Source organism: Providencia sp. PROV032, from assembly GCF_028484875.1.
GTDB classification, from domain to species: Bacteria; Pseudomonadota; Gammaproteobacteria; order Enterobacterales; family Enterobacteriaceae; genus Providencia; species Providencia rettgeri_E.
In genome coordinates, this window is record NZ_JAMPSX010000011.1 from 1 (window position 1) to 57,671 (window position 57,671).

Genomic DNA, 57,671 nt, shown 5'->3' on the forward strand with positions numbered 1-57,671 from the left:
TACATTTCAAATAACCGCTATTTAGTGCAAATCAGGACTCTTCTTTTTCTTCTTCCTCTGCCCCTTCTTGCCGATTTCTGCCTTTACCAACATAGAAATTAGATAACAGGACACCGAGTTCAAAAAGCAAATACATTGGAACAGCAAGTAAAGTTTGAGAGAGTACATCCGGCGGTGTTAAAAACATCCCAACGATAAATGCCCCGACTAAAATATAAGGACGTTTACGTTTCAGTGATTCTGGTGTAGTCACGCCAGTCCAACACAGTAAAATAATTGCAATAGGTACTTCAAATGCGGCACCGAAAGCCATGAATAATGTCATGACAAAACTAAGGTATTTACTGATATCTGGAATAAAGTTGACGCTATCAGGGGTTGTTTTAACAAAGAAACCAAATGCGAGCGGAAAAACAACGAAGTAGGCAAATGCCATTCCCAAATAAAACAAGAAGCTACTTGAGACAAGCAAAGGCAACATGAGTTTGCGTTCATGCTTGTATAAGGCAGGCGCAATGAAAGCCCAAATTTGATAGAGAATAACGGGAATCGATACAAAAACCGATACCATCATTGTCAATTTAATTGGGGTAAAAAATGTTGACGCCACATCCGTCGCACTCATTTGCGAACCTACTGGCAGCTTATCAATCAAAGGGGCTGCTACCAGCCGATAGATATCATTTGAAAAATAAGCAAGGGCAGCAAAAACAATTAATACGGTAATTAAACAGTTTAGCAGCCGTTTACGAAGTTCAATGAGGTGGCTAATAAGTGGTTGTGTATCATTTACAGCCATGTGTTATTTTTCACTTTCAGTTTGATTAGAGTTTTTTACATTAGCTTCGAGTGATCCTACTGTTTTTACAGCTGTTGAATCTTCCGTTTTTTCATCCTCAACAACGGCAGCCATTTTAGCTGCATGTTCAGGGTTTGGATCAGACTCTTCAGGTTGCTGAGTATTATCTTTCGCTTCCTTTACAGCACTATCGTAACTGTCAGTGATCTCTTTTGCTTTATTTAACTCTGTTTCAATATCATTGGTTGTCTCTTGGTAGCCGCTTTTAAGCGATTGTGCAGCTGTACGCAATTCTTCCATGGACTGCTTAAGTTCAGGAGAAAGTGCTTCTAAATTAGCCTTTTCCTCAACCTTTTTCAGCGTGTCCTGTAGCTCCTGCAATTTTAACTCTTGCGTTAACTCATTTTGTACATTTGCAGCCATAGAACGCATCGCACGGATCCACCCAGCGACAGTCCTCACTGCCACTGGTAACCGCTCAGGGCCTAATACAACGAGACCAATAACTGCAATAAGCAACAGTTCACTAAAACCTATGTCAAACACGGTTTAACCCTGCTCTTTATTTTTGCTCTCAACTGGGCTTTCTTTCTTCTCAGCAGCCTGTTGTTCAGTAATATTTTTAGGTGCGAAGTCAGCATCTTGCTTTTCTTGTTCTGCTTTTGCTTTTTCGTCATCGTTCATTGCTTTTTTAAAGCCTTTGAGTGATTCACCCAAGTCTGAGCCTAAAGAACGCAATTTTTTGGTGCCGAAAATTAAAATAATAAGTAAAGCAATGATAATGAGCTGCCAAGGACTACCGAAAGCAGCCATTGCGAAAGTTGATTCCATTGTTAATACCTCTATATAGTTTTGGGATCAATGTTATGAGATCTATTATATACAACCAACACAAAATACGGAAATGTTCACAGCCTTATAAACTTGTCGCAAAACAAAGTTTACTTAATTACCGCCGGTTTTACTCCAACCAAACAACCAAGACAGCGCTCCTGCAACCATAAACACAACTCCAAACGGTGTGAGATTAGAAATAAGGAATAAACTTCCACAGAGTATAAATGTGGCACCGATACCTAAAAGGTACTGAGATTTTCGTTGTTTATTACGCTGACTTTTCAGTTGCTGCGTTAGTTGGTCAATATTCGATTGTAAATATTTATGCTGTCTCAAAGCACCATAAATCAAATCAGGAATTTCAGGCATTTTTTCTGCCCAATAAGGTGCCTTTTCTTTTAATGCTTGGGTAATTGCAGGTATCCCTACTTGGCTATGAACCCAGTCTTCAAGGAAGGGCTTTGCTGTTTTCCAGAGATCAAGTTGGGGATAAAGCTGCCGTCCTAGCCCTTCTACATACAACAGTGTTTTCTGTAATAAGACTAACTGTGGCTGAACTTCCATGTTGAAACGGCGTGCTGTATTAAATAAATTTAATAATACTTGCCCAAATGAAATTTCAGCCAATGGTTTCTCAAAAATAGGCTCACATACGGTACGGATAGCAAACTCAAAGTCTTCCACATTTGTGTCTGAAGGAACCCAGCCCGAGTCAACGTGCAATTCTGCAACTTTACGGTAATCACGATTAAAAAAAGCAATGAAGTTTTCCGCCAAATAGCGTTTGTCTTCTTTGTTTAATGAACCGACTATTCCACAATCTATCCCTATGTACTGAGGATCTTCTGGATGATCGTAACTCACAAAGATATTGCCTGGATGCATATCTGCATGGAAAAAACTGTCACGGAAAACCTGTGTAAAGAAGACTTTAACACCGCGCTCTGCCAGCAGTTTCATATTGGTCCCCTGCGCTTTAAGCGCAGCAATATCGGAAACTGGGATCCCGTAGATACGCTCCATGACCATCACGTTTTCACGGCAATAATCTGGATAGACCTCTGGTACATACAGCATTGCACTATTTTCAAAGTTACGACGAAGCTGAATGGCATTTGCTGATTCACGGAGCAAATTCAGCTCGTCAATCAATGTTTTTTCATATTCACGCACGACTTCTTTTGGTCTTAATCGTCGCCCATCTGGCAACAAAGGAACCCAATTTGCAATGCGGTACATTAATTTAATGTCAGCTTTAATAATTGGCAAAATATCAGGACGAATCACCTTGATGACAACATCTTTGCCATTTTCTTTTAATGTTGCGGTATGAACCTGAGCAATGGACGCAGACGCTAAAGCTTCCTCATCAAAGTCATCAAACCACTGTTCTAGTGGCCCTTCGAGAGACTCTTCAATATAGCTTCGCGCCAGTTTGCCATCGAAACTCGCCACTTTGTCTTGCAATAGCGAAAGTTGATCTGCGATCGCAGGTGGGAAAAGATCTCGGCGAGTCGATAACATTTGGCCAAATTTAATCCAAACAGGCCCAAGTTCTTGCAAAGCAAGACGAAGCCTTTCGCCCAATGCTTTATCTTTATGCTTATTTTTAATCCAAAATAAACCTAAGCGCCCGATTCGTAATGGTAACGTTAGTTTAATTTTGGGGATTAACTCGTCTAATCCGTAAGAGAGAAAAACCCGAATAATGAAGTAAAGTCGTTTTATTTCACCGGGTGTCATTCTTCTCCTCCAACTGGCTTAACCGTTGTTCAAGCGCACTCAATGAATTTTCTACTTGCTCGACTCCATCACTAAAATGAGCAAGTTCAAGTTGGCTAGGAGCCATTTTCCACTCTTCAATTATTGCGTCTTTGATATACGTTTTTTGCTGTTTTACTAAATGAGATGCAAGGCACGCACCTTTATTCAGTAATTTACTAAGCCCTTCAGCTGCAACATCACCGATATACGGTGATAGATAGTGAGCAGGATTCCAAATTGCTAAATCGAGTAAAGAAGACCAGTGCTGCACAATTTGCATATCCCCTTCAATCACGATATCACCACGATTGATAAGTTGAGATAATTGCTGTTTGTCTTTCAATTTAACAAGCGTAAAGATGGATGTTTTAATGGTACAGTCCGCAGGCTCAACCCACTGGCTTAACACATCAACATGATTTTCAGCAAAAACAAGTGTTAACGTTTTATTCAGTTCTTTAAGTTCAACCGCCATAACTTTACCAGCCAAACGCATTCTAGCAGGCTGTAGAACTTTTTCTTTAAACAACACGTGGTTAAGAGAGGTTTCCATCAATGCTGTTATCAAAGAATACAAAACTGTATTTTGATTTTCGGTATGTGTTGATGGTGCTTCCATCTTAGAATTTAAACCCTTTGTGCAATGCGACAATTCCACCTGTCATATTGGTGTACGACACCTGTTCAAAACCTGCATTTTCCATCATACCTTTTAGTGTTTCTTGGTTTGGATGCATGCGGATTGACTCAGCTAAATAACGATAGCTATCTGGATCATTAACGATCGCCTGACCAATACGAGGGAGTATATGGAATGAATAAGCATCATAAGCTTTATTCAAAGGCTCAATAATTGGTTTTGAGAACTCTAGTACCAATAAACGCCCACCTGGTTTTAGCACTCGGAACATAGAGCGTAGCGCTTTATCTTTGTCGGTGACATTACGCAGGCCAAAAGAGATTGTAATACAATCAAAATAGTTATCTGGGAATGGCAGTTCTTCCGCATTGGCTTGTACATAATTAACATTACCGACAATACCTAGGTCACGTAATTTCTCACGCCCCATTTTTAGCATTGAGTCATTAATGTCTGCGAGTATGACTTCGCCTTTTTCACCCACTAAACGTGAAAATTTAGCGGTTAAGTCACCCGTTCCACCAGCCAAGTCAAGTACTCGCTGATTACGACGTACTCCGCTCGCTTCAATAGTAAAACGCTTCCAAATACGATGGATACCAAATGACATCAAATCATTCATTAAGTCATATTTTGATGCTACTGAGTGAAAAACATTCGCTACTAGGCCAGCTTTATCTTCTTTGCCGACAGTACGGAAACCGAAATCAATGGTTTCTTTAGTTGGTTCAGTCATTTCTCTTATGCCTGCTTATCATTCAAACTTTTGTAGGAAGTGTAACAGTCTTTGAGCCAAAACCCTATCAGAAGTCTAAGATTCCGCACAATTAGACGTATCAGACCGCTCAACTAATTGAGGCTCGATAGGCTGCTTAATTTCGACTCCGAGCTCTTTAAAACTTTCCGCTTGGCTAATTAAATTTCCACGTCCTTCGGCAAGGCGTTTCATTGCCGATAGGTAAGTATTATTCGCTTTATCAAGACTGGTGCCTAAAACTTGCATATCATCCACAAACAAGCGCAGCTTGTCATACATTTTCGCTGCTCTATTTGCTATTTCCTGAGCATTTTGCCCTTGGCGTTCATATCGCCACATATTATTAATCGTTCTCACTGCGACTAACAATGTTGAAGGACAAACTAACATAATATTCTGTTTAATTCCTTCATCAAGTAACTCGGGAGCCTCTTTCAAAGCCAGTAAATAAGCAGGTTCAATAGGGATAAACATTAAAACGTAGTCCAATGAACGAATTCCCGGTAACTGATGGTAATCCTTACGGCTCAACATACGCATATGGTTGCGAATAGATGCCACATGGTTTTTTAGTGCTTGTTGCTGTTCATGTGGATCTTCGCTATTGAAGTAATGTTCATAAGAAACCAGCGACATTTTGGCATCAACGACCACATCTTTACCTTCAGGAAGATGAATAATCACATCTGGTTGATAGCGGCTATTATAACTTGTGTTGATACTAACTTGGGTTTCAAATTCACTTCCTTCACGTAAACCTGAGACTTCTAGGATCCGAGTCAGAATGGTTTCTCCCCAGTTCCCTTGAATTTTGTTATCTCCTTTCAGAGCGCGTGTCAGGTTAACAGCTTCTTTGGTCATTTGATTGTTGAGTTGCTGTAATTGCCTAATCTCATAGGTTAAAGTGTGGCGTTCTTTGGCCTCTTCACCAAAACTTTGCTGAACTTGCTGACGAAAACCATCTAATTGCTCACGAAAAGGTGACAACATCGCCAATAGGCTTTTCTGTTGTTGCTCAGATGCGCGCCGCTCATTTTGCTCAAAAATACGATTTGCTAGGTTTTCGAATTGCGCTGTCAGCCGTTGTTCACTATTTTGTAAAATGCGTTGTTTCTCTTCATTTGCTAACTGGTTTTGCTCAAAACGGGTGATGACCTCGCGAAGTTCCGCTTCTTGCTCTCGATTGATATCCCTTTGAGTACGCAGTTCTTGATCTAGCCTGTCATATTCCTCTTTCCATTGCGCAAGATGAATATTTTTTTCGTCACTCGCTGCAAGTTGACGATTGAGTTGCTGCAGTTCCTGATCTTTTTGCGCAATTTTTTGGGCAATAGAGAACCAAGTTGCTAAACCACCAACTAAAACGCCACTCAGCACACCAATGACAGCATATAAAAGAGAGGTATCCACGGTTAAATCCTTACTTTACAAAGTCTAGTGTAAGGTAATGGGATACTGTATAAGTGTCCAGAGGTAATTTAGCCATTGAAGAAAATTTTGCGAAGCGCTTCGCAAGCTTAGCCTATCCAACTTGCGAACCACTTTAGGCCCAGCGCTCCTGGCGCTAAAATACCAAATGCCCAAATCATCGCAGAGGCGATATTGGCGAGCTGGAAATGCCGTTGTGGCATTGCGCAAATCCCAGCAACCAAGGGAACAATGGCTCGTAAAGGCCCGAAGAAGCGCCCAAAGAAAATTCCCCAGATACCCCAACGGTCAAAGAAACGCTGCCCTTTATCAATCATTTGCGGGTTTCGAGAAATTGGCCACATATGACGTACATTTTCTTTGTAATGATAACCAATCCAATAAGAGAGCCAGTCCCCAAAGAAAGCACCGAGTGCAGCCGCTAACCATATTGGCCAGAAAGTAATATTACTTTCACCAATCAAAGCGCCAAGCCCGAGTAAAATAACCGTTGCAGGTAACAAAAGTGACAGAAATGCCAGAGACTCCCCAAACGCCAAAAAGAAAATAATAGGAAGCGCCCATACTTCATGTTCGCGTGTAAAGTCCGTCACTATGGTGACAATTTCATTGAGTGTCACGGTCAGTTCCTTTCATTAGGGGATAATCAGAATACTGTAGCGAAAAAGTAGTAAATCAAAGTTAAACAAGGCAAAAACACCTTTGGAAAAACCGAGTTGTGGATATAGAAAAATGGCTCATCCACAACTCATGTTTCAGTTAGTATGACTTAGTCCAAAAATTGACTTTGCAGTGCTTCTCGTTGCTGTTTCCCTAGGCCAAAATCTTTTTCTAGCCATTGGTCAACATTGCCATACTGGCTTTCAATACTGTTTAGAGCCGTTCTCAAAAAGTCTTCACGTACTGAATAGACATACTCAAATTTTTTCACGATATTTTCGTCCATCGTTTTTGCGTGCTCTTCGAGTAAGTGTTTACGGTATGGTGCAAGTGTTTCATTAGTCAGTAAATAATCTTCCATTACTGTGTCTAAATCTGCACCTAACGCAAATAATACGAGTGCAGAACCGACCCCTGTGCGGTCTTTTCCTACTGCACAATGTTGCACGATCCCGCCTTTTTCTGGCTGCTTGAGTAAATTGACCAATTGGTGATAAGCAGGATTGTTCAGGGGTAATAGTTCGTATAAACGAAACATAAAGGCTTGTGGATCGAACTGTTCCAATATTTCTGACGTTAATTTATCTAAATTTGCGGTGACTTCTTTAGCTAAGGGATTCGCTGGAGCATGAATATAATGCGCGCCTTGCCAAATGACATCAGGCTTATCTAAGATTTCAGCTTCATCACGATAATCAATGATTTGGAAAAGATTTTGTGAACGCAAAACCACTTCGTCTTCCTGTGTTAATCGGTCTAACGCACCAGAACGGAACAGGACTCCAGGCTTAATTTTTCCACCATTAGCGAGTTTTTTACCACCGAGATCGCGGAAGTTAATACCGCCTTTTAAAGGCAAAACAGAAGGATGAAGATAAGGTGTTGTTGACATAATAATTCCTTTTTGCCCTATAGCTTTCATTCCAGTTAACAATAAAACAAATGTAACCTGAATAATTTAAGGGCACATAATATTGATAATTGTTTTTATGACAATAACAGATCTAGCAAATAAGAGGATCAGAATATTTCCTGAAAACTAATGAATAATGGCTAAATCTATAGAGGAAATAAAGAGAGATGAAAAATAGATAAAAGGACTAAGCCCGCCTACTTTTCGTCCACAACCGAGTGAAATTCAAGTAAGCGAGCCAGTAAATCACGAACTACAGTAAGCGGCGAGCGGCTTCAACCACAATGCTTAACACGTTACCTTCCGTTTTCTTCAGTAACGCTTCATTTGGAATTTCTTGCTGGGTACGATTTACAATAACACCAGCCACCATACCTGCACGCAAGCCTTTACTACTTGAACACATGGTCAGTAATGTCGCTGACTCCATTTCATAGTTCATCACGCCCATGTCTTGCCACTCTTTCATCGACCCTCTGAAGTGACGCATTACACGGCCGGTATAGGTATCATAGCGTTCTTGACCTGGGTAGAAGGTATCTGATGATGCAGTGACACCGACATGAACGGTTGCACCCGCGTCTTTCGCAGCAGCATAAAGTGCATTGGTGCAGTTAAAATCAGCAACTGCAGGGTATTCTAATGGTGCAAAGTGTTGGCTAGCGCCATCTAAACGTACAGCTCCCGTAGTGACTAACACATCACCGACATTGATATCTTCTTGAATTGCACCTGTTGTACCAATACGTAAGAAAGTACGGATACCAAGTTGTGCCAGTTCTTCTACGGCAATCGAGGTTGATGGACCACCAATACCCGTTGAACAAACAATGACGGCTTTGCCGTCAAGTTCACCACGCCAAGAGGTATATTCACGTAATGACGCAAGGTGTACAGGGTTATCCATCAGACGTGCAATTTTTTCAACACGGTTAGGATCCCCAGGAACAATCGCTACGGTCGCACCCTGTAAGTCACTTTTCTTTAAACCTAAGTGGAAAACGTCGGACATTTCAAACTCCTTTACACAATGGCATCATTAAATCAGTCGATACTGATTAATCGTTATTTGTAATATAACGAGAAAACGATAAATTTTTAGTGATGGCTGTCACCTTTAATGAAAACAATAAAATCTTGATTTCATCATTTAGTGATTTGAATCACATATATTCATTGTCTTTATTTCTCTTTAACATCCATTGTCATCAGTATAGATGAAAGTTTGACATAACGAAAAAAGCGCCCAAATGACTGGGCGCTTTGATTATTTGGCAGAACTAAAACTGATAACGCTATGTTAGAGAATTACATCAAGAATGAGGACACCAACTAGACCTATCGCCCACGCAATGGTGGTCGGAATAGACCAAACAATGATTTGTTGTTTAACGTCCTTAATTCCCATCATTCTGTTCACCACCCAATACAGGCTGTCGTTAAAGTAACCGAAGAACAGAGACCCCATGGTTGCCGCTTGCGCTGCGACCAATAAGTTAATATCAGGTATTTGGCTAATAATTGGTGCAGAAATAGATGCTGCAGTAATCATTGCTACTGTACCCGAACCTTGAATCAAACGAACCAACGTTGCGATGATAAACGGAATCAATACAGGTGTAATCGGCAGATTTGCCACGTGTTCTGCAAGAATATTTCCTGTGCCACTATCACGCAGTACTGCACCTAATGCACCACCAGCCCCCGTTACAAGTAGGATGATACCGGCAGCTTGCAAGCCCTCTTCCATACGGTCGATGACTTCTTCTTTTGTTGCTTTTGGCATTAATGTGTAAACAGAGATCAACACACTAATTGATAATGCAATAATCGGTGCACCTAAAAATTGAAACGTTTGGAAGTACCAATTGCTTTCCATGCCTTGGAAAGATTCCGTTTTTAGCATTAACCCATTGATTGCATTTATGAAAATTAACAAAATAGGCGTAATAATCGGTAAAAGCGATAAGAACAGGCTTGGTAATGGTTTATTCGCTTTTTCTTCCATATAACGAGCGTGAACTTCTTTCAGGTCTTCACTACCCGTTTCATCTGGCATAAATTCAGGGTATTTAGTCCCTAACCATTTTGCGTAAAGAACAATACCGATAACACAAGGAATAGCGAGGCTCATTCCTGCCAGGATCATTGCGCCAACATCGACACCAAAGATCCCTGCCACGCCTAAAGGCCCAGGTGTTGGTGGAACGGTGTGGTGTGTCACCACTAACCCACCCGCGAGTGCAACGCCTAAAGTCAGTATGCTACGTTTACCATTTTTGGCTAATGCTTTTGCCAATGGGTATAAAATCACAAAAGCAGAATCAACGAAGATAGGAATACTGACAATATAGCCGGTAATTGCTAACGCCCATTCTTCGCGTTTTTTACCTAGCCATTTGATAAAGCTATAAGCTATCTGTTCAGCAGCACCTGAAACTTCCAGCACCCTTCCCATCATTACCCCGAGTCCAATAACAATACCGATGCTACCGAGTGTTGACCCAAAGCCTTTTGTGATGACTGTCACCGTCTCTGCTGCAGTCAAACCACCGGATACACCCGCGATGGCCGCAGCAATTAGCATTGCTAATAACGCATGAACACGCGTTCGTAATACTAAAAAGATCAAGACAAATATGGCCACTGCGAGGCCAATAACAGGAATATAGGACATAGGCTATCTCCTACTTAGAAGAACCGTGGTGGGCGATAAACGAACGGATCGCATCACCAAAAGAGCCATCTGCACGGAAACCAAGATCCAATGCACGGCTGATATCAAATTTGCCCGGCCAGCTCGCCACAATACGGTTAATGGCTTCATCAGGTTCAAAGCGAATAAGATCCACCGCTTCTTGACCTGCAACATCACGTAAAGCATCAATCATGCCTTGAACAGTAACGGTAATACCTGGCAGGTTTACAGTGCGTGACTTACCGAATTTCTCAGCAGGGATACTGACTGCATGAATAAAATTGTTAATCACGGTTTCAGGGCTAGATAACCATAACGCGAGATCTGGGGAGACAGGACAAACACTTTCAATCCCATTTAATGGCTCACGAATAATGCCACTTGCGAATGAAGAGGCTGCTTTATTGGGTACACCAGGGCGAATGCTAATAGTCGGTAAACGCATCACTCGACCATCAACAAAGCCTTTACGTGAATAGTCATTGACCATCAATTCGCACATGGCTTTTTGAGCACCATAGGACGATTGTGGGTTAACGACACACAAGTCTGTGATGACATCAGGTAGCTCACCACCAAACACAGCGAGGGAGCTGGTGAACATAAATTTGATTGCTGGGTTCTTGGCTCGAGCGACTTCCAGTAATTGGCGAGTGGCTTCGAAGTTAACCTTCATACCCAAGTCAAAATCACTTTCAGCGTGACTACTTACGATAGCCGCAAGGTGGAAAACCACGTCGGTTTGCGCGTCAATCAGTTTATCTGCCGCGCCGGCTTGCGTTAAATCTAAAGCGACACAACTGACTCTGGCATCTTCAATCGGTGATGTAGGGCATTGAATATCGGCTAAAACAAGGTGGTCAAATTTTAAACCCTGAGTATTTTTAAGCAAAGCAGCGGCTAGCTGCTGGCCCAGAAAGCCTGCGCCACCAGTAATAATAACTTTCATTGTAATTCTCCTTGCTATAGCCCTTTAACTGGCTATGCAGTATTAGGTAAGATTATTTATGTTTTATGTCTTGATTAAATGAAGTTTTATGTTTTGTTCTGTTATCCGCTGCACCACATCAGCTGGCAATTGATCATCGCAAATGATGTCGTGCAATTGATTCAATGGGCAAACACGAAACATGCCATATTTGCCAAACTTACTACTGTCTGAAACCAGCACACAACGGCGAGCAACATCCAATAGCGTCTGTTTTATCTGAACTTTTTCCTCATGTGGAGTCGAAACCCCATGCTGTAAATCCCATGAGCTGGTGCTGATAAAAGCAATATCAACATTGAGCGTTTTCAGCATCATCGCAGCCGTATTTCCGACACTAGAGTGGTTACGCTTATCCACTAATCCCCCGGTGTGGTATAGATTCAGCTGCGATTTATTCATTAAATACTGCATAATCGAAAAGTCATTAGTGACAATCGTTAAGTTAAAACGCTCACCAAGTACACGTGCAATCTCAAAAGTGGTGGTTCCCGCATCGAGATACACCACCTGCCCATCTTCGACTAACGAGCTAGCAAACTGGCCAATTTCACGCTTATGGCGATGATGCAACCGCGCCTTTTCACTCCAAGGTAGCTCTTGGCGCAACACATCATTTAACTTAACACCACCACTAATACTGAGTACCTTCCCTTCTTCTTCCAACATCCGAATATCACGTCGCACTGTCATATGAGAGACATTCATTAGCTCAACCAAGTCACTGATCGATACGGTTTGATGTTCATGCACGTAACGGTAAATAAAATCACGACGCTCAGAAGGAAGCATAGGTTCTCCTAATTATGAATTTGCTTGTTTAAGCCAGCCTAATCCATCTTCGGTGCGGCCTGCTGGATGATATTCACATCCTAACCAGCCTTCATAACCCATTTCATCTAATTGCTTAAAAATCCATGGGTAGTTGACTTCTCCGCTATCCGGTTCATGCCGATATGGGACTGACGCTATCTGAATGTGACTAAATTTACCCCATAAACGTTCAATTGTTTTCAATAAATCACCTTCCATAATTTGGCAGTGATATAAATCCAACTGGATAAATACATTTTCACGGTCAATTTCAGGTAGCAATGCTTCCGCTTGTTTTTGTGTTGTTAAAAAATATCCAGGCATATCACGGGTATTGATTGGCTCAATGAGTACACGAATACCGTGCTCAGCCATCACATCGGCCGCATATTGAATGTTTTTGATATAGCACGCAGTTTGTTGTTCGAGCGTATAATTTTCATTCACTTTTCCTGCCATCGCATGAACTTGTTTGCAGCCTAACGCTTTCGCATATTTCAATGCGGTTTGTACGCCTTCGGCAAATTCGTTCTCACGACCGGGGATCGAAGCCATACCGCGCTCCCCTTGTGCCCAGTTACCCGCTGGCATATTAAACAGGGCCTGAGTTAAATGGTATTTACTCAGCTCACCGGCAATGACATCGGCATCTTCTTCATAAGGAAAAAGATACTCAACACCTTTGAACCCTGCATTTGCAGCCCGTTCAAAGCGCTGTATAAAAGGCACTTCGGTAAACATCATGCTTAGATTTGCAGCAAATTTAGCCATTTTTGCCTCGCTACTTTTGTGGATAACGACTTTCGAGCTGTTCAACCTGCTCTTGCGTTAATGTTGTAAAGCCATGTGGGCGTAATGTGATATATAAGCGAGCTGTATCTTCTAATTCTTCTGCATTGAAGAAAGCTTGTCTTAATGTTTTACCACCCACGACCGGGCCATGATTCGATAGCAATACCGCATTATGTGTCGGTGCTAATTTTGCAATTTCCTCACCAATTCGGTCATCCCCCGGTGGCAAGTATTCAATCAATGGCAGTTTCCCCACTCGCATCACATAATATGGCGTGATTGGCGGTAAACAATTTTTTGTATCTAACCCTGGCAAGCAAGACAACGCAGTTAGCCAAGGTGAATGAAGATGAACAACCGCTTGGCAATCAGGACGTTGTAAATACATCGCCATATGCATAGAAACTTCTTTTGTCGGTTTATCTCCTCCAATCCAATTGCCTTGCGCATCGAGCTTACTCAGTTTGTTAGGCTCTAAATCACCAAAACTGGAGTTGGTCGGTGTCACGATAATCGAACCATCAGGTAACCGAGCACTAATGTTCCCTGCACCACCGCTACTGTAGCCGCGGTTAAACATTGATTTAGCCCAATCGACTAACTCTTGGCGCAGCGCCTTTTCATCACTCATTAAACATCTCCTGTGCAAACTGGAAGAAATTTTCTTGGCCGAAATTACCTGATTTCAGCGCTAACCAGTTACCGCTTGCTAAGTCCTGTACCCATGGCACACCAGGGGCGATTGGTGAACCAATACTTAATTGTTCTGTTCCAAGGCTTTGAACCACTTTTCCAGAGGTTTCGCCGCCAGCAATAATAAAGGTGTCATACCCTTGCGCTTTCAACAGCACGACAACTTCACCAAATACCTTCTCGACCGCGGAACTTGATTCCGCTGCGCCATATTTTTCTTGTGTCTGTTTCAATAACTCAGGTGATTGAGTGGCATAAAGCATTGGTGCTAAACCAGTTAGTTGCTGTGCTTGCACCCAATCTGCCAATGTTTTGGCATACTCTGGGTTATTTAAACACTCCCCCACATCCAACATTTTTGCAGGGGCAACTTGCTGATAAGCCTGCACTTGTTTGTTCGTCATTACCGAGCAACTGCCTGATAAAACAACTGTCTTCCTGTTTTTACCTGTTGGTTTTTCACCTCGTTGCGTTGTGCCCCCCCATGGACATTGGCTATCCACATTGGCCAGTGCAGCACCGAGGCCGGAACCCCCAGTTAACAATGGCATCGCTTTAACCGCTTGTGCGATAGGAAGCAAATCATCCATCGTCAAGCCATCAACGACCGCGTAACTCACACCTTGTTGAGCTAATTCGGCAAGTTTTTGGCTAACAACGTCACTGCCTTTTTGAATATCATCAAGTCTGACTAAACCTGCTTTGCCTTTTGATTGCTTTTCCATCACACGCAATAAGTTTGCATCTGTCATTGGCGTGACAGGATGGTGCTGCATGCCACTTTCATTAAGTAGCTGGCCATTCACAAATAAATGCCCATGAATAACGGTTCTGCCGTTAATCGGTAACGCAGGACAAACTAATGCTAAATCTGTTCCTAGTTGCGCCATTAATGCATCTGTAACGGGACCAATATTGCCTTTTTCGGTGGAGTCAAACGTCGAGCAATATTTAAAGAAAATTTGCTGACAATTCGCTTTTTGTTTCAGCCAATTGCACGCATTAGTCGATGCACTGACAGCTTCATCCACAGGACAAGAGCGACTTTTTAAACTAATGACTATGGCATCAACATCTTGTGGTACCGGTGTGTTTTCATCGGGTTCATTCAATAACTGGACAACCTTCCAACCGTTTTGCACCATAAAGCCTGCGATATCAGTCGCACCGGTAAAATCATCCGCTATTACGCCTAACTTCACTGTCATGCTTTTTTCTCCGGTAAAGTAATACCTTTAAATGTTTTGATCACCGCGCTGTCATCCTGTAAACCAAAGCCCTCATTGCTCGCTGAAATAAACATTTGATGGGCGGTTGACGCGAGTGGGAGCGGGAAATTTAATGCTTTCCCTGTTTCCATCACTAGCCCTAAATCTTTGACAAAAATATCGACTGATGATTTTGGCGTATAATCACCGTCTAAGACATGTTGCATACGGTTTTCAAACATCCATGAATTTCCAGCTGCATGGGTAACAATGTCGTACATCACGTCAAGGTCAATACCCGCCTTGGCGGCTAAAGCCATACTTTCTGCGGCAACAGCTATATGCACCCCAGCTAATAACTGGTGAATCGTTTTGACGGTTGAACCTAAGCCGACTTCATCCCCTACGCGATATAAGCGCTCAGAAATAGCATCAAATACGGCTGAAAGTCGCTCAAATAGAGCTGGTTCACCTGAAGCCATTACAGTCAATTTACCTTCAGCCGCTTTAATTGAACCACCTGAAATAGGCGCATCCACAAGAGGCAATTGGTATGAAGCAAGGCGTTGAGCGATATTTTTGGTTTGTTCAGCGGAAAGTGTGCTATGCAGTACAATAATGGTACCGGGGCTTAATTGCTCAACCAGAGGCTGTTCACCCGAAAATAAAATCGCTTCAACTTGACGACCATTGACGACCACTAGCAATAAAGCATCAATCTCATGGGCGAATTCCGCTGCATTTTGCCCCACCGCGACGGCTCCACCACGCAGTAGGCTTTCGCAAGCGTCTTGGTTTAAATCAAATCCATAGGTCGGGATCGTCTTTTTTATAAGAGATTGTGCGATCCCCATCCCCATAGAACCTAGGCCAATCACGCCAACTTTATTAACGAAATTTCCCATAATGACCCCTGATGTTGTTAATCTTCGTGACTGTTGTGAATTCTCACATAATAAAATTCACAAACACATGACTAACATCACATTTGAGATAATATAAAAAACAAACAATTAAAATATAACCAATTGAATTAAAACAAAATAAAAGCAAAGACACCTGAAACAAGCTTTCACAGAATAATGTGATAAAAAATGTGATGCGCGTTATGTTTATTCACGTTTAATTCACAAATGGAAAACCTTTTTTCTCTACTGAGCTATATTCAATGCATCATTTCTATTGACCTAAAACTCAAATTGCTGAAAATAGCCGACTACAATTTTATGAATAATGCTCCATACTATGGATGAGAGCATGAATTGGCTGATTGCCTAGGAGATAACATGGGGTTATTTGAGCAAATGATGGGTATGGTTGCAGGCGATAAAATGCAGCAATTTCAATCAGTAATAAACTGGGTTGAGGAGCAAGGTGGCCTTCAAGGTGTTATCGAAAAATTTAACGAACAAGGCTTAGGTGGTGTTATTGCATCGTGGATCAGTGAAGGGAATAATTTACCTATCGATGCTAGCCAATTAATGCAAGTTTTTGGAAATGCGAATATCCAGGAATTAGCTCAACAGGTTGGCTTAGAGCCTCAAGCAACCTCAGAAATGATTGCTAAATATCTTCCTCAGTTAGTTGATAGCGCCACACCCAATGGCGAAGTCCCAGAAAACCTCGATTTGGCTTCTATCGGTATGAACTTACTGAAATCTAAATTATTTGGTTAATATTTCACTTGATAAGCCCAAGCTTTGGGCTTATCAATCACACAATTTACCAATAATTATTTATTGCGCCGTTTGTTGATTAAAATACGCATCTAAAGGTTCACTAAACCAGCGTCCATTCAGTACTTGAGAGACAATTTCCTGCTTGTCTTTTGCTGTTACGGTATTATCCTGCTCAATTGAATCAATAACATCCTGATATTTATATGGCTTATTACTCATATAAATTATTGATTTTTCTTTATTCTCATCGATAACCAATAATGACTCACCTGCTTGCTCATTTTCCGGTGTCCAACGTTTCCATACCACTTGTCCTTCAAGGGATGGTTCTCCATTAATCAAAAAATTAGCGAGATAACCATTGAATTTTTGCCTTACATCCTTAGTACCGTTTAACGTCACTAATTGCTGAGTAAATGGACTAAACTTAGTTTTATCCCATAGTACTAAAAAAATACCGTGGAAAGTCCCTAACGGAACAAGTTCACTACCCGTAACTAATTCATTGTTCCCTATACCAAACTCAATGCCATAAATTGGCGCATTATAATGTGGGTACATCTTTTGTGCCGATTGATTCACATTAAATAGACTATACAACAGACTCCCGTATTTATTCGCAAAGTTATATTGATTTAAAAGCGTTGTGTTGGAGAACAGAGTATGATTTTTACTTGCACTCGCAAAGCGCTTATCACCCAAAGCAAATAACGAAAACTCACCTTGTCCTGTGACCATGATAATTGGCACTGAATGGTATTTATCTGTTTCAAAGCCATTTTTAGGCAGGACGACCCCATCACGATAAAGGTGTGGGAAATGTGACATACGAATGCCTGCATCACCAAATAAACTCGCAAGATCTGCTGCAGGTAATTGATAGAGATAAGCCTTCAGTTCAGGCGAACGACTTAGAACCCATTCTTTCGCTGAATCTAGCGTAGGCTTTTTATTATCCCTAACAACAAGTTTAGCCAGCCTATCTGCAAAGATCTGTTCTGCTTGCTCCTTATCTGAAGTGGTCATACCCCCGCTAAATACAATCGCTTTATTGAATGATCTATCAAATATTGGAGAAATCAGCATTGCCATAACATTACGCCCCCCCGCAGAAAAACCGGAAATGGTGATGTTATTTGGATTACCACCGAATGCCGCAACATTTTCTTTTACCCAGTCTAATGAGAGCTTAATATCAAGTAAGGCATAGTTTCCTGAATCTTCGACTTTATCACCGGTATTAAGCGCTTGGATCGGGTTAAAACCCAATGCACCGAGGCGATAATTAACCGTGACAATCACGGCATTCAATTCGGTTGCAACGACCTGAGGGTTAAATTCGCTGGAAGCTCCCGTTTGGTTATTTCCACCATGCAAATAAAATAGTACAGGAAGATTTTGCTGGTTATTATCAGGACGATAAACATTAAGATTCAAACAATCTTCGGCCCCTGTAGGCCCAGTTTTACTGATTTGAATGCAATCTGTGGCAGGTTTTGTTGCATCAAAAATGCCTTGCCATTGACTTGCTGGTATCGGTTTTTTCCAACGTAATTCCCCAACTGGAGCCTGTGCATAGGGGATTCCTGTCCACACGACTAGTGTCTGTTGCGTGCTACCTTGAACTTTACCCGCCGTTGTTTCGATAATGTGATTGTCCCCTTGAGCCTGTACACCAAATGAGGCAGCGAAGAAAAGTGCAACTGTACTCGCTGGTATTAATGTTTTTTTTATATATTTTTTTAACATATTAACTCCCTGATAATTTAACAACTTTCAATATTATCCCTGTACATAAACCAACTAAATAAAATATATAGCAGTAATTGTTTAGTTATTAAACTTTATCTTTAACTAATAATGCGGAAAACAAAAAGGGCAGGTTTCTCCGCCCTCTATAACTCGCCAACTTAAATTTTAGTGTTCGTTTCTAAGTTGTTTCGCTGCCTCTACCATGTTGGCTAATGCCTGGCGAGTTTCTGGCCAGCCTCGCGTTTTCAAGCCGCAATCTGGGTTAACCCATAAACGCTCAACCGGAACACGCTTCGCCGCCTTTCTTAATAATGCAACAATCCATTCCACATTCGGTACATTTGGTGAGTGAATATCATAGACGCCGGGCCCAATTTCATTTGGATAATCAAAATGTTCAAATGCGTCCAACAAATCCATATCCGAGCGTGATGTTTCGATAGTGATCACGTCAGCATCCAGCGCCGCAATAGAATCCATGATGTCATTGAACTCGCAATAGCACATATGGGTGTGAATTTGCGTGTCATCATCGGCAACCGCCGCACTGAGTTTGAAGGCATCAACCGCCCATTTGAGGTAAGCCCCCCACTCGTCTCGACGCAATGGCAACCCTTCACGCAGTGCAGGCTCATCGATTTGAATAATGCCGATCCCCGCTTTTTGTAAGTCATCCACTTCATCGCGTAGCGCTAATGCGATTTGCTTGGCGATGGTTTCACGGCTAACGTCTTCACGTGGGAATGACCAGCACAGAATCGTTACTGGGCCTGTTAACATCCCTTTGACCGGTTTCTCCGTTAAAGACTGAGCGTATTTTGCCCACTCCACGGTTATCGCCTCTGGCCGACTAATATCACCAATAATTACAGGGGGTTTTACACAGCGGGAGCCATAACTTTGTACCCAACCATTTTGGGTAAATACATAACCATCAAAGTGCTCACCAAAGTATTCCACCATGTCATTACGTTCAGCTTCGCCATGCACAAGGACATCGATACCTAAAATTTCTTGTTCTTTAATGGCTTGCTTAATGTGCTCACTAATATTGGTGCGATAGTAGGTTTTATCCACATTCCCTTTTTTGAAGTCTAAACGTAGCGTTCTAATTTCACTGGTTTGTGGGAAAGAACCAATCGTGGTGGTCGGCCATAATGGTAAGTTAAAGCGTTGACGTTGGCGCGCTGCCCGCTGTGGATACGGGCTATAACGCTCGGTATCCCCTTCACTAATAGCCGCCAAACGCTGAGCCACTGATGCATTATTCACACGAGTTGATGTTTTACGTGCTCGAATAGGTGCGCTGTATGTCTCTAATTCAGCAATGTGGCTGTCTGTTGGCTGATTGAGTGCTTTAGTTAACAGGGCAAGTTCTTCACATTTTTGGACAGCAAAAGCAAACCAGCTTTTTACTTCCGCATCTAAACGTGTCTCATCATTTAAGTCGATTGGGCTATGCAGCAATGAACATGACGTCCCGACCCATATATCACGATGACCTAAGAGTGGCTTCACCCGTAAAAATTTTTCCCCTAAGTCAGCCTTCCATACATTACGACCATTAATAATTCCCAGTGATAACACCCAATCTGCTGGCAGCACTTGGTGTAGTTTTTCAATATCATCAGCGCCTGCGACCACATCAACATGTAAACCTTGCACTGGCAATTGCTTAATCAAGTCTAAATGGTGGCTCACACCATCAAAATAGGTGGTTAACAACAGCTTTATATGACCTGACAGCGCTTGATATGCGTGCTGATAAGCTTGCTGCCATTGCTCTGGTAAATCTAACACTAATGCGGGCTCATCAATTTGTACCCACTCAAGGCCTTTTTCTGCTAAGCGAGACAAGATCTCCTGATATACAGGTAGTAATTCATTCAGTAATGATAAGCGGTCAAATGGTTCCCCTTTCACTTTACCTAACCAAAGGTAGGTTATAGGGCCAATGATAACGGGTTTTACCTTGTGGCCTAATGCTAACGCCTCATCAACTTCGTCAAACAACTGTGTCCAAGACAGGGAAAATTGTTGCCCCTTTTGAAATTCAGGCACGATGTAGTGGTAGTTCGTATTAAACCACTTCGTCATCTCACCTGCTGGAGCAGGTTTGCCCGTTGGTGCGCGACCGCGAGCAACTCGAAATAAGGTATCTAAATCAATCGAACCATCTTCATTTTGATGGCGTGGCGGCACATTGCCCAATAGCAAACTGGTTGTCAGCACTTGGTCATACCAAGCGAAATCACCAACAGGTAATAGCTCAACACCTGCACTTTTTTGTTGTTGCCAATGGCGCGCACGTAACTGATAACCGGTTTCTAATAGCGCGGCTTGGTCAATCTTGCCTGCCCAATAATCTTCTTGTGCACGTTTTAGCTCTCTTTTTAGACCGACACGAGGAAAACCAAGTGTATGATTTATAACAGACATATTGACCCCTTAAAATATTTAGCCGTCTAGATGTTTACACATCCATAATCAACAGGTACTGTATAAAGCACAAGCGCAAATTATTCATTGTCACCGTGAAGGTTTCTCATGATCGAATTAAAACATCTAAAAACATTGCAAGCGCTCAGCCAATACGGTTCATTAGCGGCAACAGCAACACACTTGCACCAGACGCAGTCAGCTTTATCACACCAATTTAGTGATTTAGAGCATCGGCTAGGTTTCCGGTTATTTATTCGTAAAAGCCAACCTTTACGCTTTACGCCACAAGGGGAAGTTTTATTACAATTGGCACAACAAGTTCTGCCATTAGTGAAAGACGCCATTCGAGTATGTAATGAGCCTGGAGTTTGTGCATTACGCATCGCTATTGAATGCCATAGCTGCATTCAGTGGCTGACCCCTGCACTACAACAATTCAGGCAAACTTGGCCACAAGTTAGTGTGGATTTTAAATCTGGGGTAGCGTTCGACCCACAACCTGAATTGCTCTCAAGGGAATTGGATATTGTGATGACCTCTGACATTTTGCCAGATCAAGGCATCCACTATACGCCAATGTTTGATTATGAAGTGAAGCTGATTGTGGCAAATGACCACCCTCTAGCCAAGAAACCACATATTGAACCCCATGATTTGGCAGATGAAACGTTGCTTATCTACCCAGTACAACGGGATCGCTTCGATGTGTGGCGCCATTTTCTGCAACCTGCGGGTGTGTCACCCAACGTAAAAAATGTCGATAACACATTGATTTTAATACAAATGGTCGCTGCTAGAATGGGGATCGCAGCACTTCCTCACTGGGCGGTTGATTCATTTGAAAAACAAGGATTAGTAAAAACCAAAACTTTGGGTAGCGGTTTATGGAGCCGGCTGTATGCGGCCTGCCGTGAAGGAGAGCAACGCCAGCCAGCTATTGAAGCATTTACTGAGGCGACGACGGATCACGCTGTGGAGTACTTGTCTTATGTGAAGGCCGCGAAAGGATCCAACGCTTATGCACCCAAAGAGAAGCAACTATCAGGCTCGACCCTATGGTAAAACTCAGCCAATCCGGATGTTGTTGCCAGATAACAAAATTAACTAATAACCCCGCTGGGACCATCATGTTATTCATAATAGCAAGGGTTCCAGCATCCACTTTGGTTGCACCATAGTTCCACATAAAGTAACCAATGCCTGAAGCCGCAATGCCCAACCACAATAAGACCCCCCACTGGAGCGTTGTTGTGGGCATCATTGATTTATTACCAAATAGCAGCCATCCAAGCAATGCAACTAGCGTTGCACCAAGGTAAAACCATGAGAAAGCCTGATGTTGAGGGATCGGATGTATCTCCATCAGTCGTTTATACCCCACCTGTCCAATCGCAAAAAAGATATTTGCCAACTGCACAAAAAGTAAACCTAACCAAAAAGATTCACTCAAATGGTCATAACGAATAATTGCTGCGCCAATCACCGCTAATAGTGAGCTAAACAGGTAACCTTTACGCAGCTTCTGCCGCTCTAATAAGTCATAAATTAACGTGACATATAGCGGTGTTAACACTGTAAAAAGCAAAAATTCAGCAACAGTAAGGTATTGATAAGCATGGAATACAAACAGGTACATGATGCCAAGTTGGCAAGCGCCCACTAGCATATAGAGCGAAATCACTTTAGCGCTAAACTGTCGCCAACGTAGGAAAGGTAAAAAAACTAGCGAAGCCAGTGCGACCCGCGCTAATACTGAGAACCAACTATCGACTTGGCCCGCAAGGTATTCGCCGATAAGACTAAACGACGCTGCCCAAAGCAGCGTCGTAATAACAAGTAACCACATATGCTGTATTTCGCCCCAAACTTAAGAATGTTGGCTAGAATACTCGCTTTTTGGTTTTAATGCTCTTTTTCGATCAAGACGGCTTCCAATAAATCCAGATCGACCAATAACGTTTGTAGCGTCTCATTACTGATTTTCTTGGTAGCACGCAAGTGATAAAGCTCACCACGCTCTGCACGTAGTGCCGTTAAACGAAAACGTCGTTCAAGGTCTTCTATCAGCAAATTATGGTCAATTTCATCTTGCCCTGCCGTACGCCGTCTTAAATACCCCGTCACACGGGAAGCGACTTCACTGATATCTTCTGAATCGAGTTTTTCATCAACGTCAGCAGATAAACGTTCCTGCATTTTATTTAAGCTGACAATCGCCACTTCAGCCATGGCAGCTTTTGCCATTCGAATTTCATTGGCATCCGCTTCTTTGTCGCCCACTTTAAAATTACGCAGCAGAAGCGGTAAAGCGACCACACCTGCAAAAATGGAAAATAAGATAACCCCTGCGGCAATAAATACTAACTGGTAACGGGCAGGGAATGGCGAACCATCCGTTAAAAATAACGGAATAGAGAGCACACCTGCTAAGGTGATTGCTCCGCGTACCCCTGCAAAAGAGGCGAGCCAAAGCTCACGTACAGTGTAGTTAGCGAACTGCAGCGGTTTTTTCTTTAAGAATAAACGGCTAAACCTTTTCATCAACCATAGCCAACAGAAACGCAATAGCAGTAGAGCAAAATAGATAATTGCCACCGCGGCAAATAGCATCCACGTTTCTACGCTTGGATCGAGATCCGCTTGGATAACAGACGTTTCCCAAATACCGGGCAATTGAAGCCCTAACATGATGAAGACTAATCCGTTAAAGACAAACTCAAGCATCGACCAAACGCTATCAGCACGTAGCCTCATCGCTAATGGCGCATTACGGATAACCCCAGATTTTGTGATGGTCATACCCGCTGCTACCGCGGCTAAAATGCCTGAAAAACCAATATGTTCTGCAATCATGTATGAGGCAAATGGTAGCAATAACATAAACACAATTTGGGTCGCGGGGTCATCACCGCTCCAACGGCTCATTAAACGTAACGATTTACTGTACAGCCAAGTCACGATAATACCTGCGAGTAGCCCACCGATCGCAACTTTGAAAAATTCAATGGTCACGCCAGAGGCACTAAACACCATGGTTCCCATGGCAATTGCAACTGCAAATTTCAATGCAACTAGGCCAGAGGCATCATTCATCAATGCCTCCCCTTCCAGAACGCTCATCATCCGCTTAGGGATACGCCCTTTTCCAACAATGGAAGATAATGCAACGGCGTCAGTAGGCGATAACACAGCCGCGAGAGCAAACGCAGCAATCAATGGAATACCTGGCATCAACCAATAAATTAAATAGCCGATCCCAATAACCGTAACCAATACGAGAACCAACACTAAAATAAAAATTTCTCGGCCATTTTGAAAGAACTCGCGTGTTGGTGTTTTCCACCCATCAACAAACAACAGAGGTGGGATCAATAGAACCATAAAAAGTTCTGGGTCAAAGGTGACATGTAGGCCAAATTGTGGCCAAGCCAATAGTGCACCAATCGCGATTTGAATGAGAGGAAGAGGAATACGAATAGGAAGAATTTTAGCGGCAACCCCTGAAACAGAGACAGCTAAAATCAAAATAAGAATAGTAAAGAAAATTTCCATGTTGCCCTTACTGAATTAACCTAGCGACTAGAACCTAAAATTTTGCCTGCCGCCGCATAGTAAGAGATAGCACCGTCCAGACCATGATAATTGAGACCAAGCCAGCCACCAGTGGAAATCATACACAGCCACTTGATTAACTGCCTTCTTTCTATTTTATCCCTAGCTATCCATTTTCGGGGAAAAAATTGAGACTTTACGATTAATTAATACAATAAGTTAAAAAGGTGGCAATGCCAGCCACCTTCCTGAAGCAATTCACTTTAGATTGCCAACCCTGAAGCATAAAATACCACTAAAAGTACCGCAATAATGACAGTACCAATATTCAATTTACGCCATTCACCTGCACAAATACGGCCGATAACCAAAGCAGCAAAGCCCAACATGATACCCGTGACAATATTACAAGTCAGAACAATGAACACCGCGCATAATAAGCCAGACATTGAATCCACAAAATCGTCGAAATCTAGCTTAGAGACATTACTGAGCATTAAAAGCCCAACATACATCAATGCAGGAGCCGTTGCATAAGCAGGCACTAAATAAGAGAGTGGCGATAAAAAGAGAATCAATAAGAATAGTACGCCAACCACCACTGCGGTTAAACCGGTACGGCCACCCGCAGCGGTACCTGCCGCAGATTCAATATATACCGCCGCAGGAGATGCGCCAATCGCCCCCGCAAAAATACTGCTCACGGAGTCCGCTGTTAATGCTTTACCACCATCAATAATTTGGCCGTTTTTATCCAATAAATTCGCTTGCCCCGCCACTGCGCGGATAGTGCCTGTGGCATCAAAAACGGCTGTCATCACTAATGCAAGCAAGCTTGGCAATACCATTGGCTGTAATGCACCCATGATATCCATATTAAAAACCAATGAGAGCCCATCATCACCCAATGAAGGCAACTTGAAGAAGCCCTGATATTTCACCGCAGGATCAAAAATTAAACCAATAATTGAAATCGCAATAATAACAAGGAGTACGCCACCCGGAACACGACGTTTTTCTAAACCAAAAATGACCGCTAACCCAATGAGTGACATCAAGACAGGGAAAGACGTAAATTCACCTAGAGCAACAGGCAGGCCGGCATTTGGGTTTTTGATCACTAAACCTACCCCATTCGCTGCGATCAACAGTAAAAATAAACCGATACCAATACCTGTACCATGTGCAATCCCCATTGGCATATTGCGTAAAATCCAACTACGAATACCTGTAACCGAAATAATGGTGAATAAACACCCCATTAAGAATACAGCGCCCAGTGCCACAGGAATGCTAATTTGCTGGCCTAGCACCAGACTGAATGCCGTAAATGCAGTAAGTGAAATTGCACAACCAATTGCCATCGGTAAGTTGGCCCATAACCCCATCAACAAAGAACCAAAACCCGCCACTAAGCAAGTTGCAATAAAGACCGCGGTTGGAGGAAACCCTGCTTGCCCTAACATGCCAGGTACAACGATGACAGAATAAACCATCGCTAAGAATGTGGTTAACCCTGCAATGATTTCACGGCGAACAGAAGAACCGCGCGCTGTTATCTTAAAAAATGAATCCAATTTGCAACTGGATGAAGCCTGTTGGCCTGACATGGTATACCTCTGCTGTTAATGGAAAACGAAAGCTCTCAAATACTGCTAACAACTAACCTATACATTGACGTAAACGATTACGTTTTTCAGAAAAAAACAAACTAACTGGGGAAAAACCCCAATGAAAACAGTTACGCAATCGTTTGGCTTTAAAATTAGAATAAAACATATTGTGAGGGGTGCAATTATCATTCTAAATAGGGGAAATGATCAAGCATTTTTAGCATTTCTTGCCTGCTTGATCTTTTTTAATACCCAAACATACAGATTATTATGCAATGAACATTATTTTTAAATAATGATTATTTTTCGTTACATTTACGTTACGTAAGAATAGCTAAATACCTTTCATATAGTCTCTGTTTAAAGAGTACGGTTATTTTTTTGATATAATTCTAGAACATCCTCTTACAAAACGAATAGCTGAAAATTTATTTATTGGTGGTAATATGTGTCATTTAAAAATGTACCTAAAAATACATTTCCTATTGTTTTTTATAAAAAAACAGCCATCAACCACTGAGTAAATATATATTTAAGTATATAATCTCAATTATTATCAACTGCAGTTATAGTTTCAATTTAATTTAGTAAAAACACATTAAAATGCCAAATAATAATGCACCATTAATCATATTGCAGCGGAGTATTTTATTACTCTTTATTGGTTTTCTTGCTATGTATTTGTTACCAGGAATATATAGTCATAGCCCTTGGAAGCAAGATGAAAATTATAGTTTTGGTATTATTCACACTATGTATGAAACAGGTAAATGGTTAGTTCCCACAAATGCGGGTGAGCCATTTATGGAAAAACCTCCGCTTTATTATTGGGTTGCAACTATTACCTCTCATTTACTTTCAAATCTGATGCCACTTTATGATGCAGCTCGTAGTGCAAGCTTAATTTTTTCGGTTATCAATTTTTCATTTTTTATTCTTTTAGCGCGCCGTTTTTTCCATGCCAAAGACTTCACCGATACCCGTATTTGGGTTGCTTTTGCACTGTATGCCTGCGCTCCCGGCATTATCAGGCATAGCCATGATATGTTTACCGATGTTGCGCTAATGGCAGGGGCGACTATTGGCTTGTACGGGTTATTGGGGCTGATACAACAACAAAAAATGCACATGTCTGCACTTTGGTTATCTCTTGGAACCATCGTCACCATGCTGTCAAAGGGCGTTTTCATCCCAGGTGTTCTCTGGATTTGCCTATTTTTATCGCCAATTTTTCTCGCCCAGTGCCGAACTAAGCAGTTTTGGTTATACAGCTTAACTGCAGGGTTAATTGCCTTTATCGCGATTTTACCTTGGCCTATCCAACTGTACCTTCAACACCCTGATTTGTTTATCGTATGGTTTTGGGAAAATAATATCGGTCGCTTCTTTGGTTTTTCGGTTGAAAAATTAGGGGCAAAAGCCAATTTAACTCGTATCCCAGCAGCGGTTTCCTTATTTGCCTTTCCGTCTGGTTTACTGGCGGTTGCTTATTTTCTAAGGCACCCAGTTAAGCGTTTATTGAATTCTAACGAGTTTCTATTAGCGCTATTTCCTTTATTAGGTATTGTTTTTTTACAGATTTCAGCTTCTGGTCGGGCGTTATATTTACTGCCTTTTATTGCCCCCATTGCCATATTAGGAACCCAGACACTATTTTGTTTCCCAGAAAAGCTCCTCAATAATATTGCCCGCTTTGCAGCTGTTTTATGGTCTGCACTCATTCTTTTTTTATGGGCCTGCTATTTCATCTCTTTGGCTGGCTATCAGCAAGAATGGCTAGCTCCATTTGGTCGCTGGCTCCCCATGAGCTACCAAATGTCATTTTCTCCCGTTGTATTTATCTGTGCTCTGTTGATTACATTGGTATGGTTTTTACGCAATAAAATTATTCCAAACCTTATGCCACCTGCTTTTCAGATGATGAAAAACTGGTTATTAGGCTTATGTGCCGTTTGGGGGATAATTTTAACCTTATTTTTGGGGTGGATAGACTATGCAAAAGGTTTCGAAGGGGTTTTTGTCGATTTAGACCAGCATTTAACTGGCCAATTTACAGAAAATGATTGTATGGCATCTGATAATATTGGTGAATCTGAAGCGCCGATGCTCTACTACTACACTGGGGTATTACATCAACGCCAAGACCGGTTTGAAAAACCGGAACAATGCCGCTGGCTAATTGTACTCTCAAAAACGATTAAACCAGCACCGCAAGGCATGGAATTATTCTGGCACAATCATCGGCCGGATGAATTCCGAGAAAACCTCGTTGTGTATAAAGTTATTGAGTAATTTATTTGCGGTGCTCGCTGACTGAGTAGAGCACCGCAAATGAGCTTATTGGGTAACTTGCTCAACTTTTTGGGCACTGTATTTTTCTCGAGTGAACCATAAAAATACAGTCACAGACAGAACCAATAACACCGGTAAGCCTACAGGTGAGATTGAAGTCGCAATTCCCGCAAGTAGTGGCCCTGATAAATTACCAATTCCCCACAGCATGGCAGCCGCAGCATTAGCAATGATCAACTCGTTCCCTTTGAAATATTGGCCGATTTGCACCAACGCAATAGTATAAATTGCCCCTGCTGTCGCCCCTAAGACAAACAGTAATATCCAAATCAGATAAGGTTGAGTTATAAGGAAAGGCAATAATAGACTGGCTGCAAGTGTGATAATGCCACAGATTCGGTACAATTTTTCTCTATTCATATGGTCTGCTAGCCAGCCAAAAGGAAGTTGCATAATGGCATCCCCAGCAAGAATGGCGCTAATCATTAACGCGGCAACCGCCTCTGTATGCCCCATTCCCATGCCATAAATTGGGAATATCGATAAAATGGTTCCATCAAAAAAGGCAAAAAATAAAATTCCACCACAAATACCCGGTGCAATTTTCACAAATTGAACAATTGAAAAATTAGATTTTTCGGCATTTTCGGCTAAACGATCACCGACTTTTTGGTCCATTAAAATAAATAGCGCCACAGAGATTAAATGGATCAACGTACAAATCAATAAAGGGGATTTATCTTCCACACCATAATAAGCAATAAAGGAAGGCCCGAGTAGCTGGCTTACTGTAAATACAGTGGTGTAAATTGCCAAAATACGGCCCCGTTTATTTTCAGGCGATAATTCGTTAATCCACGTTTCACCCAAGCAAATCAGCACACCACTCGCCAAGCCTGTTACTAACCGTAACGGAAATAATAACCAAAGAGGTAACGTGCTCAATAATGGTAATAAGCTAATGGCAGAAACAATCGTTGCTAATAGCATTGCTTTTCGCTTACCTGACCAACGCACAATACGTTGAACGACAGGTGCAATTAAAAACATGCCTAATGCAGGTGCCGCTGAAATAATGCCAATATACAACTCATTGATACCATAATTATTTAGCCTAAGCGCTACCATTGGAATACTTAGCCCAATAACGATACCAATGACAGCAATACTCATTGTAATGGTAAAAATAGCAAAGGATGGGGAACGACGAAAATGTTGTAAACGCTGATTATCAGAGCTCATGTTGAAATTAATCTGTTTCTTTTTAACAAAACAACAGACTTTAACTCCATAAAATAGATTGTTATTAGAAATAAAAAACCACATCATTATTAGTAAAACCAATAATGTTCGCGATGATTGTAACACGACCTATATATTCTGCTATTTATCTTTATAAAACTATTTTTAATATTCTAAATACTTAAAGGACGAAAAAGTATCGATAAAGCAGAGCAATACCTGATAATAAAATAATAACATTAATAAATTTTAAAAAACTTTCACGTGAAATTTTTAATATTATATGCCGCCCAACCCACGTACCGATTAACATAGCAGGAGAAAAAGCTAAGGCAATCAATAAAATATCCAAATTGAGATACACTCCCATCACCAAAAATATCACCACTCGAGTTAGCGTGCTAAACCCAATTAACGTCATTTGAGTGAGTCGAAAACGTTGTTTATCTTCAATTCGGCTCGATAAATACATGGCATAGATAAAACCACCACTACCAAATAAAGCACTAAAAACACCGCCCACTAAACTAAATGGGACAACCAATGCCTTTGAAAAGGGTAATTTTGATTTTTTAGAAAAGAATGCGTGTAATACATAACCTACAACAAATAACCCAAGTAATAATACGAGTATATCGGGGCGTGTTTTTAATAAAATCGCAGCGCCAACTAAACTCCCTACTATCATTAATGGAATTATCCATTTAATTTCCTGATAATCTGCATTTTTACCATCTTTAAATAAGTTCAAAACTGCGGCGGTTAGATCAATTAGCGCAAGAATTGGAACAATCATATTTAATGGCAAATACATGGCTAACACAGGGGTTGCTATGAGGGCCGAACCAAACCCCGCCATACCAAAAACCAAATAAGCAAAAAGTAGCGTTGAGAAACAAATCGCCATTTCTAATGATAATAATTCAAACGGCATGACCTTAACTCCAGACGTTTTTTAACGTCCTCACTATAGGTTCTTTCAAATACAGAAAATAGTTTTATTTTTGTCGGATTTTAAATTTCAAATCTATATCAAAAAACAAAATAGCCACTTTAAATACAATATACAACTAAGAGTGTATAATTTGCTTCACTGAGTGATACAGAACTAGCACAATAAATTAAAATTCAGGTAAAGACACATTGTGGATAAAAAAATTAATTTAAAAATCGGGCAAAAAATTCGTTTACTTAGGCAAGCAAGAGATCTTTCACTAAACGAGCTATCTCGTCTATCGGGGATCTCGAAAGCGGCTTTATCCAAGTTGGAATCTGGCGATTCAAACCCACGCATTGATACATTAGAGTCGATTGCCATTGCCCTGCGCTTTCCACTAAGCGATCTGTTTACACGGCAACATGAGGCCTATCCCTATTTTCTCAAAGCCACTCCCAATGAAAAAGAGTATTCACAACAGTTTAAGTTTCGCATTAGCATGGGAAATATCTCTGAAATTTGGCAATTAACCATGAAAAGAGGCGCTATCATTAATAGCCCCGCCCATATGAGTGGAACCCACGAACACATTATGGTGAATTCTGGCTCACTCATGTTACGGCTGCATGACGACCAAAATATCGTCTTAGAAGCGGGGGATTTTTATGCTTTCAGTGGTGATTTCCCACATAGTTATCTCTGTATGGAGGGAGAGCTTCAAGCAACCGTCGTCATGACTTACTCTCACCTTAGTGATAGCGTTTAAATTGCGGCATGTTGTGCATCATAACTAATGCGCAACGTCCCCTTTTTAAATTTCATCGACTTAATTGAAAAATGCTGAATGTTATCTAGCGAAGAAACATGTGTTCCACCACAAGGCATTTCTTCAGTTTGGTCGATATAGCTGATCCGCAAATCCCCCTTTTGCTTTATTGCAACGGCTCGCCCACTATGAAGGCTTTGGTTAACAATATCTTCAATGTATTGGCTATCTAGCTCTTCAAAAGGTGTGACATCCCCTTCCATCATGCTAAATTCCACCCGTGATTCATCAGGAAAGTGATGGCCTTTTTGTGCAAGCCAACCAAAGCGACGTAATTCCCAATTCAACAAGTGACCAGCGGTATGTAGCGCCGCATAACGCTGACGTTTTTCCTTATCGACCCTTGCAACCACATTGCTATCTTGGCTCAAAATGACATTTTCTGGTAAGTATGCCACAATTAAACCACTTGAGTGTTTCTTAATGCGAACAGCGATATCATTCACCCAAGCAGTATCCATGGGTTGTCCACCACCCTGTGGGTGGAAAATATTATCTTTTAAAGCAACCCAATAACCCTCATCATCTCCTCCTTGCGCCAGTAAGGAAGTTTCGATTTCATACTGATAAGTGTTCGATAAATAGATGTTATTTTGCATAGATTCATACCTGTTTGTTATTCAATTTACCAAATAGAAACCCACAATACATTCGAAAAATTATTGTTCAGCAACTGAATTTATACCATCATCGTTCTCTTTAGGAAACCCCATTTATCACTATGATTAAATATCAAACAAAAATAGCCCACACAGTTGAATGGGCTATTCGGTCATAAAACTTAATCTCAGAATTACTGTAAATAATTTTGCATTGTTTCGAAAAGACTCAAATCATCACTAAAGCGTACTTCTCGAACATCTTCTAGTTTTTCAACTTGGTTAATCATTTGCGACAAGCGCTCATCTTTTTGTACTAATAGCCATATACGGCTTTCATCTTTATCTTTAATCGGCATACAGAGAATGCCATCAACGTTAAATGCTCTACGGGCAAATAAACCACAAATATGTGACATTACACCTGGGTGGTTACGAACAATTAGCTCTAAAGCAATCGGATGATGTTCAAATACCATAATTACGCTCCAATCATATCAATGTTAGCTGCACCCGGTGGAACCATTGGATATACCTTCTGATTAACATCAATCAAGGCATGGATCAAACATGGACCTTTGGTATTCATTATCGCTTCTAACGCCATTTCAGGGTCTGCTTCATTATTTAAATCGCAAGTTTGCAAACCAAACCCTGCCGCAATTTTGATAAAGTCAGTTTGGTACGGATAAGCTGCAGCAAATATGCGGTTTTCAAAAAATAAATCTTGTTGTTGATGAACCATTCCTAATGCTTGGTTATTCATTAAAATGATTTTGATATTTAACTGATGTTCCGCTGCGGTTGCCAGTTCTTGAATATTCATCATCAAACTGCCATCACCAGAGAAGCACACTATCGTTTTTTCAGGTTTTGCTAACGCCGCGCCTATCGCAGCAGGCAGACCAAACCCCATGGTACCTAACCCGCCTGATGTCAGCCATTGACGTGGACGAGACAGAGGATAAGCTTGAGCTGCCCACATTTGGTGCTGACCAACATCCGTTGTCACAATGGCATCTTCACCTGCTGCACGTGCTGTAGACAGAACTAAGCCATAGTGATTCAGCGGGTTATCCGCATCACTGAAATTCAGTGGGTATTTCTCTTTTAATTGATTGACTTGCGCCATCCAATCAGTGCGCTCATTACGTTCAACCAAAGGCAATAACAATTCCAATATTTGTCCTGCATCTGCATGAATAGCGATATCTGGACGCTTAATTTTGCTGATTTCTGCTTTATCAATATCCACATGGATGATTTTCGCGTTAGGGCAAAATTTCTCAGCTTTACCTATCGCCCTATCATCAAAGCGAGCACCAATAACAATCAATAGATCCGATTCTTCCATTATCATGTTAGTACTCGCCGCAGCGTGCATACCTAACATACCTAAATATAACGGGTGTCTCATCGGGATAGTACCAAGTGCCATTAAGGTCATGGTGGTTGGCAATGAGGCTTTTTCCGCAAAGGCGATTGCGGTTTCTGTGGAATCGGAACTAATCACCCCACCACCAAAATACAAGACTGGACGTTTCGCGTTATTAATCATTTCAGCCGCTTGCAGAACTTTTTCCATGTCAAAAGCAGGCGCTTTATCTTTCGGTAATACTTCTGGTATTTCAGTTAGTTCAATTGTGGCAGTTTGAACATCTTTTGGAATATCAATCCAAACAGGTCCAGGGCGGCCTGACTCTGCAATACGAAAAGCATCACAAATCACTTGTGGCAATTCATTGATATTACGAACCAAATAATTATGTTTCGTTACTGGAATCGAAATGCCATAGGTATCAACCTCTTGGAAAGCATCTGTGCCAATCATTGACGAAGAAACTTGAGCCGTAATGCAAACCAACGGGATAGAATCCAGTTTTGCATCGGCAATAGCCGTCACTAAGTTTGTTGCCCCAGGTCCACTTGAAGAGATACAAACCGCAGCTTTCCCTGTGGTACGCGCAATTCCCTGAGCAATAAAACCTGCACCTTGCTCATGGCGAGCCAGTATGTGACGGATTTTTTGGCTTTGGCCTAATGCATCATAAAAAGGCAAAGCCGCTCCCCCTGGAATGCCAGAAACGATGGTAATACCGTGTTTTTCCAGTAAATGTACGATTAATTCTGCGCCCGTAAAGCGGGTTTTATGTGGTGTTGTGGTGCCCGATTCGCTCATCATAATTATCCTTTGCTAGCCTGCGGACTTGAGCGAGAAGTGATAAAAAACCCCGCTCGGTTTGCGCCGGCGGGGTTTCTAAATCTGCGTTGATTTGTACCCGTTACGGCGCTAAGCCCACGACCACCACCACACGCACGACCACCGCGGCACGTGGCGCGGTTAGTAGTAGGTTTGAGTGATTAATAGTCATGTTCACGGGTTCTTCCTGTTTAGTCTGTCTAATTTATTTGATTATTGTTTTTCAATTTCTTTTCTTAAGAAAACATAAATTTCCCAGCATGACAATCATTTTTTCTTGTTTTATTCCAAAGGAATGGTAATTGCGACATTCATCACACTCCACTCACTCAGAGATATTATCTAGCAAAATAAAAAAATATAGAATTAATCACCATTCAAAATCCCAAAAAAACCTTGACTTAAAGTTAACTTCAAGTTGTATCCTTTGCTCCAACGCAAGGGATTTCGCCCTTGATGGAAACATTAGCTAATTTATTTTTAATTAATAAACAGAGGGATATATGCCAAAATCCATTTGGTGGTTAACCATAACACTTGCATTATTTATCTTCAAAAATGCGATTATTCTTTCTGTGGTTGGTGGTTATTGGGACTGCGGTTAATGGAGAAAAATACATTATTTTCTGCGGTATCATATGATTAATATAATCAGCACTACTAACTTATTACCACATACCTATGAAGCTCATAAAAGGGCTAAAGTGCAAGCAATGAGTGATCCACTACGATTTTGATGAGTTTTTTTCATGTTACGGAAATTTATCCCAAGCCATCAATGATAACTTTTGCCATTATACCGTTATTTTATACTCGAGAGTATAATCGTTACCTATATTGTCAGCCATTAACCCTATAAATATATTTTCTTAAGATAAACTCCACTGGCTATAAACTAATTTAAAATCGGTATTTTGTCTATTTTGCCAATTAACAAACTGTATTCAACTTTGTTTACTATTTATTTATTGGCTATTGACTGAATGAGGGATAAGATTAAAAAGTAACTAATAGGAAGATATTATGTATAAAGAAATCCCTGTTCCCTGTAATGGGAAATACACAGAATTTCAATCTACAGTTGTTAATGAAATATTAGTTTGGATTGAAATGAACTTAACCAGTCGTCTATTACTTGATGATATCGCACTAAAATCAGGATATACAAAATGGCATTTACAAAGAGTATTTAGAAAAGTCGTTGGTATGCCTTTAGGTGAATATATTCGCCGAAGGAGGATCTGTGAAGCCGCTAAAGACCTATGCTCCACTGAACTCCAGGTTATTGATATTGCATTAAAATACCAATTTGACTCCCAGCAATCTTTTGCGAAGCGATTTAGAGCTTATTTAGGTACATCACCATCAATCTACCGACTGTCCGGTGAAAGTCAAAATGACCCATTACTACTGGAACCTAAAGTAGCTTAATACGCTATTATGAAAATAAAATTTACATTCTCTTTTTTAATAACACGACCAATACAAAGCTCCATGTAAGTTAATTACAGGAGCTTTTTTATTTTCCATTCATTTAAGAAATTCTTAATTTAAAATTAATAAACCCTTAAGGTTTTAGTTTTATATTTAGTTTACCATATTAATAAAAATAGTTTTCTGGACATATACTTGTAACATTTTTCTTTATTTTTTCACTCTAATGAATAAACAAATTAGAACAGTAGTTTACGTAAAGTAAGAAAAAACCGATAAGCTAATCCTAATATTATCAACTTTCTGAGCAGGTACTCAGGGAGTATTTGTCCCAAGAGTAAAGATAGAATCTTGACACTTTCATTAACAGCACTTTTTCAACTCAGACTGCTCCCTCAAAATCAAATAGGTAAGTATTCGAAGGCGGGCTGTTTTTAACAAACATTGAATCACATTCTAGTAAGGTCCCGACGAAAAAATTCATTTCCCACTATTACCATCAACTCTATGTTAAACCTTAGTATTTTTACTCAACTAACTGTGGAGCCACAATCAGGCTACTATACTGCGATGACTTCCTGAACCAGAGTTTATTTATTCATACTTATGAATAAATTCCTCTATTCCTTATTCTTAACTTGATAACGTACCGGACGATTGAGCTTCTTCACCACACCATCATCAACAGCACGTTTCAACCATTCAGTTAACTGGGTCTTATGAAGCTGTGTAATTTCAACCAGTTCATCAAAGGCAACTGCCTCTTCAGCAAAACGCTGAAGCTCAGAGGTAAACACCTGATAAAAATCGACAGCTCCTGCTGGCACAGCCTCATTTTCGGTAATCTGCTCTGAAATAGCCTCAATATTTTCCTGATTTTTAGCGGCTACCTCATTCTCTGACTCGGTAGGGTCTTCTTCAAGTTCAGATTGTGGCTTAAGATTAGACTCAGGCTCAGAAAATAATTCCGACTGCGCTGGCATGGAAAATAGATCACCCATCTGCCCATCTAGCTGACTCTCGCAGCCACCTTCATTACTCATTAAATTGGAAATAGTGAAGGCTTGAGAGTCTGCCTCCAGCCAACGGCCACCTTTGGCAACCAAATCGGCATTCGCGGCATCTTTATCAGTCGTTTGTTTAACCCACAGCGGCACCCATGCTTTTTTCAGATTTTCTTCTGCACCGTTTAGTGTACCGCCTTTTTTGCCCGAGTGAATCACCAGAGAGCTATCCGCAAGGCAATAGATATATTTGTTGCGAGCCATCGCGTTACCTACACTGAATCCTGCCTCAGGGTAGAAAGGAGATACCAATACAGTATGACCATCCATTACCCCTTTTCGCCACTTGCTGCTGGTTGATGCTTTTAGCAAGCTATCAGCCATAATACCGATCACCACTCCACCTTGTTTGATGGCACCCTGCATTGCCGTTTCGTCGACCCCCCGTGCACCACCAGAAACAATAGCTATGCCCTCTGTTGCTGCTTTCGCTCCTACCTGTTCAGTAAAGGCCAGATCAGACTCGCTGGCATTGCGAGAGCCAATAACCGCTAAGCCGCCTGCATTTAACAAGGATTTATTACCGCAGCCAAATAACACCGGCGGACAATCGGTTTTCAACCGTTGTTTTAGGCGTTTTGGATATTCTGGATCTGAGCGAGTCACAACCCAGAGACCAGCCCGTTGCCATTTTTCCATGGCCAATGCGAGGCTATGGCCACGACTTAATAATTCAATGATCCTCTCTATACTGACACGCGCATCATGCCAACCATGCAGCAATGTTTTCGGATCAGTCATCAACAAGTCGGCGGGTGTGGTGGACTTTTCTTTTAGCCATAAGGCAAAGCGCCCCCACTCCGTATTAGTCAGTGGCTTAGCAGCTTCGCTACTGGTTTTCGAAAAATAACTGGTCAACAGTAAGGTCGCTTGTGCCGTGGGTGACAATAGAGTGGATTCAATCATGAGTCTTTCACCGAAGATGAAGCGAGTGCCACAGGATAAACCACCCCGCTGCCTGCTTGCTGTAAGAGTGCCGCAATGACCGTCAGCGTCCAGCCGGAATCGACTACGTCATCCACTAGCAAAACTGGCTGTCCCTGATGACATTGAGCCACAGCAAACGCTCCATCCAGATTGCGACATTGATGGAAACGGTTCTGCTGGCCTTTTTGCGGCTGGTTGTTTTTAACTTTGCTAACTGCATCCACGAACGGTAGCCCCAATCGTGCAGCCAAACGACAAGCAAAATCCGGTACCAGTTCAGGATGATTACGCGATGGCACGCAGCACACCCACTGTGGTGCAGGATCCGGCTGCCAGCGCTGAAGAAACATTTCCGCCATAGCTTCAACCAACTCATCGCTGAAACGCCCGGCATGCTTGTTGTCAGCAACCGTACTACCCCAGCCAGCATCCCCCCAGCGGGATAAAACACGGCCTTCTTGTGCGCGAAGTTGCTGGGGTAGATTACCATGAAAATCGTAATCCAGAAAGGAATTGGCCGCCACTTGTGCTTTAGGGGTAATCACCATTTCCGCGTGCTTAAGGAAGGTACCTGCACGATGCACCAAAGCAGGATCAATCGGAGTATTGATGACGGCCTGCCCTAGGCAAGATGAACATTTATTGCAAGGCGTAGGATCGAGATCATCCAGCGCCCGGCGCAGAAAAGTCATTTTGCAGCCAGTATCATTCAAATATGCCTGAACCTCTTGCCATTCGTTCTCCCGCTGCCCGGTTAAGTGAGTAATTCGGGCATGATCCATTTGGTAACGAACCGGTGTTCTAACCCAACGACTTCCGTCTTTAATGACAGGTGCAGGGTTTTCCACGCTCAGCAGCTTTAATACTTTTTCAATCTGGCCATGCCGAAGGTTGGTTTGCTCCTCAATGCTACGGATCGACATACCATCGTTCTGCTCTAGAACTGACAAGATCTCATTAACATGCTCCTCTGAAGGAAAAGCCGAGTCGCGGAAAAATTCATGAATATCCTGATCTTCAACACCGGACATCAACACCCCTACAGCATAATCAATACCACGACCGGCGCGCCCTACCTGCTGATAATAGGCAACAATAGAGCCCGGCGCTTGATAGTGAATAACAAAACTTAAATCCGGTTTGTCGTAGCCCATCCCCAAGGCTGTGGTAGCTACTAATACCTTTAACCGGTTATTGAGCAGCAGTTCTTCCAGATGCTGTCGATATAAGTTGCTATTTTCAAAACCATCTGCTTTAACGCTACCGTGATAAGCTCTGGCGTCTATGCCATTATCACTTAACCATTCAGCTACCTGTTCGGCATCCCGTACTGTTAAGGTGTAAACGATACCTGTGCTCGGTAATGTAGGTATCACCTGCGCCAACCAAGCCAATCGAGAAGCCTGATCGGGCAATATCATAGTCTGCAATGCAAGGCTTTCTCGGATCAACTGGCCTCGATGGATTTGAATAGTTCCAAGCTGAGTTTGAATATCCTCAACTACACGGTTATTAGCTGTTGCTGTAGTCCCCAGTACCGGCGTATTGGCAGGCAACTGGCGAAGAATATTCACGATTCGACGGTAATCGGGGCGAAAGTCATGACCCCAGTCCGAAATACAATGCGCTTCATCAATCACCATCAGAGCGATACGATCGGCAATGGGTTGTAACACGGTTTGGATAAAGTTGTCGTTGGCCAAGCGCTCAGGGGAAATCAACAAACAATCGATTTGATTATTCAGAACCCGCTGGGTCACCGCCTGCCAATCGTTTTGATTGCTTGAGTTCATGGTCTCGGCGACAATACCCAAACGCTGCGCCGATTCGATCTGGTTACGCATCAAAGCTAACAAAGGCGAAACAATAATAGTCGGTCCCATCCCCCGATCACGGAATATTTTGGTGCTAATAAAATAAACCGAACTTTTACCCCAACCGGTGCGCTGCACCACTAACAGCTTTTGACGATGATTCACCAATGCATCAATAGCTTCCCATTGGCCATCGCGGAATTCGGCGGCAGGATTAGCTAAGGCAGCTTTTAGTAATTGTTGGGCTTGGGCTCGATTCATGATCACTCCTTGATTTACATGGTTAGCTCGCTACTCATAACATCAGTTTGAGTAGTAGCTGGTCACGGGCTTTAGGGCATCAGCAGATTTTCACAGGCGTTTTTCAATTGCTTCGATGTTTTCCAGTTATGCCATCGGGCCGAATTCCTAGTTGTCGTCTGAACTACTGTCTGTTGATTTAATGGCTTCACTCACACTTGCACGGTTGTGCTGAGCGGCGATGTATTGCTCCAGCTCGCTTTGTTTAAATCGCCAGGAGTTACCCACTTTAAAGCCTGGTAGTTCACCACTTGCGGCCAAACGGTATATGGTCCGTTCATTCACCTTGAGGTAATCGGCCATGTCTTTTATAGTCAATATGGGGTCACTCATGACGAGATTTTTCACCAATGTCGAAAAAATACCAAAATGTCAATATATAGGATCTGGGAGGGAGATCAAGTAAGAAAAGCTTTCAGACTTATTGATTACCAAACATTCGTTGGTAGTCTACCTTATAGTTAGCAGGTATGTTTTTGACCAATCCATTGACTATGTAACGGACGTTGTGACTGGTAAAATCCACTTCGATACTACTGGAAACATATTCGGACTATTAAAACCAGAAATGTACCATTGACATAATTTTCAAAATACCGATGAACTAACTGAAAAATTGACGAATATATAGAGTATTACAATACCAAATGGGCCAACGCCAAACTAAAAAGCCTGACTCCGATTGAATATCGAAATCAGGCCTTACAAGCCGCACTGTAAACTTTTATCTCAAATCTTTGTTATATTTAATTTAAATGATCAAACTTAACAAAAATAGGTCTCAGATAACCGTCAGAACGGAATATCGTCATCGAAATCCATTGGTGGTTCATTAGTTTGTGGAGCAGGCGCTGATGAACGTGCTGCAGGGGCTCCGCCGCCACTAAATTGCTGTGCTGCTTGTGGCTGCTGAGGTTGACCCCAACCACCTTGGCCACCCTGACCTTGTGAAGATGCATCACCACCACGGCCACCTAACATTTGCATTGAGCCACCGATATTCACAACAACTTCTGTCGTATAACGGTCTTGACCACTTTGGTCTTGCCATTTACGTGTTTGCAGAGAACCTTCGATATAGACTTGTGAACCTTTCTTCAGGTATTCACCAGCGACTTCAGCAAGTTTGCCAAAAATAACCACGCGGTGCCATTCGGTTTTTTCACGCATCTCGCCGGTTTGCTTGTCACGCCAACTTTCAGAAGTTGCCAGAGTCAGGTTTGCCACAGCTCCGCCGTTAGGCATATAACGGATTTCTGGATCTTGTCCTAGGTTACCGATAAGAATTACTTTATTTACGCCTCTGCTGGCCATTTATTACTCCTGATGCATTGAATTTTAATCTCTGGATTAGCCGTGAAGTTTACCACGACAGAGCTGATTTGCACCAATAATTGAAATTGAGCTTGTTAATTTGCGAAACGCTTTCCAGCTTTTAGTGAAATTTCATAGTGCTTTTGTCAGTATAGACACAAAATAATGCACACCGCATCTATCTTTTCGATAAATTCAGATCGCTGTTTTTCTGTTTTTTTGTTTCACCATTAAAATCTTACTCTAAATAGTTCAAACAGTGGCTAGGCGGCAAGCGAAGATATCGTAGGGAGCATACAAAAGTATGTGACTTGCGTAACTGAGAGCAGCCAACAACGCCACGGTTTGAAATATGACGAATAGGAAATACTGTATATCCATTCAGCCATAAATATGTGATAATAGTCTCTTGCGATTGTTCAATATCAAATCATCCGGGAAGTGGTAAATGGATAATATCGAAGTCCGCGGCGCACGCACGCATAATCTGAAAAACATCAATCTCATCATCCCTCGCGACAAACTCATTGTTATTACTGGGTTATCTGGTTCAGGGAAGTCATCTTTAGCTTTTGATACCCTGTATGCAGAGGGTCAGCGCCGTTATGTTGAATCTTTATCTGCTTATGCTCGCCAGTTTCTTTCTTTAATGGAGAAACCGGATGTCGACCATATTGAAGGGTTATCCCCTGCAATTTCAATTGAACAAAAATCCACTTCACATAACCCACGTTCGACAGTCGGAACCATCACAGAAATTCATGACTATCTGCGGTTATTATTTGCACGTGTTGGTGAACCTCGCTGCCCTGATCACGACATACCTCTTGCGGCTCAAACTGTTAGCCAGATGGTCGATAATGTTCTGGCTCAGCCCACCGATCGCCGAATGATGCTACTTGCGCCTGTCGTTAAAGAACGTAAAGGGGAGCACGTTAAGTTACTCGATAACTTAGCCAGCCAAGGCTATATCCGTGCCCGAATTGATGGGGAAGTTTGCGATCTATCCGACCCGCCAAAGCTCGAATTACAGAAAAAACATACGATTGAAGTGATTGTCGATCGTTTTAAAATTCGTGATGATATCGCTCAGCGTTTAGCTGAATCCTTTGAAACTGCATTAGAACTGTCTGGCGGTACCGCAATTGTTGCAGATATGGATGACGCCAATGCAGAAGAACTGGTTTTTTCTGCCAATTTTGCCTGTTCCGTTTGCGGCTACAGCATGGTGGAACTTGAACCTCGCCTATTTTCTTTTAACAACCCTGCAGGCGCCTGTCCGAGCTGTGATGGCTTAGGTGTTCAGCAGTTTTTTGACCCCGAAAGAGTCATTCAAAATACTGAAATCTCACTCGCGGGTGGTGCAATTCGGGGTTGGGATCGCCGTAATTTTTACTATTTTCAGATGCTGATGTCATTAGCTGAGCATTATAAATTTGATGTGGAAGCGCCTTACGACACCTTAAGCCCTGCTATTCAAAAAATTATTTTATACGGCTCAGGCAAAGAAGCGATTGAGTTTAAATACCGTAATGATCGTGGTGACATCACCGTGCGCCGACACCCTTTTGAAGGCGTGCTCAATAATATGGAACGCCGTTATAAAGAAACAGAATCAACGGCTGTCCGTGAAGAATTAGCGAAATATATCAGCAACCGCCCATGTGTTTCTTGCCATGGGACTCGCTTACGTAAAGAAGCGCGCTTTGTATTTGTTGAAAATACGACATTGCCTGAAATCGCAGATTACAGCATTGGCCACGCAATGGAATTTTTCCAGAACCTAAAACTCACAGGTCAGCGCGCTCAAATCGCAGAAAAAGTTTTAAAAGAAATTGGCGATCGCCTGAAATTTCTCGTCAATGTTGGGCTTAATTATCTGACACTTTCACGTTCTGCTGACACCTTGTCTGGTGGTGAAGCACAACGCATTCGTTTAGCCAGCCAAATTGGTGCTGGTTTAGTGGGAGTGATGTATGTTCTTGACGAACCTTCAATTGGCTTACACCAACGGGATAATGACCGCTTACTTGAAACATTAATCCATCTTCGTGATCTAGGAAATACCGTGATCGTCGTTGAACATGACGAAGACGCGATCCGCGCCGCAGACCATGTCATTGATATCGGACCCGGTGCTGGGGTACATGGCGGGCAGATTGTTGCCCAAGGAACACTGGAAGATATTGTCGCAAACCCAGATTCACTCACTGGTAAATTTTTAAGCGGTGAGCGCAGAATTGATATCCCGCAAAAACGCGTTCCAATTAATAAAGATAAAATGCTGACGGTATTTGGAGCCAAAGGCAACAATCTAAAAAATGTGACGCTAAAAGTTCCTGTGGGCTTATTTACTTGTATTACTGGTGTATCAGGTTCCGGTAAATCAACGCTCATCAATGACACTCTATTCCCTATTGCTCAACGCCAATTAAATGGGGCGACCACCATCACCCCTGCCCCTTATTTGGATGTAGAAGGCTTAGAGCACTTTGACAAAGTCATTGATATTGACCAGAGCCCAATAGGCCGTACACCACGTTCCAACCCTGCTACCTATACCGGTGTGTTTACACCTGTTCGTGAATTATTTGCCGGTGTGCCTGAGTCTCGAACTCGTGGTTATAACCCTGGGCGCTTTAGCTTTAACGTTAAAGGCGGGCGATGTGAAGCTTGCCAAGGTGATGGCGTTATCAAAGTTGAAATGCACTTCTTACCTGATGTGTATGTCCCTTGTGACCAATGTAAAGGCAAACGCTATAACCGCGAAACACTAGAAATTAAATATAAAGGTAAAAATATCCATGAAGTGCTGGATATGACCATTGAAGAGTCTCGTGAATTTTTTGATGCCGTACCCGCCCTTGCCCGTAAGTTACAAACGCTGATGGACGTTGGTTTATCCTATATCCGCCTCGGCCAATCAGCGACGACGCTCTCTGGTGGTGAAGCACAGCGTGTGAAATTAGCTAAAGAGTTATCTAAACGCGGAACAGGACAAACTATCTATATTTTGGATGAACCAACAACTGGCCTACACTTTGCGGATATTCAACAGCTGTTAGTGGTTCTGCATCAGCTACGTGACCAAGGCAATACTATCGTGGTCATTGAACATAACCTTGATGTAATTAAAACGGCAGACTGGATTGTTGATTTAGGCCCTGAAGGCGGTAGCGGTGGCGGTGAAATTTTAATTGCCGGCACGCCAGAAGAAGTGGCTGAATGTAAAAAATCCCATACCGCTAGGTTCTTAAAACCGATTTTAGAACGCGGCTACTAAGTAGAAAGGCCATTAAAAAATAAATAAGTAAGAAGATTATCAGGGAGTATTTTGCTCCCTGATAATTATTACGATAGCGAAGAGTTATTAACTAACGGCCGCAAATGCTTCCACAATGCGTTTAACATTATGGCGATTGACGCCTGCCATACAAACACGTCCTGTTCCGACTAAATAAACGGCAAACTCATCTTTCAGACGAGCAACTTGCTCTTTAGAAAAACCGGTGTAGCTGAACATACCGCGTTGCTTTAATAAGTGGTCGAAATTGTGGTTTGGTAATGCTTTTTTCAGCTCATCAACCAGTACCGTACGCATGTCTAAAATGCGCAAACGCATCTCTTCCACTTCTGCTAACCATTTGGCTTTTTCTGCACTATTGGTTAATACCGCTGCAACAATTTTTGCGCCATTTGATGGCGGGCTTGAGTATAAGCGGCGAACACCTGCTTTTAACTGGCCTAATACCCGGTCGCGCTCATCTGGGTTTTCGCAAATAACGGATAGTCCACCGGCACGCTCACCGTAGATACCAAAGATTTTAGAGAATGAATTACTGACAAACACAGGTAAGCCAGCTTTAACCATTGTTCTAATCGCATAGGCATCTTCATTGATGCCTTCTGCAAAACCTTGATAAGCAATATCTAAGAATGGGATCAGCTTGTACTCTAATGCCACTTTAGTGACTTCATCCCATTGTGCAGGAGTCAGGTCGGAGCCTGTTGGGTTATGGCAGCATGGGTGCATTAAAATGATGCTATTTGCTGGCAATTTTTTGAATGTTGCCAACATTTCATCAAATTTAACGCCTTTGGTTTTTTCATCAAAGTAGGGGTAATAATGCACTTTTGTACCCGCACCTGAAAAAATAGAGGCATGGTTTTCCCAAGTTGGGTCACTGCACCACACTTCTGAGTCTGGATAATACTGATGTAAAAAATCTGCACCAATTTTCAATGCACCAGAGCCACCAATCGTTTGGACAGTCGCAATACGCTCCTGTGCTATTAGCGGGCAATCTTCCCCGAATACCAGTTTTTGTAATTCAGTACGATAATCTTTTAAACCTTCCATAGGTAAGTACAAGGATGCACTCGCAGGCAATTGGCTTAACGTCGCTTTTGCCGTTCCAACAGTACCCAGCTCAGGGGTTTTACCTTCACCATCGTAGTAAAGACCAATACTCAAATTAATTTTATTTTCACGAGTGTCTTTATTAAATTCATCCATTAACGACAGAATTGGGTCGCCCGGATAAGCATCTACATGTTCAAACACAGGACATCTCCTAATCATTATTTTACGCTAAATAAACCAAGCGATGATTTACCATATTTAACGTCATTTTTACGTTGTTACCTGAAAATAACCCTTTGCTGGCTATTCGTCTACATATTCCATTGCAACTCGAGAGGTTAACTTTGTCAGCAACTCATAGTTGATAATGCCCGTTTGTGTGGCAATTTCTTCAACTGGCAGTTGATTTCCCCACAAAATAACGTCATCACCCACTTTATCATTGGCATTTAGCCCTAAATCCACCACTGTCATATCCATGGAAATTCGCCCAACAATAGGCACTTTTCGTCCATTAATTAACACGGGTGTACCTGAAGGTACGTTACGTGGATAACCATCACCATAGCCGATTGCAACAACCCCAAGCAGCGTATCTTTATCACTGCACCATGTTTCACCGTAACCTACGCATTGCCCTGCTGCATGTTTCCTAACCGCAATTAATGTTGATTTTAGTGTCATCGCAGGAAGTAAACCGAAGTCTTTTGCGCTTTTACCTTCTTGTGGAGATGCTCCGTACATCATGATCCCTGGGCGTACCCAATCATAATGTGCTTCTGGCCAGAGCAAGATCCCCGCGGAGGCCGCAATGGATTTCTCCCCCTCTTTACCAGCAATAAACTGTTTAAAACAGGCAATTTGTTTTTCAGTTGTCGGCAAATGAGGCGCGTCCGCTTGGCAAAAATGGCTAACAATATTGATAGGAAGTTGAACTTGTTGGCAGCGTTGTAAGCGTTGATAAAAGTCTTCGGCATCTTTAGGAAGAACACCAAGGCGGTGCATACCGGTATCCAATTTCATCCAAACTTTCAGAGGATAAGGCAATTTGGTAGCTTCAAGCATTTCAAGCTGTTCAATACAATGGATCACCGTGTCAATCTGATGCTCTGCCATCAACAGCAAGTCAGAATGTTCAAAAAAACCTTCCAATAACACGATCGGTTTTACCACACCGTGCTGCCGTAATAGTAGGGCTTCATTGAGCCTTGCCACCCCAAAGCCATCCACTAGCTCTTCTACTGCCTGACCAACCCCTACTAATCCATGACCATAAGCGTTTGCTTTGACAACTGCAATCATTCGGCTATTTGGCGCAATCTCTTTCACCCGTTGCAAGTTGTGTCGCAGAGCGCGGCGGTTTATCAATGCGGTTGCCGCTTTCATTGTTTCCTCGTTCTTTTTCTCTAAACCCGCTAAAAATTAAGCTGCCCTTTGGCAGCCCAATATGTTCTCTATTTGTTATACGCTAAAAAATATCAATTTCCATTCGATATTATTTTTATGGATCATTTAATTTTAATACGCTAGTTCCAACACTCTAAATAGTTTGCGTTGTCGCTAGGCGGCGATTGAGCTAATCCTAGGAGCATACAAAAGTATGTGACTAGGATTAGGGAATGAAGCCAACACCGCGACAGCGCGAAATATGACGAGTATTTATGACTAGGATTTAGTCTTCGTCGTTATAAGCCGGCCCCGCATAGTTATCGAAACGCGACCACTGCCCATTAAACGTCAAGCGCACGGTACCAATTGGTCCGTTACGCTGCTTACCTAATATAATCTCAGCAACGCCTTTGAGCTCACTGTTATCGTGATAAACTTCATCGCGGTAGATAAACATAATCAAGTCCGCATCTTGCTCAATAGATCCTGATTCACGTAAATCCGAGTTAACAGGGCGTTTATCCGCACGTTGCTCAAGACTACGGTTTAACTGTGACAACGCCACTACTGGAACATTAAGCTCTTTTGCTAACGCTTTGAGTGAGCGTGAAATTTCAGCAATTTCTAATGTTCTATTATCAGAAAGAGCAGGAACTCGCATCAATTGGAGGTAGTCAATCATAATCAAACTTAAACCACCATGCTCACGATAAATACGGCGCGCACGTGAACGTACCTCTGTAGGAGTCAGGCCCGAAGAGTCATCGATGTACATGTTGCGCTTTTCCATCAAAATACCCATCGTGCTTGAAATTCGCGCCCAATCTTCATCATCAAGTTGCCCAGTACGAATGCGAGTTTGGTCGACACGAGATAGTGACGCCAACATACGCATCATAATTTGGTTACCTGGCATCTCCAAACTGAAGATAAGTACCGGTTTTTCTTCTGTCATTGCCGCATTTTCACACAAGTTCATCGCAAAGGTGGTTTTCCCCATGGATGGACGCGCGGCAACAATAATTAAATCCGACCCTTGCAAGCCGGCCGTTTTTTTATCGAGGTCTTGGTAACCTGTTGAAACCCCAGTAACACCGTCGTGAGGCTGCTGGTAAAGTTGCTCAATTTTTTCAACGGTTTCTGACAAAATGGCTTCGATGCCTTTCGGCCCTTCGTCTTTATTCGCCCTTGATTCGGCAATTTGGAAAACTTTGGTTTCGGCTAAATCAAGAAGGTCTTCACTGCTTCGCCCTTGTGGATCATAGCCTGCATCCGCAATTTCATTAGCAACAGAAATCATATCGCGAACAATCGCACGTTCGCGGACAATGTCTGCATAAGCATTAATATTCGCTGCACTTGGCGTATTTTTAGATAGCTCAGCCAAATAAGCAAAACCACCGACGCTATCCAATTCACCCTGTTGTTCTAGTGACTCCGATAAGGTGATAAGGTCAATGGGCTTACCTTGCTCAAGCAAAAATTGCATTTGCGAGAAAATGGTGCGGTGGGGTCGGCTAAAGAAATCAGCATGAGTCACACGTTCAGAAACGGTATCCCAACGCTCGTTATCTAACATTAACCCCCCTAAAACAGACTGCTCCGCTTCGAGAGAATGTGGTGGAAGTTTTAACCCTTCCATTTGGTGGTCTCGTGGGGCATCCGTTTTAAAATTTGATGAGGGTTTTTTAGCCATACATTAATATCCAAGTCTATAATTAACGATCTGCGCTTAGTATACGCCAATCTTATTTTTTTGTGGTTTTCTTTGCGTCTTTGCGCAAAGTAATCACAAGATAAAATACATCAGTGAAAGCACAAACCTATAATTCTTCTGATTGAAACATGGCGTTATGATAAAACGATTGTTATTGTAATTAAAATGAATAGTCCTTATTGGAGATTGTCATGGCAAAACGTATTGAATTCGCGCAACATGGCGGCGCTGATGTACTTAACTTAGTAGATTATTCCCCAGTAAATCCAGCAGATAACGAAATTCAAATTGAAAACCGAGCTATTGGGATTAACTTTATCGACACCTATGTGCGCAGCGGTTTATACCCTGTTGCTAAGCTGCCAAGTGGTCTTGGTACAGAAGCAGCAGGTGTTGTTGTAAAAACCGGTGCTCATGTCACAGGATTCAAGCCCGGTGATCGTGTCGTTTATGCGCAAGGCCCACTAGGTGCGTATAGCGAAGTCCACAATGTTCCTGAAAATGCGGTCGCTCATCTCCCTGATGGCATTACGTTTGAGCAAGCTGCTGCCAGCTCATTAAAAGGCATGACAGTTTATTACTTATTCCATCAAACCTATCAACTGAGCCGTGACGAAATTTTTCTGTTCCATGCCGCTGCAGGCGGTGTTGGGCTGATAGCGTGCCAGTGGGCAAACGCACTAGGCGCTAAAATGATAGGCACGGTGGGTTCTGCAGATAAAGCGTTAAGAGCCAAAGATGCAGGAGCATGGGAAGTGATCAATTACCAAACAGAAGACATTGCAGCTCGCGTGAAAGAAATCACTCATGGCGAAAAAGTGAGTGTGGCTTATGATTCTGTAGGTCAATCCACATGGCTTGCCTCATTAGACTCGCTCAAACGCCGTGGCTTGATGGTTAGCTTTGGTAACGCCTCAGGCCCTGTCACTGGCGTAAATTTGGGGATCTTAAACCAAAAAGGCGGATTATACGTTACTCGCCCATCATTAGGCGTTTATGTGACTAACCGTGCTGAGCTAGACCAAGCGAGTAATGCCTTATTTGATATGATTTTAAGCGGCAAAGTGAACGTGGATGTCCCGCAATCACAAATTTTTGCTTTAAAAGATGCACAAAAAGCCCACCTCACTATCGAATCAAGAAAAACCCAAGGTTCGAGTTTGCTTATTCCGTGATAAATAGCCCCCTTAATTAGCCAGTCATTTTTGCTAGTTAAGGGGCTTTATCTATTTTTAAGATTTAATTCTAGAGCTTAAACAGAGGAAGCTATGTGCCGATAAACATAGACGCCAGATATAAAAGAAATCATTACTGCTACTGACATAAAATAATAAATAACAGTTGTTGAATCGCCAAAAAAGTATATAACCATTCCAATAAAAGGGAGCACAGACTGATTAAGCAATACAATAATAGATGAGACTCCAGCAAAATAATTTGACGGAATACATTCTATACGTACCATTCGACAAATATTTCCTGTAAAGACTTTACCAATAATAGAAATTGCGTAGAAACAAACGAATATTATAAATGATGAAGGATATGATATTAAAAAAATCGAACTCCCCGTAATAATCAGAACCGCGCTAAGTAGAAGTTTTTTCCGCTGAATAAAGTGAGTTAATGAACTATAGAGATAGGTTCCAGTGACACCACAAAGGCCAGCCGCAACATCAATAAAACCGAAATACTTCGCAGGAAGCCCCATTTCTTTGTCAATCAATGCCGTACCACTCGATTCAATAATGCTATCAAACATATTATTACCAATGGCGAGTAATACGGTTAAAAACAATATTGGTATAGAAAAAATATAGATAAAATGGTGTTTGAACAGCCCATTTTCCTGACCTGAAACATTCTGATTATCTTCATGCTTCATATTGCTCAATTCTTTTTTCTTTAAAATAAAAAAAAGAGCATTAATAATATAAAGTAAAAGTGGAATGATAAGTACTGTACGAGTCCCATAGTCGATAATTATCATGCCAATCAATGGACCTACTATCATTCCAGAAAAGTCCATTCTTGATATTAAATTAACATGATATTCCTTTTTGTAACTTATTAATGAGATAATTTTCTCATAAGAAATAATAGTTTGAGAATTTCCTATTGATATTAGGCTACCCACAATACCAAATGCGACTGCAATTATTAGGTCTGAAGAAAAATCATTGAAAGCTAAAAATAGACATCCTATTGATTTGATAACATCAGATAAAATAGAAAGTGGGCGTACTCCAAGTCTATCAATGTATTTACCAATAAGTGGAATAATTAATATTCTTGGTAACCACCATAGAGCATAGGATAAACCTGAATATTCAATACTACCTGTTAACTGGTAAACTAGAACTGGCGTGAGAAAGACCATAAGGCCATCCGCAGTAAGTACGCAAAAAAGCATTAAAAAGAATAGGTTGCTCATAACTTATATTTTTATACCTTCTCCTTCAATAACACTTTAACATATCGACCTAACTTATCATCAAATACCACTACTGATTTAGGTGTGTTGTGCGTGGGTGCCTCTCTGACTATTTCCTTCTGCTTCTCAATCAGAAACTCATAGTATTTTTTATCTGCTTTGATATTATTTGTCTTATAACTCATATAATTTAGATTTTTTATTGGCCAGTCTATTACATCATGACCAGGAATATATTCTTTATCCTCACTGATATAAATAATCGGTCTATTAACAGTAACCACGCCAGCCATATTCATCAGGGCATGCGCTACACCACATGGAATAACTAATTCCACATTAGGCAAAGGAGTGAATGTTATTTCATCTTCAACGAAAATAGTATCCGAACCTTCCCTCATATCAACTAGCTTTAGTGTAATTTGATGTTCGGCTTTGCCCAGAAAAGTTAAATGGTCTTCTTGGCCCAAATGTAATCCATAAGAATCAAAATCGTAATATTCATAACCATGTTCTACAATATACATCGGTGACATTCTTGTCAGTGGGACAATTCCACTGTATTTCCCTGTTTTGACTGATGGAATTTCTTTAAATTCAACACCAATAATTATTGAATTAGGTAGAACCAAAACCTCATCATCATTAATTTTCTCTCTGATACGTACATTTATTTTGCTTCCATCATCTAAGTTAAGCTCTCGAGTTTCAGAATGTTGAAATTTGTGTTTCATTAAATTTTTATGCTGATATTCAGCAATACGATGATAAACAATATCAGCTGCTTCTTCTGTCATTGGAAAGTAGCCAGATACCTCTAAAGGATGAACATTTTCTGGTATATTTATAACATCATTGTCAGGAAACCAAGTAAGGTCAGGTCGCGATAATGTTTCAATATCAGGAAGAAAAAGTGCATAGGAATTAATTGTGAATATATTTTCCAGATTATGAAATGTATGAGCAATGCCAGGTGGAATTACAAGTGTTTTTGCCGAAGATGGAGTAATATTAAATTCCAATGATACTCTGAATGTGGGGGAATTTGCACGGCAATCGATGAATTTTGCAGTTATGATTTGCTCTGTATTTCCGATGAAAGTCAGCATATCTTGCTGGCCTAAATGAATCCCATACTGACCGTATTTAAATTCATGCTCACCATGATAGATAATATTTATAGGATAGGTAGTAACGAAAGGAATAACATATGAGTCTGACTTTCCATTATTAACTCTCCATCGTGAGATCCAATGTAACCCTGTAATAGTTATTTTTTGGTTGAGATCATTAATTTCATCCATATAAAACCTCATTTAAGGTGGCAGCCCTAACCTACAGGCCGCCAAGATAATTAAATATTGACCACTTCTATGTCATAACCTGCACTTTCTGTACTTTTTATTAGTTCGCTTAGGCTACTTGTATTAAGTTGATAATATTTATCATCTGCTGGTGCATTTTTGATTCCAGCCAGATAAGCAAGCTTATCTAAAGCAACAGTTGCCACAGATTTTGTCTGTAGGATCATGTCAGTAAAACTATTTCCTTCTGCATTTATTACTTCAACACTTTTTGGAGATTTGTATAGGCGGGCTATATTTTGAATTTCGCTCATATGAGCTCCTTACTTTAGATTAAAAAGTATATGGGTATGTTTATGTCATGAAGGTGAAATGAAACATTAAAAAAACATTTCATTAACACTTATAGCATCGACATTTTTATTCTGTCAATAACCAATTAGTTTTTTAATCCAAAAAACACCAAAATTTCGATATTAATATTCACATATATTTAATATAAAGTTATATAATAAAAATAGTAACAAATATCCATTCAAGAAATAGAACTTACCATTCACTAGATCTTTTATATTCAAGAAATGTCATTGCAGTCTGCGATTGACGATAATTGGCTTTTACATAATCGATTATCTCGATGGAATTTTCGCCAAGGAAGCCCATCAAATAAAGAATGAAATGAGTAAAGAAAATAGAGAGGATCGCTGCATATGTCACCCCTTTTCAAAGACCTAAGCCAGCGAAAGCTGGCTTAGGTCTTGGCAACGTGCGAAATCAATAAGATATTAGTATTTCAATGAATTACATAACCGTATGCATTTAAACATTCCTATACTTGTTCAATTAAGATCGCACTCAAACTGAACAAATATTATACAATCCATAAAGTTACATAAAGTAACTGTAATTGAGCTAGAGTTTTGCCTTTACGAGTAATTTATACTCACTCACCACGTGTCACAAATTCGAGAGCTTGCTCAACAACGGCTAAGTCAGCCCCTTTTTTATGCGCATTTTCACTTAAATGACGGCGCCACTGACGTGCACCGGGGATACCTTGGAAAATCCCTAACATATGGCGAGTCATATGACCTAAATACGCGCCTTTTGATAATTCGTTTTCTATATAAGGGTACATCGCCCTAACCGCATCAACACCATTCGTGACAGGAAAGTGCTCCCCAAACAATTGGTTATCCACTGCCGTTAAAATTGAGGGGTTTTGATAGGCTTCGCGCCCCACCATCACGCCATCTAGGTGTTGAAGATGCTCTTTTGCTTCTTCCAGCGTTTTGACTCCACCATTAATCGCCATCGTCAAATGAGGAAAATCACGTTTTAATTGATAAACTCGCGGGTAGTCTAATGGTGGGATTTCGCGATTTTCTTTTGGGCTAAGGCCAGATAGCCATGCTTTACGCGCATGGATAATAAACATTTCGCAACCGCCTTTATCTGAAACGGTTTCAATGAAATCACATAAAAACGCGTAACTATCTTGCTCATCAATTCCAATACGGGTTTTTACGGTTACTGGGATAGAAACCACGTCTTGCATGGCTTTCACGCAATCGGCAACCAATTGGGCGTCCCCCATTAAACAAGCACCAAAACGCCCATTTTGTACGCGATCTGATGGGCACCCGACATTTAGGTTGATTTCATCATAACCACGTTCTTGCGCCAACTTAGCACATTGCGCCAATGCGGCTGGGTCACTACCACCAAGCTGCAATGCAACAGGATGCTCTTCCTCACTAAAGGCAAGATAGTCCCCTTTTCCGTAAATAATCGCCCCTGTTGTGACCATTTCGGTATACAGCAAGGTATTTTTGCTTAATAAACGATGAAAATAACGGCAATGGCGATCTGTCCAATCGAGCATCGGCGCAACGGAAAATCGGTTTAGGTTGGTGTAGCCTTGTTTTGAGGTATTTTGATGCATGTTGGTCTTGTGTATTGGTATCGGTTATCTAGCCCCGAAAATAGCGAGCTGCGGCAATGAAAGAAAGGGATTATAGCATATCGAGCGCTGAGCGCGATTGATTACAACAAACAGCCCCCGATATGCAAATCCACACCGAGGGTTTTAAAATTACAAATACTTGTTTTACTATATCGCAATGTATCAACCTAAAAACAGCGTTTAAATCCAACTTAAAACGCCATTTTCAGATAAAAAACTTCAACAACAATTCAGACTCATTAATTAGTTAGTTTCTGCGCTCATTGTGACAAAATTTCCCATACGAGCACTGGTAATGGTATAGCTATCTGCACCCGCGGCTTTAGCTTTAGCTGCAATTTTTGCTTCTGTTGAAGCTAGTGTATCACCTGTTGCAGTAATTGTTGCTGCTGATGCACCAAATGCGACCATAGATAATACAGAAGCTGCCATCAATGTTTTTAACATGTTCATAATCTAATTCCTTCACTTATTATTCGATGAGACAACCCTTGTTGTCTGCGATGAAGGTATCTTATCGACAACGTTATTTAGGTTAAAGCTAATAATATCGCTCAACTTATTCAAATTAATTGAATAATTTACTTTATCTGAAACTCACCATGGAATAAAACCGAAAGATATAATCAAGCAGCCTTGTGCTATGCTTTCCCAAAGTTGGTTTACTTCTCGCGCAACCTTTAATAGGAACTGTATATGCCACTCAATAACCGAACACTCCCTACATTTAGGTACCATCCGAATCCTATTGAAACTGAAGCTTTTCTGACGGATAAAACAGTAACCTGTGATTGCTGTAAGCAACCTACTGATATTTATTATGAAAGCCCGTTTTATTCTATTGAGGACATTGATACTTTGTGTCCTTGGTGTATTGCCGATGGTTCTGCCAGTGCAAAATTTGATGGTGAGTTTCAAGACCCTGCCAGTGTTGAAGGTATTGATTGCGAATATGACGAAGACGGTGAGTTTTCACATACCCTAACCCCCTATCCTACTGAAATTTTTGATGAACTAATTAAACGAACACCGGGCTATCAAGGGTGGCAACAAGAAATTTGGCTCGCACACTGCCAAGAGCCTTGTGAATTTATAGGCTATGTTTATTGGGATGACATCAAAGATAGACTGGGTGAATTTGTTTCCCTTGAAAATGATATCGCTGATTACGGTTTTTCAATTTCAGAGCTCGCAAATATTCTCCATCAAGATAGCGCTGCTCAAGGTTATTTATTTCGTTGTTTACATTGCAAAAAACTACGTTTGCATTTTGATTTTAGCTAATTTATACCAACTAAATCGCGTGAAGAAGCCTGTCTTCAGGCTTTCATCTTCAACTATTCATCAGTTCAATAATTTGCTCAGCTAATTCTGGCGTCGCGGCTGATAGTAAGCTTCCTGCAAACATGGCTTGCTGACGCTGTCCATTTAATGCACAAACTTCCCCGCCCGCCTCTCGGATGCACGGAATAAGTGCTGCACTATCCCAAGGTTTCATTATGGTATCAATCGCACCATGAATACGACCACTAGCAACCATGGCATGCTGATATGCATCATTGGCAAAAATAAAATCCCTTGCTTGGCCCACAACTGCATCCAAATGATAAATTTGCGCCCCTTCTCGGGAATTATAATTACTACTATGAATACCTGATGCGCTTACCACGGCTTCTGATAATGATTTAGGCGATTGGCTTTCGAGTTTAAGTTGTCTTGGAGCCTGACGAGCTGTTTGCACCCAGCACCCTTCCCCTTGTGAGGCAAAGTAGAGTGTGGATATCGCAGGAAAACTAATCACACTAAGTAATGGTTCCCCATTTTCCACATAAGCAATTAGCGTACTAAATAATGGCACTCCATAAATAAATGCACGCGTACCATCAATCGGGTCAATTACCCAGCCAGAACTGAATTGCTGCTCACCAATAAAGCCAAACTCCTCACCTAAAACAGCGATATTCGGTGTTTTTTGTGCAAAGAATGACCTAATTTCTTCTTCAACTCGAGTATCCGTTTCCGTAACTACGGAACGATCAGGTTTATAATCAAACTTTCCAGCCCCTTCAAAAGCGTCTACCGTCATGGTTTTGACTAATTCAGCGGCTTCAAGTGCAATATCTAACATGACCAGGCTCCTCATTGAAAAAGAAATTGAGTATAACGGACTAGTTATAGCATAAAGGCGCTAAAATGCCTTATCGACCATAGAGCCCCCATATGACCTAAATTTGTTGAAGAGACACTTCACCAAATGTCATAAATATCAAAGTATGCCCCGCAATTCCACGGTATACCCCTTGCTGACTATTGAGTTCGCAAGCCAATGCCGTTAATTGCCATGCATCATATTCTTCGATGTGACTAATTCGAGCAGTCAATAATGCGTTATCTCTCCGCTCACCATAAGCTTTCACTGCGATTGCATCTTGGGTTAAAGCGCTGTCGATAGAACTGTTTGCCCAACTCCACATCCAACTGCCTTGGTTTTGGTCATAAGTACCAACAATTTGCACTGGCGCTGTTGCCATTAGATTGTCAGGCGCATGAAAAATAATGGTTCCTTCGTCTTGGTTCACGGACCAATCGGCTTCATCTAATTTCCATGTATCACAATGAAATTGGTTTTTGGCCTGTAACGCATTCATACTGCGTTCAATTAATGCCTCATAAGGCATCTGTTCTATTTCATTATCCATTTATTACCCAATATTTTTTAATGCATTGATAATTAACTGCCAAAATTTATGATGGTCTAACTTAACCGCGACTTGAGTATGGCAATTTTCAGGCGCCGGATGACGGAAATCAGCCACAGTCATGCCTAGCGTGTGCGTGCCTGTCAGCTCAATATTCACAGGCACTTTTTGCGTAGTCATTACTGTCGGATCAATGACATAGGCAACCGCACAAGGGTCGTGTACTGGCGGAGCATCAAAGCCTTGAGCTTGTTTGTACATTTTCCCAAAGAAATCCAGTAATTCGACGACAAATTGCGAACAATCACTGCCAATCTCAGCAATTTCTTTCACAACATCAGCGGTAGCCAGCGCTTGATGGGTGAGATCTAACCCCACCATGGTTAGTGGCCACTTTTCATTGAAAACAATATGAGCCGCTTCTGGGTCAATTTTGATGTTAAATTCAGCCACTGCACTCCAATTTCCAACATGGTAGCCCCCTCCCATCAGCACCACTTCTTTAACTCGTTCGACAATGCGCGGTTCAAGACGAGCAGCAAGCGCAATATTGGTTAATGCACCGGTAGGCACTAAAGTCACTGTTTTAGGAGGATGAGACATAATCGTTTCGATAATCAGCGAAACCGCATGCCGTTCATCAAGCGTCAATGTGGGTGTTGGTAATACAGGCCCATCGAGACCTGATTCCCCATGAATATCAGGTGCGACTTCAATTTCCCGAACTAAGGGGCGAACCGAACCCGCGGCAAATGGAACACCGGTGATCTTCGCCATTTCAGCGATAGCCAATGCATTATGAGTGACTTTTTTGAGGGTTTG

Annotated in this window: 52 protein-coding genes (1 of these 52 running past the window's edge); 9 read left to right on the forward strand and 43 right to left on the reverse strand. The window is 41.6% G+C overall.

From position 1 onward, the window contains the following. Window positions 1-31 precede the first annotated feature (31 nt). From tatC to ltnD, 17 genes are all read right to left on the reverse strand, one after another. Window positions 32-799: a Sec-independent protein translocase subunit TatC gene (tatC, locus tag PSF42_RS09875; protein WP_004260806.1), complete on the reverse strand. Its 768-nt coding sequence runs from the start codon at window positions 797-799 to the stop codon at window positions 32-34. Between the two features lie 3 nt (window positions 800-802). Further along, window positions 803-1,345: a Sec-independent protein translocase protein TatB gene (gene tatB / locus PSF42_RS09880; RefSeq protein ID WP_125892774.1), complete on the reverse strand. Its 543-nt coding sequence runs from the start codon at window positions 1,343-1,345 to the stop codon at window positions 803-805. A gap of 3 nt (window positions 1,346-1,348) precedes the next feature. Beyond that, complete coding sequence (gene tatA / locus PSF42_RS09885; RefSeq protein ID WP_125892776.1) at window positions 1,349-1,630, reverse strand: twin-arginine translocase TatA/TatE family subunit; 282 nt, start codon at window positions 1,628-1,630, stop codon at window positions 1,349-1,351. Between the two features lie 114 nt (window positions 1,631-1,744). Next, the gene (gene ubiB, locus PSF42_RS09890; RefSeq protein WP_272679933.1) at window positions 1,745-3,379 is read right to left on the reverse strand and encodes a ubiquinone biosynthesis regulatory protein kinase UbiB; all 1,635 of its coding nucleotides are present in this window, start codon (window positions 3,377-3,379) and stop codon (window positions 1,745-1,747) included. After that, window positions 3,366-4,019: a ubiquinone biosynthesis accessory factor UbiJ gene (locus tag PSF42_RS09895; protein ID WP_125892780.1), complete on the reverse strand. Its 654-nt coding sequence runs from the start codon at window positions 4,017-4,019 to the stop codon at window positions 3,366-3,368. The genes ubiB and PSF42_RS09895 overlap by 14 nt, the downstream gene beginning before the upstream one ends. Before the next feature lies 1 nt (window position 4,020). Then, window positions 4,021-4,776, reverse strand: coding sequence for a bifunctional demethylmenaquinone methyltransferase/2-methoxy-6-polyprenyl-1,4-benzoquinol methylase UbiE (ubiE, locus tag PSF42_RS09900; RefSeq protein ID WP_102139083.1), 756 nt, complete (start codon window positions 4,774-4,776; stop codon window positions 4,021-4,023). A 75-nt stretch (window positions 4,777-4,851) separates the two neighbouring features. Next, window positions 4,852-6,207 (reverse strand): DNA recombination protein RmuC, encoded by a 1,356-nt coding sequence (gene rmuC, locus PSF42_RS09905; RefSeq protein ID WP_140172654.1) that lies wholly within the window; start codon window positions 6,205-6,207, stop codon window positions 4,852-4,854. A gap of 107 nt (window positions 6,208-6,314) precedes the next feature. Further along, window positions 6,315-6,845: a DedA family protein gene (locus tag PSF42_RS09910; protein WP_140172653.1), complete on the reverse strand. Its 531-nt coding sequence runs from the start codon at window positions 6,843-6,845 to the stop codon at window positions 6,315-6,317. A gap of 149 nt (window positions 6,846-6,994) precedes the next feature. Further along, window positions 6,995-7,777 carry a tyrosine-protein phosphatase gene (locus PSF42_RS09915; protein WP_272679934.1) on the reverse strand — a complete coding sequence of 261 codons (783 nt, stop codon included), beginning with the start codon at window positions 7,775-7,777 and terminating at the stop codon, window positions 6,995-6,997. Between the two features lie 274 nt (window positions 7,778-8,051). Beyond that, window positions 8,052-8,810 carry a uridine phosphorylase gene (udp, locus tag PSF42_RS09920; protein WP_042848832.1) on the reverse strand — a complete coding sequence of 253 codons (759 nt, stop codon included), beginning with the start codon at window positions 8,808-8,810 and terminating at the stop codon, window positions 8,052-8,054. A gap of 288 nt (window positions 8,811-9,098) precedes the next feature. Continuing rightward, on the reverse strand, window positions 9,099-10,475 hold the full coding sequence (locus PSF42_RS09925; RefSeq protein ID WP_125892787.1) for a GntP family permease: 1,377 nt from the start codon (window positions 10,473-10,475) through the stop codon (window positions 9,099-9,101). A gap of 10 nt (window positions 10,476-10,485) precedes the next feature. Beyond that, complete coding sequence (gene denD / locus PSF42_RS09930) at window positions 10,486-11,445, reverse strand: D-erythronate dehydrogenase (protein WP_272679936.1); 960 nt, start codon at window positions 11,443-11,445, stop codon at window positions 10,486-10,488. 63 nt (window positions 11,446-11,508) lie between these two features. Next, a complete protein-coding gene (locus PSF42_RS09935; RefSeq protein ID WP_004914906.1) occupies window positions 11,509-12,276 on the reverse strand; it encodes a DeoR/GlpR family DNA-binding transcription regulator in 768 nt (255 codons plus the stop codon). Window positions 12,277-12,288: 12 nt separating this feature from the next. After that, window positions 12,289-13,068, reverse strand: coding sequence for a 2-oxo-tetronate isomerase (gene otnI, locus PSF42_RS09940; RefSeq protein WP_125892791.1), 780 nt, complete (start codon window positions 13,066-13,068; stop codon window positions 12,289-12,291). A gap of 10 nt (window positions 13,069-13,078) precedes the next feature. After that, entirely contained in the window at window positions 13,079-13,720 is a 642-nt protein-coding gene (otnC, locus tag PSF42_RS09945; protein WP_125892793.1) for a 3-oxo-tetronate 4-phosphate decarboxylase, read from the reverse strand. After that, a complete protein-coding gene (gene otnK / locus PSF42_RS09950) occupies window positions 13,713-14,990 on the reverse strand; it encodes a 3-oxo-tetronate kinase (protein ID WP_125892795.1) in 1,278 nt (425 codons plus the stop codon). Before otnK ends, otnC begins: the two co-directional genes overlap by 8 nt. After that, window positions 14,987-15,895 (reverse strand): L-threonate dehydrogenase, encoded by a 909-nt coding sequence (gene ltnD, locus PSF42_RS09955; RefSeq protein WP_272679937.1) that lies wholly within the window; start codon window positions 15,893-15,895, stop codon window positions 14,987-14,989. Before ltnD ends, otnK begins: the two co-directional genes overlap by 4 nt. 381 nt (window positions 15,896-16,276) lie before the next feature. On the opposite strand from ltnD, the gene PSF42_RS09960 reads away from it, so the two are divergent. Further along, a complete protein-coding gene (locus tag PSF42_RS09960; protein ID WP_004260854.1) occupies window positions 16,277-16,666 on the forward strand; it encodes a YidB family protein in 390 nt (129 codons plus the stop codon). A gap of 60 nt (window positions 16,667-16,726) precedes the next feature. Here the strand turns inward: PSF42_RS09960 and PSF42_RS09965 are convergent, their stop codons facing one another. Then, window positions 16,727-18,418 carry a carboxylesterase family protein gene (locus tag PSF42_RS09965; protein ID WP_272679938.1) on the reverse strand — a complete coding sequence of 564 codons (1,692 nt, stop codon included), beginning with the start codon at window positions 18,416-18,418 and terminating at the stop codon, window positions 16,727-16,729. A gap of 168 nt (window positions 18,419-18,586) precedes the next feature. Continuing rightward, complete coding sequence (gene metE / locus PSF42_RS09970) at window positions 18,587-20,860, reverse strand: 5-methyltetrahydropteroyltriglutamate--homocysteine S-methyltransferase (RefSeq protein ID WP_272679939.1); 2,274 nt, start codon at window positions 20,858-20,860, stop codon at window positions 18,587-18,589. A 108-nt stretch (window positions 20,861-20,968) separates the two neighbouring features. On the opposite strand from metE, the gene metR reads away from it, so the two are divergent. Beyond that, window positions 20,969-21,925: an HTH-type transcriptional regulator MetR gene (metR, locus tag PSF42_RS09975; RefSeq protein WP_272679940.1), complete on the forward strand. Its 957-nt coding sequence runs from the start codon at window positions 20,969-20,971 to the stop codon at window positions 21,923-21,925. Here metR and PSF42_RS09980 read toward each other — a convergent pair. From PSF42_RS09980 to PSF42_RS09990, 3 genes are all read right to left on the reverse strand, one after another. Further along, window positions 21,810-22,709, reverse strand: a complete 900-nt coding sequence (locus tag PSF42_RS09980) for a carboxylate/amino acid/amine transporter (RefSeq protein ID WP_213913980.1) — start codon at window positions 22,707-22,709, stop codon at window positions 21,810-21,812. The genes metR and PSF42_RS09980 overlap by 116 nt on opposite strands. A 56-nt stretch (window positions 22,710-22,765) precedes the next feature. Then, window positions 22,766-24,415, reverse strand: coding sequence for a Na+/H+ antiporter (locus PSF42_RS09985; RefSeq protein ID WP_125892807.1), 1,650 nt, complete (start codon window positions 24,413-24,415; stop codon window positions 22,766-22,768). 263 nt (window positions 24,416-24,678) lie between these two features. Next, entirely contained in the window at window positions 24,679-26,025 is a 1,347-nt protein-coding gene (locus tag PSF42_RS09990) for an NCS2 family permease (RefSeq protein WP_272679941.1), read from the reverse strand. Between the two features lie 606 nt (window positions 26,026-26,631). On the opposite strand from PSF42_RS09990, the gene PSF42_RS09995 reads away from it, so the two are divergent. Next, window positions 26,632-28,320, forward strand: coding sequence for an ArnT family glycosyltransferase (locus PSF42_RS09995; RefSeq protein ID WP_272679942.1), 1,689 nt, complete (start codon window positions 26,632-26,634; stop codon window positions 28,318-28,320). A gap of 45 nt (window positions 28,321-28,365) precedes the next feature. On the opposite strand, the gene PSF42_RS10000 is transcribed toward PSF42_RS09995, so the two are convergent. Together PSF42_RS10000 and PSF42_RS10005 are read right to left on the reverse strand one after the other, a co-directional pair. Further along, window positions 28,366-29,649: an MFS transporter gene (locus PSF42_RS10000; protein ID WP_336313767.1), complete on the reverse strand. Its 1,284-nt coding sequence runs from the start codon at window positions 29,647-29,649 to the stop codon at window positions 28,366-28,368. Window positions 29,650-29,743: 94 nt separating this feature from the next. Then, complete coding sequence (locus PSF42_RS10005; RefSeq protein WP_272679944.1) at window positions 29,744-30,496, reverse strand: sulfite exporter TauE/SafE family protein; 753 nt, start codon at window positions 30,494-30,496, stop codon at window positions 29,744-29,746. A 211-nt stretch (window positions 30,497-30,707) separates the two neighbouring features. On the opposite strand from PSF42_RS10005, the gene PSF42_RS10010 reads away from it, so the two are divergent. Beyond that, the gene (locus tag PSF42_RS10010; RefSeq protein WP_102139098.1) at window positions 30,708-31,265 is read left to right on the forward strand and encodes a helix-turn-helix domain-containing protein; all 558 of its coding nucleotides are present in this window, start codon (window positions 30,708-30,710) and stop codon (window positions 31,263-31,265) included. Here PSF42_RS10010 and PSF42_RS10015 read toward each other — a convergent pair. The 4 genes from PSF42_RS10015 to ivbL all read right to left on the reverse strand — a co-directional run bounded on the left by PSF42_RS10015 (window position 31,262) and on the right by ivbL (window position 34,296). Further along, the gene (locus PSF42_RS10015; RefSeq protein ID WP_213913986.1) at window positions 31,262-31,924 is read right to left on the reverse strand and encodes a hypothetical protein; all 663 of its coding nucleotides are present in this window, start codon (window positions 31,922-31,924) and stop codon (window positions 31,262-31,264) included. The two genes, PSF42_RS10010 and PSF42_RS10015, sit on opposite strands and share 4 nt — an antisense overlap. Window positions 31,925-32,118: 194 nt before the next feature. Further along, a complete protein-coding gene (gene ilvN, locus PSF42_RS10020; protein ID WP_125892816.1) occupies window positions 32,119-32,403 on the reverse strand; it encodes an acetolactate synthase small subunit in 285 nt (94 codons plus the stop codon). Between the two features lie 2 nt (window positions 32,404-32,405). Further along, window positions 32,406-34,103, reverse strand: a complete 1,698-nt coding sequence (ilvB, locus tag PSF42_RS10025; RefSeq protein WP_272679988.1) for an acetolactate synthase large subunit — start codon at window positions 34,101-34,103, stop codon at window positions 32,406-32,408. A gap of 103 nt (window positions 34,104-34,206) precedes the next feature. Next, window positions 34,207-34,296, reverse strand: coding sequence for an ilvB operon leader peptide IvbL (gene ivbL, locus PSF42_RS10030; protein WP_413776238.1), 90 nt, complete (start codon window positions 34,294-34,296; stop codon window positions 34,207-34,209). Between the two features lie 851 nt (window positions 34,297-35,147). On the opposite strand from ivbL, the gene PSF42_RS10035 reads away from it, so the two are divergent. After that, window positions 35,148-35,555 carry a helix-turn-helix domain-containing protein gene (locus tag PSF42_RS10035; protein WP_102139104.1) on the forward strand — a complete coding sequence of 136 codons (408 nt, stop codon included), beginning with the start codon at window positions 35,148-35,150 and terminating at the stop codon, window positions 35,553-35,555. 623 nt (window positions 35,556-36,178) lie between these two features. On the opposite strand, the gene PSF42_RS10040 is transcribed toward PSF42_RS10035, so the two are convergent. The 3 genes from PSF42_RS10040 to PSF42_RS10050 all read right to left on the reverse strand — a co-directional run bounded on the left by PSF42_RS10040 (window position 36,179) and on the right by PSF42_RS10050 (window position 39,996). After that, window positions 36,179-37,528 carry a DNA-processing protein DprA gene (locus PSF42_RS10040; RefSeq protein ID WP_272679945.1) on the reverse strand — a complete coding sequence of 450 codons (1,350 nt, stop codon included), beginning with the start codon at window positions 37,526-37,528 and terminating at the stop codon, window positions 36,179-36,181. Continuing rightward, window positions 37,525-39,624, reverse strand: a complete 2,100-nt coding sequence (locus tag PSF42_RS10045; protein WP_272679946.1) for a RecQ family ATP-dependent DNA helicase — start codon at window positions 39,622-39,624, stop codon at window positions 37,525-37,527. The genes PSF42_RS10040 and PSF42_RS10045 overlap by 4 nt, the downstream gene beginning before the upstream one ends. A 147-nt stretch (window positions 39,625-39,771) precedes the next feature. Continuing rightward, window positions 39,772-39,996 (reverse strand): helix-turn-helix domain-containing protein, encoded by a 225-nt coding sequence (locus PSF42_RS10050; RefSeq protein ID WP_125892827.1) that lies wholly within the window; start codon window positions 39,994-39,996, stop codon window positions 39,772-39,774. A gap of 282 nt (window positions 39,997-40,278) precedes the next feature. Here PSF42_RS10050 and PSF42_RS10055 point away from each other — a divergent pair, with 282 nt between their 5' ends. After that, window positions 40,279-40,383, forward strand: coding sequence for an IS3 family transposase (locus tag PSF42_RS10055; protein ID WP_125892974.1), 105 nt, complete (start codon window positions 40,279-40,281; stop codon window positions 40,381-40,383). Window positions 40,384-40,455: 72 nt separating this feature from the next. Here PSF42_RS10055 and PSF42_RS10060 read toward each other — a convergent pair whose 3' ends face one another. Next, window positions 40,456-40,977, reverse strand: a complete 522-nt coding sequence (locus PSF42_RS10060) for a single-stranded DNA-binding protein (protein WP_125892829.1) — start codon at window positions 40,975-40,977, stop codon at window positions 40,456-40,458. A 448-nt stretch (window positions 40,978-41,425) separates the two neighbouring features. On the opposite strand from PSF42_RS10060, the gene uvrA reads away from it, so the two are divergent. After that, window positions 41,426-44,260, forward strand: a complete 2,835-nt coding sequence (uvrA, locus tag PSF42_RS10065) for an excinuclease ABC subunit UvrA (protein ID WP_125892831.1) — start codon at window positions 41,426-41,428, stop codon at window positions 44,258-44,260. Between the two features lie 87 nt (window positions 44,261-44,347). On the opposite strand, the gene PSF42_RS10070 is transcribed toward uvrA, so the two are convergent. From PSF42_RS10070 to dnaB, 3 genes are all read right to left on the reverse strand, one after another. After that, complete coding sequence (locus PSF42_RS10070) at window positions 44,348-45,541, reverse strand: amino acid aminotransferase (RefSeq protein WP_125892833.1); 1,194 nt, start codon at window positions 45,539-45,541, stop codon at window positions 44,348-44,350. 102 nt (window positions 45,542-45,643) lie between these two features. Further along, a complete protein-coding gene (gene alr, locus PSF42_RS10075; RefSeq protein WP_125892835.1) occupies window positions 45,644-46,726 on the reverse strand; it encodes an alanine racemase in 1,083 nt (360 codons plus the stop codon). Window positions 46,727-47,012: 286 nt separating this feature from the next. After that, window positions 47,013-48,425, reverse strand: coding sequence for a replicative DNA helicase (gene dnaB / locus PSF42_RS10080; protein WP_004260904.1), 1,413 nt, complete (start codon window positions 48,423-48,425; stop codon window positions 47,013-47,015). 212 nt (window positions 48,426-48,637) lie between these two features. Here dnaB and PSF42_RS10085 point away from each other — a divergent pair, with 212 nt between their 5' ends. Then, window positions 48,638-49,621 (forward strand): quinone oxidoreductase, encoded by a 984-nt coding sequence (locus PSF42_RS10085; protein WP_272679947.1) that lies wholly within the window; start codon window positions 48,638-48,640, stop codon window positions 49,619-49,621. A 77-nt stretch (window positions 49,622-49,698) separates the two neighbouring features. On the opposite strand, the gene PSF42_RS10090 is transcribed toward PSF42_RS10085, so the two are convergent. From PSF42_RS10090 to PSF42_RS10110, 5 genes are all read right to left on the reverse strand, one after another. Next, window positions 49,699-50,880: an MFS transporter gene (locus tag PSF42_RS10090; protein WP_272679948.1), complete on the reverse strand. Its 1,182-nt coding sequence runs from the start codon at window positions 50,878-50,880 to the stop codon at window positions 49,699-49,701. An 11-nt stretch (window positions 50,881-50,891) separates the two neighbouring features. After that, window positions 50,892-52,184 (reverse strand): dTDP-4-dehydrorhamnose 3,5-epimerase family protein, encoded by a 1,293-nt coding sequence (locus PSF42_RS10095; RefSeq protein ID WP_272679949.1) that lies wholly within the window; start codon window positions 52,182-52,184, stop codon window positions 50,892-50,894. 50 nt (window positions 52,185-52,234) lie between these two features. Next, the gene (locus PSF42_RS10100; RefSeq protein WP_272679950.1) at window positions 52,235-52,498 is read right to left on the reverse strand and encodes an XRE family transcriptional regulator; all 264 of its coding nucleotides are present in this window, start codon (window positions 52,496-52,498) and stop codon (window positions 52,235-52,237) included. A 629-nt stretch (window positions 52,499-53,127) separates the two neighbouring features. Then, window positions 53,128-54,129, reverse strand: a complete 1,002-nt coding sequence (dusA, locus tag PSF42_RS10105; protein ID WP_125892845.1) for a tRNA dihydrouridine(20/20a) synthase DusA — start codon at window positions 54,127-54,129, stop codon at window positions 53,128-53,130. 264 nt (window positions 54,130-54,393) lie between these two features. Next, on the reverse strand, window positions 54,394-54,603 hold the full coding sequence (locus PSF42_RS10110) for a YdgH/BhsA/McbA-like domain containing protein (protein ID WP_125892847.1): 210 nt from the start codon (window positions 54,601-54,603) through the stop codon (window positions 54,394-54,396). Between the two features lie 243 nt (window positions 54,604-54,846). Here PSF42_RS10110 and cbrC point away from each other — a divergent pair, with 243 nt between their 5' ends. Further along, complete coding sequence (gene cbrC / locus PSF42_RS10115; RefSeq protein ID WP_125892849.1) at window positions 54,847-55,434, forward strand: PF03691 family colicin E2 tolerance protein CbrC; 588 nt, start codon at window positions 54,847-54,849, stop codon at window positions 55,432-55,434. Window positions 55,435-55,483: 49 nt separating this feature from the next. Here the strand turns inward: cbrC and PSF42_RS10120 are convergent, their stop codons facing one another. From PSF42_RS10120 to uriH, 3 genes are all read right to left on the reverse strand, one after another. Continuing rightward, window positions 55,484-56,278, reverse strand: a complete 795-nt coding sequence (locus PSF42_RS10120) for an inositol monophosphatase family protein (RefSeq protein ID WP_125892851.1) — start codon at window positions 56,276-56,278, stop codon at window positions 55,484-55,486. Between the two features lie 97 nt (window positions 56,279-56,375). Further along, window positions 56,376-56,849: a DUF6882 domain-containing protein gene (locus PSF42_RS10125; RefSeq protein ID WP_125892853.1), complete on the reverse strand. Its 474-nt coding sequence runs from the start codon at window positions 56,847-56,849 to the stop codon at window positions 56,376-56,378. A gap of 3 nt (window positions 56,850-56,852) precedes the next feature. Next, on the reverse strand, window positions 56,853-57,671 hold the 3' portion of the coding sequence (uriH, locus tag PSF42_RS10130; RefSeq protein WP_272679951.1) for a uridine-preferring nucleoside hydrolase UriH. The gene runs 117 nt beyond the window's last position; the window shows 819 of its 936 coding nt (coding positions 118-936); the start codon falls outside the window, past its right edge; its stop codon occupies window positions 56,853-56,855.

Bases quoted from the DNA above. Each gene is read 5' to 3' on its own strand.
- tatC (WP_004260806.1), bottom strand. From the start codon at position 799: ATGGCTGTAAATGATACACAACCACTTATTAGCCACCTCATTGAACTT.
- tatA (WP_125892776.1), bottom strand. From the start codon at position 1,630: ATGGAATCAACTTTCGCAATGGCTGCTTTCGGTAGTCCTTGGCAGCTC.
- ubiB (WP_272679933.1), bottom strand. From the start codon at position 3,379: ATGACACCCGGTGAAATAAAACGACTTTACTTCATTATTCGGGTTTTT.
- PSF42_RS09895 (WP_125892780.1), bottom strand. From the start codon at position 4,019: ATGGAAGCACCATCAACACATACCGAAAATCAAAATACAGTTTTGTAT.
- ubiE (WP_102139083.1), bottom strand. From the start codon at position 4,776: ATGACTGAACCAACTAAAGAAACCATTGATTTCGGTTTCCGTACTGTC.
- PSF42_RS09915 (WP_272679934.1), bottom strand. From the start codon at position 7,777: ATGTCAACAACACCTTATCTTCATCCTTCTGTTTTGCCTTTAAAAGGC.
- udp (WP_042848832.1), bottom strand. From the start codon at position 8,810: ATGTCCGACGTTTTCCACTTAGGTTTAAAGAAAAGTGACTTACAGGGT.
- PSF42_RS09925 (WP_125892787.1), bottom strand. From the start codon at position 10,475: ATGTCCTATATTCCTGTTATTGGCCTCGCAGTGGCCATATTTGTCTTG.
- denD (WP_272679936.1), bottom strand. From the start codon at position 11,445: ATGAAAGTTATTATTACTGGTGGCGCAGGCTTTCTGGGCCAGCAGCTA.
- PSF42_RS09935 (WP_004914906.1), bottom strand. From the start codon at position 12,276: ATGCTTCCTTCTGAGCGTCGTGATTTTATTTACCGTTACGTGCATGAA.
- otnI (WP_125892791.1), bottom strand. From the start codon at position 13,068: ATGGCTAAATTTGCTGCAAATCTAAGCATGATGTTTACCGAAGTGCCT.
- otnC (WP_125892793.1), bottom strand. From the start codon at position 13,720: ATGAGTGATGAAAAGGCGCTGCGCCAAGAGTTAGTCGATTGGGCTAAA.
- otnK (WP_125892795.1), bottom strand. From the start codon at position 14,990: ATGACAGTGAAGTTAGGCGTAATAGCGGATGATTTTACCGGTGCGACT.
- ltnD (WP_272679937.1), bottom strand. From the start codon at position 15,895: ATGGGAAATTTCGTTAATAAAGTTGGCGTGATTGGCCTAGGTTCTATG.
- PSF42_RS09960 (WP_004260854.1), top strand. From the start codon at position 16,277: ATGGGGTTATTTGAGCAAATGATGGGTATGGTTGCAGGCGATAAAATG.
- PSF42_RS09965 (WP_272679938.1), bottom strand. From the start codon at position 18,418: ATGTTAAAAAAATATATAAAAAAAACATTAATACCAGCGAGTACAGTT.
- metE (WP_272679939.1), bottom strand. From the start codon at position 20,860: ATGTCTGTTATAAATCATACACTTGGTTTTCCTCGTGTCGGTCTAAAA.
- metR (WP_272679940.1), top strand. From the start codon at position 20,969: ATGATCGAATTAAAACATCTAAAAACATTGCAAGCGCTCAGCCAATAC.
- PSF42_RS09980 (WP_213913980.1), bottom strand. From the start codon at position 22,709: ATGTGGTTACTTGTTATTACGACGCTGCTTTGGGCAGCGTCGTTTAGT.
- PSF42_RS09985 (WP_125892807.1), bottom strand. From the start codon at position 24,415: ATGGAAATTTTCTTTACTATTCTTATTTTGATTTTAGCTGTCTCTGTT.
- PSF42_RS09990 (WP_272679941.1), bottom strand. From the start codon at position 26,025: ATGTCAGGCCAACAGGCTTCATCCAGTTGCAAATTGGATTCATTTTTT.
- PSF42_RS09995 (WP_272679942.1), top strand. From the start codon at position 26,632: ATGCCAAATAATAATGCACCATTAATCATATTGCAGCGGAGTATTTTA.
- PSF42_RS10000 (WP_336313767.1), bottom strand. From the start codon at position 29,649: ATGATGTGGTTTTTTATTTCTAATAACAATCTATTTTATGGAGTTAAA.
- PSF42_RS10005 (WP_272679944.1), bottom strand. From the start codon at position 30,496: ATGCCGTTTGAATTATTATCATTAGAAATGGCGATTTGTTTCTCAACG.
- PSF42_RS10015 (WP_213913986.1), bottom strand. From the start codon at position 31,924: ATGCAAAATAACATCTATTTATCGAACACTTATCAGTATGAAATCGAA.
- ilvN (WP_125892816.1), bottom strand. From the start codon at position 32,403: ATGGTATTTGAACATCATCCGATTGCTTTAGAGCTAATTGTTCGTAAC.
- ilvB (WP_272679988.1), bottom strand. From the start codon at position 34,103: ATGAGCGAATCGGGCACCACAACACCACATAAAACCCGCTTTACGGGC.
- ivbL (WP_413776238.1), bottom strand. From the start codon at position 34,296: ATGACTATTAATCACTCAAACCTACTACTAACCGCGCCACGTGCCGCG.
- PSF42_RS10035 (WP_102139104.1), top strand. From the start codon at position 35,148: ATGTATAAAGAAATCCCTGTTCCCTGTAATGGGAAATACACAGAATTT.
- PSF42_RS10040 (WP_272679945.1), bottom strand. From the start codon at position 37,528: ATGATTGAATCCACTCTATTGTCACCCACGGCACAAGCGACCTTACTG.
- PSF42_RS10045 (WP_272679946.1), bottom strand. From the start codon at position 39,624: ATGAATCGAGCCCAAGCCCAACAATTACTAAAAGCTGCCTTAGCTAAT.
- PSF42_RS10050 (WP_125892827.1), bottom strand. From the start codon at position 39,996: ATGAGTGACCCCATATTGACTATAAAAGACATGGCCGATTACCTCAAG.
- PSF42_RS10060 (WP_125892829.1), bottom strand. From the start codon at position 40,977: ATGGCCAGCAGAGGCGTAAATAAAGTAATTCTTATCGGTAACCTAGGA.
- uvrA (WP_125892831.1), top strand. From the start codon at position 41,426: ATGGATAATATCGAAGTCCGCGGCGCACGCACGCATAATCTGAAAAAC.
- alr (WP_125892835.1), bottom strand. From the start codon at position 46,726: ATGAAAGCGGCAACCGCATTGATAAACCGCCGCGCTCTGCGACACAAC.
- dnaB (WP_004260904.1), bottom strand. From the start codon at position 48,425: ATGGCTAAAAAACCCTCATCAAATTTTAAAACGGATGCCCCACGAGAC.
- PSF42_RS10085 (WP_272679947.1), top strand. From the start codon at position 48,638: ATGGCAAAACGTATTGAATTCGCGCAACATGGCGGCGCTGATGTACTT.
- PSF42_RS10090 (WP_272679948.1), bottom strand. From the start codon at position 50,880: ATGAGCAACCTATTCTTTTTAATGCTTTTTTGCGTACTTACTGCGGAT.
- PSF42_RS10095 (WP_272679949.1), bottom strand. From the start codon at position 52,184: ATGGATGAAATTAATGATCTCAACCAAAAAATAACTATTACAGGGTTA.
- PSF42_RS10100 (WP_272679950.1), bottom strand. From the start codon at position 52,498: ATGAGCGAAATTCAAAATATAGCCCGCCTATACAAATCTCCAAAAAGT.
- dusA (WP_125892845.1), bottom strand. From the start codon at position 54,129: ATGCATCAAAATACCTCAAAACAAGGCTACACCAACCTAAACCGATTT.
- PSF42_RS10110 (WP_125892847.1), bottom strand. From the start codon at position 54,603: ATGAACATGTTAAAAACATTGATGGCAGCTTCTGTATTATCTATGGTC.
- cbrC (WP_125892849.1), top strand. From the start codon at position 54,847: ATGCCACTCAATAACCGAACACTCCCTACATTTAGGTACCATCCGAAT.
- PSF42_RS10120 (WP_125892851.1), bottom strand. From the start codon at position 56,278: ATGTTAGATATTGCACTTGAAGCCGCTGAATTAGTCAAAACCATGACG.
- PSF42_RS10125 (WP_125892853.1), bottom strand. From the start codon at position 56,849: ATGGATAATGAAATAGAACAGATGCCTTATGAGGCATTAATTGAACGC.